The organism is Uliginosibacterium flavum (genome assembly GCF_040566545.1).
GTDB classification, from domain to species: Bacteria; Pseudomonadota; Gammaproteobacteria; order Burkholderiales; family Rhodocyclaceae; genus Uliginosibacterium; species Uliginosibacterium flavum.
The window spans coordinates 113,309-168,120 of sequence record NZ_JBEWZI010000003.1 but is presented as its reverse complement, the minus strand read 5'-3'; the positions used below and the strand labels follow the sequence as shown (position 1 = coordinate 168,120).

Annotated in this window: 63 protein-coding genes and 2 pseudogenes (1 of these 65 cut by a window edge); 44 read left to right on the top strand and 21 right to left on the bottom strand. The window is 60.2% G+C overall.

Annotated features, from left to right (window positions below):
* The 3 genes from ABXR19_RS04165 to dksA all read left to right on the top strand — a co-directional run.
* On the top strand, positions 1-563 hold the 3' end of the coding sequence (locus ABXR19_RS04165; protein ID WP_354599832.1) for a deoxyguanosinetriphosphate triphosphohydrolase. Its footprint begins 565 nt before the window's first position; 563 of the gene's 1,128 nt are visible here — the last part of the coding sequence; the start codon falls outside the window, past its left edge; the stop codon is at positions 561-563.
* A 5-nt stretch (positions 564-568) separates the two neighbouring features.
* Positions 569-1,264 carry a transposase gene (locus tag ABXR19_RS04160; protein ID WP_354599831.1) on the top strand — a complete coding sequence of 232 codons (696 nt, stop codon included), beginning with the start codon at positions 569-571 and terminating at the stop codon, positions 1,262-1,264.
* A 546-nt stretch (positions 1,265-1,810) separates the two neighbouring features.
* Positions 1,811-2,233 carry an RNA polymerase-binding protein DksA gene (gene dksA / locus ABXR19_RS04155; protein WP_354599830.1) on the top strand — a complete coding sequence of 141 codons (423 nt, stop codon included), beginning with the start codon at positions 1,811-1,813 and terminating at the stop codon, positions 2,231-2,233.
* Between the two features lie 199 nt (positions 2,234-2,432).
* Here the strand turns inward: dksA and ABXR19_RS04150 are convergent, their stop codons facing one another.
* Positions 2,433-3,737 (bottom strand): sigma-54 interaction domain-containing protein, encoded by a 1,305-nt coding sequence (locus tag ABXR19_RS04150; RefSeq protein WP_354599829.1) that lies wholly within the window; start codon positions 3,735-3,737, stop codon positions 2,433-2,435.
* Between the two features lie 215 nt (positions 3,738-3,952).
* Here ABXR19_RS04150 and cydP point away from each other — a divergent pair, with 215 nt between their 5' ends.
* The 11 genes from cydP to ABXR19_RS04095 all read left to right on the top strand — a co-directional run bounded on the left by cydP (position 3,953) and on the right by ABXR19_RS04095 (position 12,016).
* Positions 3,953-4,135, top strand: coding sequence for a cytochrome oxidase putative small subunit CydP (gene cydP, locus ABXR19_RS04145; protein ID WP_354599828.1), 183 nt, complete (start codon positions 3,953-3,955; stop codon positions 4,133-4,135).
* A complete protein-coding gene (locus ABXR19_RS04140; RefSeq protein WP_354599827.1) occupies positions 4,125-5,678 on the top strand; it encodes a cytochrome ubiquinol oxidase subunit I in 1,554 nt (517 codons plus the stop codon). The genes cydP and ABXR19_RS04140 overlap by 11 nt, the downstream gene beginning before the upstream one ends.
* 8 nt (positions 5,679-5,686) lie before the next feature.
* A complete protein-coding gene (gene cydB, locus ABXR19_RS04135; RefSeq protein WP_435594297.1) occupies positions 5,687-6,829 on the top strand; it encodes a cytochrome d ubiquinol oxidase subunit II in 1,143 nt (380 codons plus the stop codon).
* A 132-nt stretch (positions 6,830-6,961) separates the two neighbouring features.
* Entirely contained in the window at positions 6,962-7,399 is a 438-nt protein-coding gene (locus ABXR19_RS04130) for a NifB/NifX family molybdenum-iron cluster-binding protein (RefSeq protein WP_354599825.1), read from the top strand.
* Between the two features lie 23 nt (positions 7,400-7,422).
* Positions 7,423-7,569 carry a cytochrome bd-I oxidase subunit CydX gene (gene cydX, locus ABXR19_RS04125; RefSeq protein WP_354599824.1) on the top strand — a complete coding sequence of 49 codons (147 nt, stop codon included), beginning with the start codon at positions 7,423-7,425 and terminating at the stop codon, positions 7,567-7,569.
* Positions 7,538-7,843 carry a cyd operon YbgE family protein gene (locus ABXR19_RS04120; RefSeq protein WP_354599823.1) on the top strand — a complete coding sequence of 102 codons (306 nt, stop codon included), beginning with the start codon at positions 7,538-7,540 and terminating at the stop codon, positions 7,841-7,843. The genes cydX and ABXR19_RS04120 overlap by 32 nt, the downstream gene beginning before the upstream one ends.
* Positions 7,844-7,853: 10 nt before the next feature.
* Positions 7,854-8,531 carry an MBL fold metallo-hydrolase gene (locus tag ABXR19_RS04115; protein ID WP_354599822.1) on the top strand — a complete coding sequence of 226 codons (678 nt, stop codon included), beginning with the start codon at positions 7,854-7,856 and terminating at the stop codon, positions 8,529-8,531.
* A gap of 105 nt (positions 8,532-8,636) precedes the next feature.
* Positions 8,637-9,062 (top strand): thioredoxin TrxC, encoded by a 426-nt coding sequence (gene trxC / locus ABXR19_RS04110; RefSeq protein ID WP_354599821.1) that lies wholly within the window; start codon positions 8,637-8,639, stop codon positions 9,060-9,062.
* A 45-nt stretch (positions 9,063-9,107) separates the two neighbouring features.
* The gene (locus tag ABXR19_RS04105; RefSeq protein ID WP_354599820.1) at positions 9,108-10,775 is read left to right on the top strand and encodes an FAD-dependent oxidoreductase; all 1,668 of its coding nucleotides are present in this window, start codon (positions 9,108-9,110) and stop codon (positions 10,773-10,775) included.
* A gap of 247 nt (positions 10,776-11,022) precedes the next feature.
* Complete coding sequence (locus ABXR19_RS04100) at positions 11,023-11,520, top strand: Dps family protein (RefSeq protein ID WP_354599819.1); 498 nt, start codon at positions 11,023-11,025, stop codon at positions 11,518-11,520.
* A 133-nt stretch (positions 11,521-11,653) separates the two neighbouring features.
* Positions 11,654-12,016: a CoA-binding protein gene (locus tag ABXR19_RS04095; RefSeq protein WP_354599818.1), complete on the top strand. Its 363-nt coding sequence runs from the start codon at positions 11,654-11,656 to the stop codon at positions 12,014-12,016.
* Positions 12,017-12,162: 146 nt separating this feature from the next.
* Here ABXR19_RS04095 and ABXR19_RS04090 read toward each other — a convergent pair whose 3' ends face one another.
* A complete protein-coding gene (locus ABXR19_RS04090) occupies positions 12,163-12,357 on the bottom strand; it encodes a hypothetical protein (RefSeq protein WP_354599987.1) in 195 nt (64 codons plus the stop codon).
* A gap of 276 nt (positions 12,358-12,633) precedes the next feature.
* Positions 12,634-12,906: pseudogene (locus tag ABXR19_RS04085) on the bottom strand (chloride channel protein); the annotation flags it as partial.
* A 124-nt stretch (positions 12,907-13,030) separates the two neighbouring features.
* Between ABXR19_RS04085 and ABXR19_RS04080 the strand changes: the two are divergent.
* The 10 genes and pseudogenes from ABXR19_RS04080 (at position 13,031) to ABXR19_RS04035 (ending at position 21,663) form a co-directional block, all read left to right on the top strand.
* On the top strand, positions 13,031-13,345 hold the full coding sequence (locus ABXR19_RS04080) for a HesB/IscA family protein (RefSeq protein ID WP_354599817.1): 315 nt from the start codon (positions 13,031-13,033) through the stop codon (positions 13,343-13,345).
* A 55-nt stretch (positions 13,346-13,400) separates the two neighbouring features.
* Positions 13,401-14,576 carry a glutaredoxin family protein gene (locus ABXR19_RS04075; RefSeq protein ID WP_354599816.1) on the top strand — a complete coding sequence of 392 codons (1,176 nt, stop codon included), beginning with the start codon at positions 13,401-13,403 and terminating at the stop codon, positions 14,574-14,576.
* Positions 14,577-14,740: 164 nt separating this feature from the next.
* Positions 14,741-15,216, top strand: a pseudogene (locus ABXR19_RS04070) (chromate transporter).
* 61 nt (positions 15,217-15,277) lie between these two features.
* Positions 15,278-16,006 (top strand): hypothetical protein, encoded by a 729-nt coding sequence (locus ABXR19_RS04065; protein ID WP_354599815.1) that lies wholly within the window; start codon positions 15,278-15,280, stop codon positions 16,004-16,006.
* A gap of 66 nt (positions 16,007-16,072) precedes the next feature.
* Positions 16,073-16,762 carry an ABC transporter ATP-binding protein gene (locus ABXR19_RS04060; RefSeq protein WP_354599814.1) on the top strand — a complete coding sequence of 230 codons (690 nt, stop codon included), beginning with the start codon at positions 16,073-16,075 and terminating at the stop codon, positions 16,760-16,762.
* Positions 16,759-18,003 (top strand): ABC transporter permease, encoded by a 1,245-nt coding sequence (locus tag ABXR19_RS04055; RefSeq protein WP_354599813.1) that lies wholly within the window; start codon positions 16,759-16,761, stop codon positions 18,001-18,003. Before ABXR19_RS04060 ends, ABXR19_RS04055 begins: the two co-directional genes overlap by 4 nt.
* A 73-nt stretch (positions 18,004-18,076) precedes the next feature.
* Positions 18,077-18,820 (top strand): outer membrane lipoprotein-sorting protein, encoded by a 744-nt coding sequence (locus tag ABXR19_RS04050; protein ID WP_354599812.1) that lies wholly within the window; start codon positions 18,077-18,079, stop codon positions 18,818-18,820.
* Entirely contained in the window at positions 18,817-20,103 is a 1,287-nt protein-coding gene (locus tag ABXR19_RS04045) for a hypothetical protein (protein ID WP_354599811.1), read from the top strand. Before ABXR19_RS04050 ends, ABXR19_RS04045 begins: the two co-directional genes overlap by 4 nt.
* 255 nt (positions 20,104-20,358) lie before the next feature.
* The gene (locus ABXR19_RS04040) at positions 20,359-21,420 is read left to right on the top strand and encodes a permease (RefSeq protein WP_354599810.1); all 1,062 of its coding nucleotides are present in this window, start codon (positions 20,359-20,361) and stop codon (positions 21,418-21,420) included.
* A gap of 12 nt (positions 21,421-21,432) precedes the next feature.
* On the top strand, positions 21,433-21,663 hold the full coding sequence (locus ABXR19_RS04035; RefSeq protein WP_354599809.1) for a thioredoxin family protein: 231 nt from the start codon (positions 21,433-21,435) through the stop codon (positions 21,661-21,663).
* A gap of 102 nt (positions 21,664-21,765) precedes the next feature.
* On the opposite strand, the gene ABXR19_RS04030 is transcribed toward ABXR19_RS04035, so the two are convergent.
* A complete protein-coding gene (locus tag ABXR19_RS04030) occupies positions 21,766-23,304 on the bottom strand; it encodes a phospholipase D family protein (protein ID WP_354599808.1) in 1,539 nt (512 codons plus the stop codon).
* A 153-nt stretch (positions 23,305-23,457) separates the two neighbouring features.
* Here ABXR19_RS04030 and asd point away from each other — a divergent pair, with 153 nt between their 5' ends.
* Positions 23,458-24,306, top strand: a complete 849-nt coding sequence (gene asd, locus ABXR19_RS04025) for an archaetidylserine decarboxylase (RefSeq protein ID WP_435594296.1) — start codon at positions 23,458-23,460, stop codon at positions 24,304-24,306.
* Between the two features lie 11 nt (positions 24,307-24,317).
* Positions 24,318-24,671, top strand: a complete 354-nt coding sequence (locus tag ABXR19_RS04020) for a hypothetical protein (protein ID WP_354599807.1) — start codon at positions 24,318-24,320, stop codon at positions 24,669-24,671.
* Positions 24,672-24,745: 74 nt separating this feature from the next.
* On the opposite strand, the gene ABXR19_RS04015 is transcribed toward ABXR19_RS04020, so the two are convergent.
* From ABXR19_RS04015 to ABXR19_RS04005, 3 genes are all read right to left on the bottom strand, one after another.
* Positions 24,746-25,090, bottom strand: a complete 345-nt coding sequence (locus ABXR19_RS04015) for a hypothetical protein (protein WP_354599806.1) — start codon at positions 25,088-25,090, stop codon at positions 24,746-24,748.
* An 11-nt stretch (positions 25,091-25,101) separates the two neighbouring features.
* Positions 25,102-26,448, bottom strand: coding sequence for an NAD(P)/FAD-dependent oxidoreductase (locus tag ABXR19_RS04010; protein ID WP_354599805.1), 1,347 nt, complete (start codon positions 26,446-26,448; stop codon positions 25,102-25,104).
* A gap of 248 nt (positions 26,449-26,696) precedes the next feature.
* Positions 26,697-27,014: a rhodanese-like domain-containing protein gene (locus tag ABXR19_RS04005; protein ID WP_354599804.1), complete on the bottom strand. Its 318-nt coding sequence runs from the start codon at positions 27,012-27,014 to the stop codon at positions 26,697-26,699.
* A gap of 106 nt (positions 27,015-27,120) precedes the next feature.
* Between ABXR19_RS04005 and ABXR19_RS04000 the strand changes: the two genes are divergently transcribed.
* From ABXR19_RS04000 to ABXR19_RS03980, 5 genes are all read left to right on the top strand, one after another.
* Positions 27,121-27,501, top strand: a complete 381-nt coding sequence (locus ABXR19_RS04000) for a DUF134 domain-containing protein (RefSeq protein WP_354599803.1) — start codon at positions 27,121-27,123, stop codon at positions 27,499-27,501.
* Between the two features lie 10 nt (positions 27,502-27,511).
* Entirely contained in the window at positions 27,512-28,084 is a 573-nt protein-coding gene (locus ABXR19_RS03995; protein ID WP_354599802.1) for a NifB/NifX family molybdenum-iron cluster-binding protein, read from the top strand.
* 80 nt (positions 28,085-28,164) lie between these two features.
* Positions 28,165-28,725, top strand: a complete 561-nt coding sequence (locus tag ABXR19_RS03990; RefSeq protein ID WP_354599801.1) for a DUF2799 domain-containing protein — start codon at positions 28,165-28,167, stop codon at positions 28,723-28,725.
* Between the two features lie 115 nt (positions 28,726-28,840).
* Complete coding sequence (locus ABXR19_RS03985) at positions 28,841-29,053, top strand: KTSC domain-containing protein (RefSeq protein WP_354599800.1); 213 nt, start codon at positions 28,841-28,843, stop codon at positions 29,051-29,053.
* Between the two features lie 92 nt (positions 29,054-29,145).
* Positions 29,146-29,667 carry a hypothetical protein gene (locus ABXR19_RS03980; protein ID WP_354599799.1) on the top strand — a complete coding sequence of 174 codons (522 nt, stop codon included), beginning with the start codon at positions 29,146-29,148 and terminating at the stop codon, positions 29,665-29,667.
* Between the two features lie 133 nt (positions 29,668-29,800).
* Here the strand turns inward: ABXR19_RS03980 and ABXR19_RS03975 are convergent, their stop codons facing one another.
* On the bottom strand, positions 29,801-30,757 hold the full coding sequence (locus ABXR19_RS03975) for an extracellular catalytic domain type 1 short-chain-length polyhydroxyalkanoate depolymerase (protein WP_354599798.1): 957 nt from the start codon (positions 30,755-30,757) through the stop codon (positions 29,801-29,803).
* A 285-nt stretch (positions 30,758-31,042) separates the two neighbouring features.
* Between ABXR19_RS03975 and ABXR19_RS03970 the strand changes: the two genes are divergently transcribed.
* From ABXR19_RS03970 to ABXR19_RS03935, 8 genes are all read left to right on the top strand, one after another.
* Entirely contained in the window at positions 31,043-31,228 is a 186-nt protein-coding gene (locus ABXR19_RS03970) for a CsbD family protein (RefSeq protein ID WP_354599797.1), read from the top strand.
* 80 nt (positions 31,229-31,308) lie between these two features.
* Complete coding sequence (locus ABXR19_RS03965) at positions 31,309-31,692, top strand: PRC-barrel domain-containing protein (protein ID WP_354599796.1); 384 nt, start codon at positions 31,309-31,311, stop codon at positions 31,690-31,692.
* A gap of 646 nt (positions 31,693-32,338) precedes the next feature.
* A complete protein-coding gene (locus tag ABXR19_RS03960) occupies positions 32,339-32,608 on the top strand; it encodes a GlsB/YeaQ/YmgE family stress response membrane protein (protein WP_354599795.1) in 270 nt (89 codons plus the stop codon).
* A 44-nt stretch (positions 32,609-32,652) separates the two neighbouring features.
* Positions 32,653-33,138, top strand: a complete 486-nt coding sequence (locus ABXR19_RS03955; protein ID WP_354599794.1) for a hypothetical protein — start codon at positions 32,653-32,655, stop codon at positions 33,136-33,138.
* Between the two features lie 14 nt (positions 33,139-33,152).
* A complete protein-coding gene (locus ABXR19_RS03950) occupies positions 33,153-33,284 on the top strand; it encodes a hypothetical protein (protein ID WP_354599793.1) in 132 nt (43 codons plus the stop codon).
* A 28-nt stretch (positions 33,285-33,312) separates the two neighbouring features.
* Positions 33,313-33,546 carry a hypothetical protein gene (locus ABXR19_RS03945; protein WP_354599792.1) on the top strand — a complete coding sequence of 78 codons (234 nt, stop codon included), beginning with the start codon at positions 33,313-33,315 and terminating at the stop codon, positions 33,544-33,546.
* An 86-nt stretch (positions 33,547-33,632) separates the two neighbouring features.
* Entirely contained in the window at positions 33,633-33,824 is a 192-nt protein-coding gene (locus ABXR19_RS03940; protein ID WP_354599791.1) for a hypothetical protein, read from the top strand.
* A 130-nt stretch (positions 33,825-33,954) separates the two neighbouring features.
* Complete coding sequence (locus ABXR19_RS03935) at positions 33,955-36,378, top strand: catalase (protein WP_354599790.1); 2,424 nt, start codon at positions 33,955-33,957, stop codon at positions 36,376-36,378.
* A 371-nt stretch (positions 36,379-36,749) separates the two neighbouring features.
* Here ABXR19_RS03935 and ABXR19_RS03930 read toward each other — a convergent pair whose 3' ends face one another.
* From ABXR19_RS03930 to ABXR19_RS03920, 3 genes are all read right to left on the bottom strand, one after another.
* Positions 36,750-36,929 (bottom strand): hypothetical protein, encoded by a 180-nt coding sequence (locus ABXR19_RS03930; protein WP_354599789.1) that lies wholly within the window; start codon positions 36,927-36,929, stop codon positions 36,750-36,752.
* A 45-nt stretch (positions 36,930-36,974) separates the two neighbouring features.
* Entirely contained in the window at positions 36,975-37,463 is a 489-nt protein-coding gene (locus ABXR19_RS03925) for a hemerythrin domain-containing protein (RefSeq protein WP_354599788.1), read from the bottom strand.
* Positions 37,464-37,612: 149 nt separating this feature from the next.
* Positions 37,613-38,446: a hypothetical protein gene (locus tag ABXR19_RS03920; protein WP_354599787.1), complete on the bottom strand. Its 834-nt coding sequence runs from the start codon at positions 38,444-38,446 to the stop codon at positions 37,613-37,615.
* Positions 38,447-39,214: 768 nt separating this feature from the next.
* Between ABXR19_RS03920 and ABXR19_RS03915 the strand changes: the two genes are divergently transcribed.
* The 3 genes from ABXR19_RS03915 to ABXR19_RS03905 all read left to right on the top strand — a co-directional run bounded on the left by ABXR19_RS03915 (position 39,215) and on the right by ABXR19_RS03905 (position 41,569).
* The gene (locus ABXR19_RS03915) at positions 39,215-39,607 is read left to right on the top strand and encodes a BON domain-containing protein (protein WP_354599786.1); all 393 of its coding nucleotides are present in this window, start codon (positions 39,215-39,217) and stop codon (positions 39,605-39,607) included.
* Between the two features lie 18 nt (positions 39,608-39,625).
* Positions 39,626-40,180: a hypothetical protein gene (locus ABXR19_RS03910; protein WP_354599785.1), complete on the top strand. Its 555-nt coding sequence runs from the start codon at positions 39,626-39,628 to the stop codon at positions 40,178-40,180.
* Positions 40,181-40,288: 108 nt separating this feature from the next.
* A complete protein-coding gene (locus ABXR19_RS03905; protein ID WP_354599784.1) occupies positions 40,289-41,569 on the top strand; it encodes a phospholipase D-like domain-containing protein in 1,281 nt (426 codons plus the stop codon).
* Between the two features lie 123 nt (positions 41,570-41,692).
* Here the strand turns inward: ABXR19_RS03905 and ABXR19_RS03900 are convergent, their stop codons facing one another.
* From ABXR19_RS03900 to ABXR19_RS03865, 8 genes are all read right to left on the bottom strand, one after another.
* Positions 41,693-42,367 (bottom strand): NapC/NirT family cytochrome c, encoded by a 675-nt coding sequence (locus ABXR19_RS03900; RefSeq protein WP_354599783.1) that lies wholly within the window; start codon positions 42,365-42,367, stop codon positions 41,693-41,695.
* Positions 42,368-42,379: 12 nt separating this feature from the next.
* The gene (locus ABXR19_RS03895) at positions 42,380-42,844 is read right to left on the bottom strand and encodes a nitrate reductase cytochrome c-type subunit (protein ID WP_354599782.1); all 465 of its coding nucleotides are present in this window, start codon (positions 42,842-42,844) and stop codon (positions 42,380-42,382) included.
* Positions 42,841-43,698 (bottom strand): quinol dehydrogenase ferredoxin subunit NapH, encoded by an 858-nt coding sequence (gene napH / locus ABXR19_RS03890; RefSeq protein ID WP_354599781.1) that lies wholly within the window; start codon positions 43,696-43,698, stop codon positions 42,841-42,843. Before napH ends, ABXR19_RS03895 begins: the two co-directional genes overlap by 4 nt.
* Complete coding sequence (gene napG / locus ABXR19_RS03885; RefSeq protein ID WP_354599780.1) at positions 43,695-44,453, bottom strand: ferredoxin-type protein NapG; 759 nt, start codon at positions 44,451-44,453, stop codon at positions 43,695-43,697. The genes napH and napG overlap by 4 nt, the downstream gene beginning before the upstream one ends.
* A 33-nt stretch (positions 44,454-44,486) precedes the next feature.
* A complete protein-coding gene (gene napA, locus ABXR19_RS03880) occupies positions 44,487-47,030 on the bottom strand; it encodes a nitrate reductase catalytic subunit NapA (protein ID WP_354599779.1) in 2,544 nt (847 codons plus the stop codon).
* A gap of 83 nt (positions 47,031-47,113) precedes the next feature.
* Positions 47,114-47,410, bottom strand: a complete 297-nt coding sequence (locus ABXR19_RS03875) for a chaperone NapD (protein ID WP_354599778.1) — start codon at positions 47,408-47,410, stop codon at positions 47,114-47,116.
* A 381-nt stretch (positions 47,411-47,791) separates the two neighbouring features.
* The gene (locus ABXR19_RS03870; RefSeq protein ID WP_354599777.1) at positions 47,792-48,766 is read right to left on the bottom strand and encodes a trypsin-like peptidase domain-containing protein; all 975 of its coding nucleotides are present in this window, start codon (positions 48,764-48,766) and stop codon (positions 47,792-47,794) included.
* Positions 48,766-49,485, bottom strand: a complete 720-nt coding sequence (locus tag ABXR19_RS03865) for a hypothetical protein (protein ID WP_354599776.1) — start codon at positions 49,483-49,485, stop codon at positions 48,766-48,768. The genes ABXR19_RS03870 and ABXR19_RS03865 overlap by 1 nt, the downstream gene beginning before the upstream one ends.
* A 64-nt stretch (positions 49,486-49,549) precedes the next feature.
* Between ABXR19_RS03865 and ABXR19_RS03860 the strand changes: the two genes are divergently transcribed.
* Positions 49,550-51,448, top strand: coding sequence for an ATP-binding cassette domain-containing protein (locus tag ABXR19_RS03860; protein WP_354599985.1), 1,899 nt, complete (start codon positions 49,550-49,552; stop codon positions 51,446-51,448).
* Positions 51,449-51,687: 239 nt separating this feature from the next.
* Here the strand turns inward: ABXR19_RS03860 and ABXR19_RS03855 are convergent, their stop codons facing one another.
* Together ABXR19_RS03855 and ABXR19_RS03850 are read right to left on the bottom strand one after the other, a co-directional pair.
* Positions 51,688-53,307 (bottom strand): ABC-F family ATPase, encoded by a 1,620-nt coding sequence (locus ABXR19_RS03855; RefSeq protein WP_354599775.1) that lies wholly within the window; start codon positions 53,305-53,307, stop codon positions 51,688-51,690.
* Positions 53,308-53,608: 301 nt separating this feature from the next.
* Positions 53,609-54,046, bottom strand: coding sequence for a hypothetical protein (locus ABXR19_RS03850; RefSeq protein WP_354599774.1), 438 nt, complete (start codon positions 54,044-54,046; stop codon positions 53,609-53,611).
* 115 nt (positions 54,047-54,161) lie between these two features.
* Here ABXR19_RS03850 and ABXR19_RS03845 point away from each other — a divergent pair, with 115 nt between their 5' ends.
* Positions 54,162-54,644: a hypothetical protein gene (locus ABXR19_RS03845; protein WP_354599773.1), complete on the top strand. Its 483-nt coding sequence runs from the start codon at positions 54,162-54,164 to the stop codon at positions 54,642-54,644.
* The last annotated feature ends 168 nt before the right edge of the window (positions 54,645-54,812 follow it).

Sequence of the window (54,812 nt, the reverse complement as noted above, 5' to 3'; positions counted from 1 at the left end):
TCGCCGACTCCATTGCCTACAACAATCACGATGTCGACGATGGCCTGCGCGCCGGCCTGCTCACGCTTGATCAGCTGGAAGAGGTTGAGGCCTTCGCTCGCCATTGCAGCGCGGTGCGCGCGCAATACCCACAGCTCGCTGGCCGCCGCCTGATTCACGAAACCATCCGCCGCATGATCAACGATCAGGCAGTCGATCTCATCGAGCAGACCCGCAACAATATCGCCGCCGCAGGCATCACGACCCTTGCCGAGGTGCGCGCCGCACCCGCGCTGGTCGCCTTTTCGCCCCGCATGCAGGCCGAGCTGTTGCAACTTCAGCACTTCCTGCGCGACCAGCTCTACTGGCACTACCAGGTGCTGCGCGAGATGAGCAAGGCCCGGCGCATCATCGCCGAGCTCTTCAACGTTTTCATGGACGATACGCGCCTGCTGCCGCCGCAGTATCAGGCGCTGGCCCGCGAAGACAAAGCGCGCCCGATTGCCGACTACATCGCCGGCATGACCGACCGCTACGCCATGAAAGAGCACCGCCGCCTCTTCTCTCTCGTCGCTGGAAGCTGAATGTCGTGAGCCGCTTGCCGCGCCTCTACATTCCCGGCATGCCGCAGCTCATCGTGCAGCGCGGCAATAACCGCAACCCGGTGTTCACCGACGAGGGCGATTTTCAGCAATATCGCCTGCACCTGCGCGAAGCTGCACGCGAAGCCGGCGTCGCCCTGCACGCCTACGTGCTCATGCCCGACCACGCCCATCTGCTCGTCACCGCGCCGACCGAGGCCGCTGCCGGTAACCTGATGCAGCGTCTCGGCCGCCGTTACGTGCGCTGGTTCAACGACCGCCATTTTCGCAGCGGCACCCTGTGGGAAGGGCGCTACCGCTCCACCGTCGTCGAGCCCGGCGAATGGCTGCTTGCCGCCAGCCGCTATATCGAACTCAATCCCGTGCGCGCCGGCCATGTTGCCGACCCCGAGCACTACCTCTGGTCCAGCTGCCGTCATCATCTCGGGCTGGAGCCCGACCCCCTGATCAGCGATCACGCTCTGTACTGGGGCTTGGGCAACACGCCGTTTGACCGTCAGGCAGCCTATCGTGCCTTGCTGGATAGTGGCAGCCCGCCGAGCGAGCTCGACAGCCTGCGCTACGCCGCTCATCGCGGCTGGATGCTGGGCCAGGCTCCCTCCAGCAGTGCCGATGCAGCAGCCAATCGGCGTCTCGCTCCTTTGCCCAAGGGGCGGCCACGCAAAAACATAGCACCTGCCTGAAGAGCCGCGATGGGCGGGCTTCTTCAGGCCAGCTGCGTGCCGAGCGCCATCCTTTTGGCCTGTGTCGGTTGATTGCTCCGATAGGCAAGTCAGGAGCCACTCTCCGGGAAGGGCCCGAGTTGTTAACCAGTAGAGGGAGTTCATGCAGCGCAGGCACATATCAAAGCCAAACGTCGCATCTGGGTATGAAATTATCCGCCATAGCCTTGCCCGGACCGGCATTTTCCGAGCGTCCAAGGATGCGGAAGGGTGTGTCGCGCTGAGGGTGAAAGCCGGGGGATGGATCAAGAGTTGTCTGACCCGAAGACGGTGCCTCTGCTTTCGTAGCCGGTAAATATTGGTCCGTGTTAACTGGCTAAATTGCCAATGGCTTGAGTGTGGCCAAGAGGGCGTGTATGGTGCGCACACGCGTCGGGCGGCTCAGCCCGATGATTGTCGGGTTTTGTGGCGTTCAGCGAGACCTGCATCTTCTTGCGCGACCAGCGGCAGCAAGGGTTTTCGCCTTTGCCCGCAATGCGCACCGTGCTGCACATAAGGATATTGACGATGAACCCAGGCAGCAAATTGCTGAGCGAGGCGCAGATCCTCGCCGCTCCGGCTGAAGAATACATGTCGCCCGCCCAGCTGGCTTTTTTTCGAGCACGCCTGGTCGCGGAGCGCGATGGATTGCTCGAGTCAGCACATAGCACCACCGAGCATCTGGCCGATTTCGTCGCGACGCCGGATCCGGCCGACCGCGCTTCGCAGGAAGAGGATCACACGCTGGAGCTGCGCGTGCGTGATCGCGAACGCAAGATGCTGCACAAGATCGATCAGGCCATCGAACGCATCGACAACAATGACTACGGTTATTGCGAAGAGAGCGGCGAGCCCATCGGTATTCAGCGCCTGCTGGCCCGTCCTACGGCGACCTTTAGCGTGGAAGCGCAGGAACGCCACGAAATCCGCAGCAAGATGCGCGGCGGCTGATTTCTGTTGGTAGTTTCCTGCGGGCCGTCCGGTCATGCAAACTCAACGCAGCCACTCAGCCGCGTTTGTTTTTCTAGCAGGCCATTGAAGAGCCGCTCCCCGCGGACTTCTTCGGGATGCTTGCTCTGAAATGACCTATGGGCGGGCTTCTTCAGGTGTGCGTTGCTGACAGCCTTGTTCAGAGAGGCTCTTCGAGTATCTATTCCTGATCTGGCAATCTCCGGATGCGCCGATACAGGGTGCGTTCGCTAAGGCCGAGTTTGAGCGCTAGGCTGCGACGCGAGCCGCGATGGGCGAGCACGGCGGCACGGAGCCTTGCATCATCAAGCGACTCCATCTCTGCAGGGGAAGCTGGCGGCGAGAAAAGCGGAGCGAGCACTTCAGCAGGCAGGTGCGCGATGCCGATCACGTCGTGATCGCACATCAGACTGGCGCGTTCGAGCAGGTTGCGCAGCTCGCGCACATTGCCCGGGCAGGAGTAGCGCAGCAGGCTTTGTAGCGCATCGGGTGCGAGGCTCAGGTGTTTGTGCGGGGCGACCCGGGCGAGCAGGGATTCAATCAGTAATGGAATGTCGTCCACGCGTTCCCGCAGCGCCGGCACGCCAATCGGGAAGGTGTTGAGGCGGTAGAACAGATCCGCACGAAAGCTGCCGGCCGCCACCATGTCGCGCAGCTTGCGGTGGGTGGCGGAGATGACGCGGATGTCGGCCTGACGCAAATCGGTGGCACCCACACTGCGATAGGTGCCGGTCTCCAGCAGGCGCAGCAGTTTGACTTGCAGGGTCAGCGGGATGTCGCCGACCTCGTCCAGAAACAGGGTGCCGCCGCTGGCCGCTTCGACCAGCCCGCTCTTGCGTGAAACGGCGCCGGTGAAGGCGCCGCGTTCGTGGCCGAAGAGCTCGCTTTCAAACAGCGTTTCCGGAATGCCCGAGCAATCCACAGCGATGAAGGGCGCACTGGCTCGCCGGCTGCCGGCGTGCAGCGCATTGGCGACGAGCTCCTTGCCGGTACCGGATTCGCCTTCAAGCAGCACGCTCGCTTCGGACTTGGCAACGCGGTTCATCAATTCCAGCATGCGCTGGAAGGCGGCCGAGCGCCCGATCAGCCCGGTGCTGCCGGATAAGCCGCGCGCTACCTGCAGCGGCTCCATCTTCTCCAGAAAATAGGCGATTTCGCCGGTGGCATCGCGGATCGGTGTGAGCTCGATATTCACGTATTCCTCACCGCGCGGCGTGTGGTGCAGGTGCAGCACGCGTTCGCGCTTGCCGGATTCACGGCTGCGCGCCAGCGGGCAGGATTCGCCGGCCTGATCGCAGGGCTCAGAATAGTGGTGAGAGACCTCATAACAGCGCCGTCCGATCACGCTGTCACTGCCCTTGATCTGCTCGCGGTAGGCCGCGTTGGCCACAAGGATGCGGTAGTACTGATCGAAGATGACCTGCGGCTCAGGCGTTGCCTCCAGCAAGGAAACCAGTTCGGCCAAGGGGTGGGCGCTCACGCTCATGGTGATTTCTCCGAAGACGGGCAGGGTAAATATTCTGCCATGGCACTGCCTGATAGCTGCCAAAAAACTGCCAAAGTACTGCCGCAGCATGCGTGCTGCCGCACAGAGCAGACCATGAATTTTCGCAAGACTCTGATGTTCAAGGGAAAAGACATGGCCAGGATTTCTGGCCTGGATCTTGATAAGGACAACTAGTTCCTGCTTTCCAGACCGCCATGACAGACCGCCAACTTGCCCGAAAGCTGATCATCGTTGTGCTGATCAAACTCGTGCTTCTGTTCGTCTTGTGGTGGGCCTTCTTTCGTGGCCAGCAAGTCGTGGTGAATGGTGAAGCGATGGCACAAGCAGTTCAAACCGATAAAACGTCAGCAACAGGAGAATCCCGGCATGGCCACTGAGCATCTGGTTGATCTATCGCGACTGCAATTCGCAGCGACCGCGATGTACCACTTCCTGTTCGTGCCGCTGACGCTGGGCATGGTATGGATGCTGGTCATCATGGAAAGCGTCTACGTCATGACCGGCAAGCAGGTCTACAAGGACATGACCCGATTCTGGGGCAAGCTCTTCGGCATCAACTTCGCGCTGGGCGTGACCACCGGCATCACACTTGAATTCCAGTTCGGCACCAACTGGGCCTATTACTCGCATTACGTCGGCGATATCTTCGGTGCGCCGCTGGCCATCGAAGGCTTGATGGCCTTCTTCCTTGAATCCACCTTCATCGGCCTGTTTTTCTTCGGCTGGGATCGGCTTTCCCGCCAGCAGCATCTGTTGGTCACCTTGCTGATGGCTATCGGCACCAATCTGTCGGCGCTGTGGATCCTGATTGCGAATGGCTGGATGCAGAATCCGGTCGGCGCTGAATTCAATTTCGTGACCATGCGCATGGAATTGACCGATTTCTGGGCAGTGATGTTCAACCCGGTGGCACAGGCCAAGTTCGTGCATACCGTGTCGGCGGGCTACGTCACCGGCGCGATGTTTGTACTCTCGATTTCGTCCTGGTATCTATTGCGCGGCCGTGACGTGGAATTCGCCAAGCGCAGCTTCCGCATTGCTGCCGCCTTTGGGCTGGCGTCGGTGTGCTCGGTGATTGTGCTGGGTGACGAGTCCGGCTACACGCTGGGCGAAGCGCAGCAAACCAAGCTCGCCGCGATGGAGGCGATGTGGGAAACCGAGCCGGCGCCGGCGGGCTTGAACCTGATTGCGTTCCCCAATGAAGCGGAGCAGAAGAATGACTACGAGCTGAAGTTCCCCTGGGTGATGGGCTTGATCGGTACGCGCTCGGTGAGCACACAGATTCCGGGTATTCACGAGATCAAAGCCAAGAATCGCGTGCGCATCACCGCGGGCGTGCAGGCTGTGATCGCGCTGGAGGCTTTGCGCAAGAATCCGCAGGATGCGGCGCTAAAGGCTGACTTTGCGGCGCGCCAGCAGGATCTGGGCTTTGGGCTCCTGCTCAAGAAATACACGACGGACATGCACGCGGTAACGCCGGAGCTGATCGAGCGTGCCGTCAATGACACGATCCCGCGCGTGGCGCCGCTGTTCTGGGGTTTTCGCCTGATGGTCGGCTTGGGCTTCGCGATGCTGCTGTTGTTTGGCCTGGCCGCCTGGTATTCGGTGAAGGGGACTTTCATGACAAAGCTCTGGCTGCTGCGTGCCGCCTTATGGTCGCTGCCCGCTCCGTGGATCGCCTGCGAGCTGGGCTGGTTCGTCGCGGAATACGGCCGCCAGCCCTGGACCATTTACGGCGTGCTGCCCACTCACCTGTCGGTCTCCACGCTCAGCGTGGAATCGCTGTACGGCTCACTTGCCGGTTTTGTGGGCTTCTACACACTGCTGCTGATCGTCGAGATGTACCTGATGATCAAGTTCGCCAAACAGGGGCCGGGCAGTCTCGGCACGGGTCGTTACGCCAATGAAGCTCACACCTGAGGAAAACCATCATGATTGACTACGAAACCCTCAAGATCATCTGGTGGCTGCTGGTAGGCGTGCTGCTCGTCGGCTTCGCCATCATGGACGGTCATGACATGGGCGTGGGCACGCTATTGCCCTTCGTCGGCAAGAGCGACGTGGAGCGCCGTGTCATCATCAACACGGTCGGCCCGCACTGGGACGGCAACCAGGTCTGGTTCATCACTGGCGGCGGCGCCATCTTCGCGGCCTGGCCGCTGGTGTATGCGACGGCGTTTTCCGGTTTCTACTGGGCCATGCTGGCGGTGTTGTGGGCATTGTTTTTCCGTCCAGTCGGCTTCGATTACCGCAGCAAGATCAGCGATCCACGCTGGCGTAGCACCTGGGACTGGGGGCTTTTCGTCGGCGGATCTGTTCCGCCCCTGATCTTCGGCGTGGCCTTCGGCAACCTGTTTCAGGGTGTGCCCTTTCATTTCGATGACAATCTGGTGTCCTATTACACAGGCAGTTTCTGGGGCTTGCTGAATCCCTTCGCGCTGCTCTGCGGGTTGGTATCGACCACGATGATCACCTTGCACGGCGCTGTCTATCTGGCCCACCGCACCGAGGGCGTGATCCAGCAGCGGGCGATTCGCGCTGCGACGATTTTTGGCCTGTTGCTGATTGCGTGCTTCGCTGCGGCCGGTGTGTGGCTTGCCTACGGCATCGAAGGCTACGTGATCAGTTCGGCCGTGGATGCGGGCGGGCAGGCAGATCCGCTGGCCAAAACCGTCGTGCGCGAGGCTGGCGCATGGCTGGCCAACTATAAGCTCGCGCCCTTGACGATACTGCTGCCGGTGCTGGGCTTTGCCGGCGCGCTGGGCGCGATTCTGCTCGCGCGGGCAAACCGTACGCTGCTGGCATTCGTTTCGTCCGCGCTGATGCTGGTCGGTGTGATCGGCACGGCGGGCGCGTCGCTATTCCCGTTCATCATGCCGTCGTCGTCCGACCCGCGTGCCAGTTTGACCGTCTGGGATAGCGTTTCCAGCTATACCACGCTGGGCATCATGCTCGCTGCCACCCTGATCTTCATGCCCCTGATCATTTTCTACACAAGCTGGGCTTACAAGGTGATGGCCGGCAAGATCACCGAAGCCTATATCCGCGAGAACGATCGCGGCGCCTATTGAGAGGCACTGACAAAATGCTGCTTGCTTCGTTGCGGCCGCTTGCCGTACTGCTTGTACTGTCTGCGCAGCCGCGTCTCGCCTGCACCGTTTCGCTGCGTTCAACTTCAGTTTTCAGAGCCTCTTGAACTCTCCATGAAAATAGCTCTCGCCTCACAGAATCGTCGCAGTCTCACCGCCCACGCAGGCAAATGCCGGCACTTTTTTGTCTTCGATACCGAGGCAGGAGGCGCACCGCTGTCGATCAATCTGTCGCCTGCGCAAGTCCTACATAACTGGACGGGCGAGGGCGCGCATCCGCTTGATGGCGTGAATACGCTGATCGCGGCGAGCGTTGGCACCGGGGTCGCGGTCAAGCTGACACGGCGCGGGCTGCGTGTACTGGCAAGCTCGGAGCGGGATTTGCTGCGCGTGCTGGAGCGCCTGGCCGATGGCACTCTGCCACTCGAACCCTTGCGATCCGAGGCCGATGCGCGCAGCCGCCCCGGCGAATGCCTGCCTCAGGCCAAACCCGCTTCTTCGCCAGCCATGCAGGCCATCCTCAGCGGCAATCGCTGGCCCGTCGGTAGCTGAACTTCACTGAAAGGGATCGTCAAATGTGGTATTTCACCTGGACTCTCGGTATTGGCTTCGCGGTGTTGCTCGCCATCCTCAACGCACTTTGGGGTGAAAACGAAGAAGCGCGCCAGATCGTTCCGCAGAAAGACAAAAATGCCCAGTCCGATCAATCCGCCGGTCACTGAGCAGGCCGGTGGGCCCGCCCGGGCAGGGATTGCAATCCTGCCGCTGCTGGCTGCCATTGTCATCATGCTGGTCGTCACTATTCGGCCGGATCTGCTGGCTGATGCTTCAGGGCATGCCGATCATCCAGCGGCCATGCTCCTGTTCTGGGCCATGGCCGCCGGTTTCGTACGCGGAGTTGGCTTCATTCCGGCGTATACGCTCTGGCGCTGGCTATTCTCCAGCGCCGTCTGTGCGCTGGCATTGTTGCTGGCAGCCTGGCGCATGCTGGGCTGAAGAGGGTGTGATGCACTTTCGCCAACTCTTCGATGCGGAGTCGAAGGCTCTGACCTATTTGCTGGCGGACGGCAAAGCCGGTGAGGCCGTAGTCATCGATCCGCTGAAATCGCAGGCCACCCTGATTCTCGCGCTGCTTGCAGAGCACAATCTGCGGCTCACCTATGTACTCCGTACGCATGTACATCGCCCGGATCGCAGCGACTGCGGCGAACTATGCCTGCGTACCGGCGCACACTTCATGCTCGGCGAGAACACCCCTGACGACATCCCCAGCCAACGCCTGGCCGATGGCGCATGCATCAACTTTGGCGTAGAGCACATCACCGTCCTGGCCACGCCGGGGCACACTCCCGGCAGCGTCTGCTACCTGTGGCAGGACCGACTGTTCAGTGGCGACACCTTGTGCATCCGGGGCTGCGACTGTGCGGGCGATGACGCCGATCCGGGCCAGCTCTTCGACAGCGTGAAACACAAACTCTTCACCCTTGCGGATGAAACCCTGGTGTTTCCCGGCCATGAACTGAATGGGCGCACGGTATCGACGATCCAGGAGGAGCGCCAGTACAACCCGTCCTTTGCTGGGCTGAACCGCGAGGCATTTGTCGTCGCGGCGCGCGAGGACGTTCGCACCTCACCTCGCAAGCGAAAGACCGCCCTGCTCAGTCATGGGCAGGGTAAGTGGTAGGGCAAAGGTGGATAGGCAGCGTCAATAGTTTTTATAAAATTCACTGAATTGCTATATAACCAATTGGTAGAGTATTCTGGCCTTACCCGAACCAGGAGAAATCAAATGGAAATCGTCTGTCCGCACTGCCAGACCATCAATCGCGTACCTGCTGAACGCCTGCAGGAGGAGCCCGTCTGCGGGAGCTGCAAGCAGCCCATCCTGCCGGCTGCGCCAATAGAGCTGACCAGTGAAAATTTTGATGCCATTGTCAATCGTACCAAGCTGCCCGTTGTGGTCGACTTTTGGGCGCCCTGGTGCGGGCCTTGCCGTTCCATGGCGCCGATGTACGCCGATGCGGCAAAAATCCTGCATGGCCGCGCCGTGCTGGCCAAGCTCGACACCGAGGCACATCAGGACATTGCCGCACGCTTTCGCATCCGCAGCATCCCGACCCTGGCCATCTTCAAGGGCGGCGAGGAGTTGGCACGCGAAGCGGGGGCGCGCCCGGCCGCAGAGATCGTGCGCTGGGCCGAACAATTCCTGCCCTGAGCCTTACGTCATCAACCCCGATTCAGACTAAGCGAGAACTTTTTCATGACAAATCCACACAAACTTCTGATCATTGGCGGTGTCGCTGCTGGCGCCTCCTGTGCCGCCCGCGCCCGCCGCCTCGATGAACATGCCGAAATCATCATGATTGAACGCGGCGCGGACGTTTCCTTCGCCAACTGTGGTCTGCCGTATTACGTGGGCGGTGAAATCGGCGACCGTGCTGCACTGGCCGTACAAACACCCGCGTCCCTGAAAGCCTTGCTGAATCTGGATGTGCGCACCGGTTGCGAGGCCGTGAAGATCGATCGCGCCGGCAAGCGCGTCGAGGTGAAATATCTGGCCGATGGCCGCAGCGAATGGCTCGCTTACGACAAGCTGATGCTTGCGCCGGGCGCCTCGCCCCTGCGCCCGGCCTTACCCGGCATTGATGATCCGCGGGTGCTGACCCTGCGCAACCTGCAGGACATGGATCGCATCGTTGCCGCCACAGCAGAAGGCCAACGTGCGGTGGTGATTGGCGCCGGTTTCATCGGTGTGGAGATGAGCGAGCAACTGCGTCACAAAGGCCTCTCGGTGCAATTGGTGGAGCTGCAGACGCAGATTTTCCCGCAACTCGATGCGCCGATGACGGATCTGCTCGAAAGCGAACTGCGCCGCCACGACATCGACATCATCCTGGGGGATGGTGTAACGCGCTTCGAGTCGCAGGATGAGCATCTGCGCTGCCATCTGAATTCCGGCGAGGTGCTTGATGCTGATCTCGTGATCCTCTCTATCGGCGTAAAGCCGGACACCGAACTGGCGCGTGACGCCGGCCTGACGCTGGGCCCGCGTGGCCACATCGTGGTCGGTGAATTCATGCAGACCTCGGACGCTGACATCTACGCCGCTGGTGACGCCGTGCAGACGCAGGATCGAGTCATCGACAGCCCCACCAACGTGCAGATGGGCGGGCCGGCCAACCGGCAAGGGCGCGTGGCCGCAGATCACATCTTCATGCCAACGAAGGCGAAGCCTTATCCCGGCTCGCTCGGCACCGCCATCGTGCGTGGGTTCGATGTGGCCGCAGGCATCACCGGCTGGAGCGAGAAGCGCCTGATCGCCGCCGATAAGCCATATCAGACGGTGACCGTGAACGATTACCAGCACGCCACCTACTATCCCGGTGCCAAGCCCCTTAGCTTGAAGATTATCTGGGAGCCGGAATCGGGCAGGCTGCTCGGTGCACAGGTCACCGGCTTCGAGGGCATCGACAAGCGCATCGACGTGATGGCCACCGCCATCCTCGGCGGAATGACGATTGACGATCTGTGCCATCTGGAACTGGCCTACGCGCCACCTTTCGGCGCCGCCAAGGACGCCATTAATCTCGCCGGCTTCGCTGCCTGCAATCGGCGTGACGGACTGGTACGCCACATCACCGAATTGCCTACCGACCCGCAAGTGCAGATCGTGGATGTGCGCCCCAAGCCTTTGGTAGACGCCTATCCCGCGCCGGGCACGGTCATCAACATTCCCTTCCCGACCTTGCGTGCCAATCTCGACAAGCTGGATCGCTCGCGCCCGGTCATCACCGTCTGCGCCTTTGGCAAGATGAGCTACTTCGCTGCGCGCATTCTGGCGCAAGAGGGCTTTTATGTGAGCAGCTTCAGCGGCGGAATCAAGGCCAATATAGATCCGCGCACCCCTGCCAAGTTGCCGACCGCATAAATAAGCTGGCTGATATCGCGTGAAGATCAGGGCACGCATCTTTGATGCGCGAATCCCGGCGAGTGACATTCTGGAGCGGGCCCGAAAACCGCTGTGCCTGATACTTCAGGCGGCGCTCATTGACGCAAGCTATGCTGCAAGTGTGATTTCAGTATTGGATCAGAAATCTAGTTTGCAATAGTCTCCATGTATCGGGTTTGCCTTTGTATCCGCGCCACTTTTTTCTTAACTACCCAGGAGTTTTGCCATGAAAGCCAAGAAAAGCACTTCCATCAGCAAGATCGACATCGGCATTTCAGAGAAGGATCGCACCGCAATTGCCGCCGGCTTGTCCAAGTTGCTCGCCGACAGCTTCACGCTCTACCTGATGACCCACAACTTCCACTGGAACGTAACCGGGCCAATGTTCAACAGCCTGCATGTGATGTTCATGGGCCAGTACACCGAACAGTGGAACGCACTCGACGTGATCGCCGAGCGTATCCGTGCGCTTGGCGTGAAAGCGCCGGGCAGTTATGCGGACTACGAAAAGCTCACCACCATTGCAGCGGTGAAGGGCGAGCCCAAGGCCATGGAAATGGTGGCCTTGCTGGTTTCTGCTCAGGAGGCAACCGCCCGCACAGCGCGCAGCCTGTTGTCACTGGCTGACGAAGCCAACGACCAGCCCACCATGGATTTGCTGACCCAGCGCCTGGATGTGCATGAGAAGACCGCCTGGATGTTGCGCACCCTGCTCGAAGATTGAGTTGGTTCTTTCTTGACGATCCGGTAAACCGCTCGGCTCCGGATTTATCGACACATGTCTGTACGCTCACGGCTGGCCTTGACTGCCGTGAGCGAGGTCTTTGAAGCCCCCGCATTCAACCGAAGGAAACCCGATGGAAACCGTCGTTGTAATAGGTGCCAGCATCAACCCGGAACGCTACTCGAACAAGGCCATCAAGATGCTGCTGGAGTACGGCCACACGCCGATCCCGGTCGCCCCCGCCCTGATCGAAGTGGAAGGAATTCCGGCCGTCGCTACGCCAGAGGATGTCTCCGGCCCGGTCGATACCGTGACGATGTACGTCGGCCCCGCACGGCAAGGCGCGCTGCTCGACGGCATCATCGGCCTCAAGCCGAAGCGGGTGATCTTCAACCCTGGCACGGAGAACGAAGAAGCCTATGCGCGCCTGCACGCCGCCGGTATCGAAACCACCGAAGCCTGCACGCTGGTGTTGCTCCGCACTCAGCAGTTCTGAACGACATTGCTCGAAGATCTGCATCTAGCGGTCTTCTTCAGTATGCCTGCCTGAAGACCGTTTAGCATAAGCAGTCTTCAGTATAGTGTCGTATAGAGCCAATGGGGGTGCGGCTCTTCAGGCATCTATTCTTTAGCAGTCCAGAATCAGGATTGAGCCGCTTCTTTCTGCAGCACCAGCATCAGATCCGTTTTCGACACATGGCCCTGCAGCACGCCGTTTGCGTCCAGCACAGGCAGGCGCTCGCCCCGGTGCAGCGAGAAGGCCTCAAACATCTCGCCCAGACTGCTGGTCAGCGTGATGCGCGGGTAGTCCCGGCGCAGCAGCGCCAGCGGAATCACCGACGCAGAATTGGCGGCGTCGCGCAGGAAGGGGGCGAAATCATGCAGGGACAAGGCACCAAGGAAATGCCCTGCGGCATTCGTCACATAAATGTGCGGCCAGCGACTGCTCAGAAAGGCCTCCTCGGCCGCCGCAATGCTCGCGCTGTCCTGCACCGTCGGCGAGCCGGATCGCAGCAGGCTGCGCACCGAAGCACCGGCCCCCTTCCCCAGCCGCGCGGCAGGCAGCGAATGTGAATACAAGGAAGGCTGCCACAGCAAACGCTTGATGCCCGCGCTCAGCACACACACCAGCAACAGCGGCACGATGATGCGCGGGTTGCCGGTCATCTCGAAAATCATCACCGCCGACATCAGCGGCGCATGCGTGCACGCCGACAGGAAGACGCCCATGCCCGCCGCGGCAAACACCTTGAACACCAACATCAGCAGCAGCGCCGGCCACAGCCAGTCACCCTTGAGGATCGAATTGACCACGCTGTAGCCATTGCCCCAGACCCCAGGCTCCAGCACCGAGATCGCGCCAACGATCAAACCGCCCAAGCCAAGCTGCGCCCAATATCGGACTCAAGTATAGAATTGTTAATGGCATATGCCGCTAATTAAATTCAAGTTCAATGGCTGGAATTCAGGTTAAATCTGCGCCTTCACAGAAGCAACTCACAGGAACGATATGTCCATTTCTCTGACTGAGGCGTCTGTCCTGGCCATCAAAACCGCTCTGAATGAACGTAGTAAAGGCATCGGAATCCGTCTGGAAGTCAGCGTTGGCGGCATTTCCAGCTTGTCTTTTCGTCTTGAGTATGCGGATGAGCTGCGCGACACCGATCTGTGTTTCGAACACAGTGGCTTCCGTGTCGTGACGGACCTGAAAAATCTCGCCTATACAGAAGGATTGGTACTTGATTACAGCCAGACTAACGGAGAAGGAGGCTTCAGCGTGTGCCATGCCGAGCCTTGTGATGAATGTGGCTGTGGCAGTGGTTGAGCAAAGGTCTCTGCACCAAGGCTGACGTTAGCACCCCTCATAGTTGAGGTTCTTCATGAAACGCTTGCTGCACATCCTGCTCACGCTGTTTGTCTTGTCAGCACAGGCTGCAACGCCGCCTGCGGATGAACGAAGCTCAGTAGATGTGTATGTCTTCTGGTCAAAGGGCTGCCCGCATTGTGAAAAAGCCCTGTCTTTCCTGGACACGCTGCCAGCCCGGCATCCCGGGTTACAAATCCACCGTCACGAAATCAGCGAAGACGAAAACCTGCAAGCCTTGATTCGCGTAGCCAGACACCATCAGATCAAGGATGTCGGGGTTCCGGTTATTCTTATCGGTGATGAAATCCAGATCGGTTATGCCGACGACCGCAGTACCGGCGCACTGCTGCTGCAGCGAATTGAACGCTGCCAGATAAATGCCTGCAAAACCTCGCTGGATGGGCCTCCCGCAACCTCTGCCCCAGTCCTTGGCGCGCCCGCAAAACCACCGGCCTCGATCCGTCTGCCGGTCTTGGGGGATGTAGATCTGCGCCAGCTCTCGCTGCCGGTGCTGACCATCAGTCTGGCCGCAGCCGACGGCTTCAATCCCTGTGCCATGTGGGTGCTGGTATTTCTGATCGGTCTTTTGCTGGGCATGAAAAACCGGGCGCGTCGCTGGTTACTTGGCAGCGCTTTCATCGGGGCCTCGGCCTTCGTGTATTTCCTGATCATGGCGGCCTGGCTCAATACCCTGCTCTGGCTGGGGGCCGTGTTGTGGCTACGCGTGGCACTGGCACTAGTGGCTCTGGTCGTTGGCGCTGCGGCACTACGCGATTTCTGGCGCAACGAAACCGTTTGCAAGGTCAGCGCTGCGCCTGCGCGCCGTGCGGTGCTGGAACGCCTGCGCAAGATGGCTCAGTCCTCCAGTCTGTTGTGGGCCCTCATCGGGATCGTGTTGCTGGCTTTTGCCGTGAATGTTGTGGAGTTGCTGTGCTCGGCCGGCATCCCGGCCGTCTTCACCCAGTACCTTGCTGCAAGCCAACTCGCCCCTTGGCAGCATTACGCCTATCTCGGGCTCTACATTCTGGTTTTCATGGCCGACGATCTGTTGATTTTTATCGCAGCCATGCTGGCGCTCGATATCAGTCAGCCCGGTGCAAGCTACACCCGCTGGAGCCGACTCCTGGGGGGCTGCGTAATGATCACACTCGGCTTGTTGATGTTGTTCAAACCTGAGTGGCTCACTTAGCGCAAAGCACATACCCAGACACTCCACTGGGGCCAGTTCAAGGCAGCCATCCTGATGAGCCTCGGGCTGGCGGCGGGCGTCGCCCTTGCACTGCTGTGGCCTTCGCGTGGCAGCGATCTGTATCTGGCAGCGTTGCGTTTGGCAACGGCGTCACCATCCTGCCGATGCTGCGCGATGTAGTGCTTGAGCACGGCTGGTTGACGCCTTCGCAGTTGAGCACAGGGATTGCCTTCGGCCAGATTACGCCGGGGCCGATCCTGAATACCGCCACCTTTGCCGGCTACATGGTGGCTGGCCGGGCGGATTGCTCGCCACTTTTGCGATCTTTGCGCCCAGCTTCGTCATGACGCGGGTGTTCGCCGAACTATTCAGCCGCATCCGCCATCTGGCCTGGATCAAGGGCGCCATTCACGGCGCGATGATCGTCTTCTGCGGCATGGTCGCCAGCGTGACATGGTTCATGGCCGCACATGGCGTGCGACGGATCAGCGACAGCCTGATCGTGCTGGCCGTGTGGCTGGCACTGTCCCGCTTCAAGTTATCACTGCCCCTGAGCATGCTGGGCGGTGTGCTGTTGTGGCTGGCTTTGCAAAATGTTCCTGATTGCAACATCTGCTTACAAACCATGACAGGGCGCTAACACATTCTTACCTTGGCTCAACCACACTGCAGTCACGGTTTAAGCACAACGGAGAAACATCATGAAAGCATCTGTCAGTACCCTCGCCATTCGTAGCCTGTTCGCACTTTGTAGCATTGCCAGTATCGGTATTGCCAGCGCCGCCGATCCCGTCACCGATATCATGCAGAAGGCGTATGCGCCGTATCGCGTGGCCTTGTTCAAAACCAACAGCAATTCGCAAGCGGAAGCCCAGCAAGCCATCACCCAGGCCCAGCAAAGCTGGGGTCAGATCGCCACGCAATTTGGCGCCAAACCCGCTGCGCCGTATGACCGTGACACCGACTTTGCCAAATCGCTGGCTGAGGTGAGCAAGGTTTACGCCAAGGCTGCCGAAGAAATCGGCAAGAACCAGCTCACCGAGGCACACGAAACTCTTGAGCATGCCCGTGACGTGATGTCCGAGATGCGCCATCGCAACAACGTGATCGTCTATAGCGATCACATGAACGCCTATCACGCGCAGATGGAGCTCGTGCTGATCGACGGGCCGAAAACCCTCGCCGGGCCGAATGGCATTCAGGAGCTGACGGCGCAGACCGGCGCGCTGGAATTCCTCGCTGCCCGCCTGAAGAGCGAAGCCCCGGCGGACTACGCGAAGAATGATGAGTTCAACACGATGCTTGCGGCCGTTCAGAAGTCGGTGGCAGACCTCAAGGCAGCACTTTTTACCAATGATGCGACTAAGGTTAAGGATGCGCTCGGCAAGGTCAAAGTGCCGTATTCGAAGATGTTCATCAAATTTGGTTAAGCCGGCTTTTCTGCAGGAGCGGCCAGCGGCCGCTCCTGTATTTGAAATTCGACCCAGGAGGCATCCATGTCACTGATAAAAGCAACAAACATCAAGAAGAATTACCGGGTCGGCGAGATCGATGTGCCGGCCCTCAAAGGCATTGATTTTGAAATCGAAAAATCAGCTTTTGTCGCCATCGTCGGCCCCTCGGGCAGCGGCAAATCGACGATGCTGAACCTGATCGGCTGTCTCGATCACCCCACCAGCGGCAAACTGCTGGTGCATGACACCGAGGTCAGTAAGCTCTCGCGCAATGAGGCTGCAGCCTTTCGCGGCGAACATCTAGGCTTCGTGTTTCAGGATTTCAATCTGGTGCCGGTGCTCACTGCGTATGAAAACGTCGAATACCCGCTGCTGATGGTGCGCGGCTGGGCGGAGAGCAAGCGTCGCGAACGCGTGATGAAAATCCTTGAAGCCGTTGGCATGGCCGATCAGGCGCACAAGCGCCCGGATCAACTTTCCGGCGGGCAGAAGCAGCGTGTGGCCGTGGCCCGCGCCCTGGTGGGCGAGCCCAAGCTGGTGCTGGCCGATGAGCCGACCGCTAATCTCGATCACGATACGGCGTATCGCATCCTTAATTTGATGAAGCAGATGCGTGACGAGTCGGGCACCACCTTCGTGTTCTCCACGCATGACCCGAAAATTATGGGGGAAGCCGAAGTCACGTTCATCCTTGAAGACGGCGTTCTCTCGCGCCAAGGAGCTCAACAATGATTGCCACCCTGAAACTTTCGGCGCGCAATCTGCTGCGCTATCGTCGTCGCACCCTGCTGACGGCCGGCCTGATCACCTTGGGTGTCGTCGCCTTGCTGGTCTTCGTGGCCACGGCTGGTGCCTTCAAGCAAACCATGGTCGGTGAAATCACCGACAGCATGCTCGGTCACCTGCAAGTCCACCGTAAGGGCTATCAGGCCGCGACCGATAATTCGCCGCTGAACATGAACCTGCAGCCCAATGCTGTGGCCAAGGTCGAGGACTTCCTCAAGGCCGATCCGGATGTCCTGGCGTATTCGAAGCGCGTCAAGATGGGCGCGATGTTCTCCAACTATGCGGAGACCAGTGCGATTCGTCTCAATGGTATCGAACCTGAAGCCGAAGACGCCACCGTGCCAGCCCTGCGCAATCGCATTCTGGACGGCGATAAAGCCGCTCCGCTGGTCAAGGAAGGCGAGTTGCTCCTGCCGACGCTGCTGGCCCGTGGCCTCAAGGTGAAGGTGGGCGACTCGGTGGTGCTGGTCGTCACCAACGCCTCCGGCTCGGTGAATGCGCGGCCCTTTACGGTGCGCGGCATCCTCGATCAGGTGACCGGCCCCGGCGGGCGCGATGGCTACATCCACATCAAGGATGCCCGCGAGTTGCTGCGCATGGAGAAGGCGGAAGTGATGGAAATCGCCGTGCGCCTGAAGAGCCTGAATGTGCTGGAAAAAGTGCAGCAGCGCCTTGCGACGCAACTCGACACGATCCGCAACAAGGAAGACAAACCTGCGACGGAACTGCACAGCTGGAAAGAGCTGTCGCCCTTTGCCACCATCGTCAAGATGATCGACATGATGACCCTCTTCATCCGCGTGATGCTGATCGCCATCGTGCTGGTGAGCGTGATGAACGTGATGCTGATGGCCGTGTATGAACGCATCCGCGAAATCGGCACGCTGGCCGCCATCGGCACCAAGCCCGGCAAGATCATGGGCATATTCTTGGGCGAAGGACTCCTGCTCGGCTTGGTGGGCGCCATCACTGGCGTGGCTATCAGCTATGCACTGGTTGCCGTGTTCCATGTGTGGCCGATCAGTTTCACCTTCGGGCGCAACGCGCTGGCGCTGGTGCCGCAACTGGCGGCGGGCGAAGCCCTGATGGTGCTCGGACTCGCAATCCTAGTCTCCGCCCTGGCCAGCCTGCAGCCGGCCTGGCGTGCGGCGAACATGGATCCGGTCACAGCCCTGCGTCACGTCTGAAAGATGCCCGGAGAGCCGCTCTGCGCTTGGCTCTCCGGGCATGCCTTGCACACCCGGAATCAGGAGAAGCAACATGAAGAAACTTATCGCAATCTCACTCGCCGCCGTGGCCCTCTTTGCCTCGGCTCTCAGCCAGTCCGCCATCGACGGCGTTGCCATTCTGCAGAAGGTCGATCGCAATCTGGAGCCCGAGAGCTACGAGATGTATCGCAAGCTCATCAACATCGAACCGGATGGCACGAAGAAGGAATTTGTCCTGTTTTCGGTGAAGAAGGGCAAGGACAACGTCGCCGCGTTGTTCCTTTCGCCCGCCAGTGACAAGGGCCGCAGCACCCTGCGCCAGGGCGACAACATGTGGCTCTACGTGCCCAGCGTGGGCAAGCCGATGCGCATCACCAGCCAGCAGTCGATCACTGGCGGCGTGTTCAGCAATTCCGACATTCTGCGCATCGATTACACCGAGGAATACAACGTCACCAGCGCCGAAGATCAGGGCGAAACTTATCAGCTCAAGCTGAAGGCCAAGACGGCGGAAGTCGCCTACGACCAGCTCAAAATGACCGTCGACAAGAAGACCGTGCTGCCGCTGGAAATCGAGGCTTTTGCGTCCAGTGGCATGCTGATCAAGACCTTGCACTTCAAGGACATCAAGGACTTCGGCGGCGGCATCAAGCGCCCGGCCACGGTCGAAACTGACAGCCCGCTGTACAAGGGTTACAAGTCGGTGATGTTGTACTCCGGCCTGAAGAAGCGTGTCGTCAGCGATGAAGTGTTCACGCAGGGCTTCATGTCCCGCCTGGAGGAGTTGCGCAAATGATCAAAGCATCCGCCGCCATCCTTCTGGCGCTGGCCGCGATGGCGGTGCATGCTGAAGAGGAGTTCAGGTTCGACGCCAGCGAATTCGACAAAAAGCCGTATGAGTTCAACGGTTACCTCGAACAGAAACTCGAAGCCCTAAAGCTGCGTGGCGACAGCCCGGCCTATCGACTGGCTTATCCCGGCGAGCCGGCGCAGGACGCGTTGCTGCGCAGCACCAGCACGCTGGAGCTGAGTGGCAAGGCCAACTACAAATCGCTGGCCGCCGATGTGCGCGCTCAGGCCAGCTATCAGGGCGACGATCTGGTGCACACCACCAACTATGGCCAAGTCATGGAAGGCGGCCTGCGCTGGAGTGTCGGCCCGGAGCTGAGCTTCGATGTCGGCAAGCGCGTGCAGCGCTGGGGCAAGGGTTATGCGTGGAGCCCGGTCGGCCTGGTTGAACGGCCGAAAGATCCGTCCGATCCGAGCGCCAGCCGCGAGGGCTTCGTCATGGCCAGCGGCGAGTGGACGCGCAGCTTCAGCGGCCCCGTCAGCTCGATTAACTTCACCGGCATGTTCGTGCCGACCAACGACAATCTGAACAATGACTTCGGCCGCGAAGAGGATCTGAACCCAGCCGCCAAACTCTACCTGCTGGCCTTTGATACCGACATCGACCTGATGTGGCGCGGCAAGGGCGCGAAACCCGAGGCCTTCGGCGTCGACTTCTCGCGCAACCTCACTCCCGCGCTGGAAGTGCACGGCGAATGGGCCCGCACCCTGGATGCGCCGCGCAACACGGTCAGCGCGACGGGCGTCACCAGCAGCACGCAGGTGAATTTCAACTCGTATCTGCTGGGCCTGCGCTACATGACCCTCAGCGAAGTCACCTGGATCGCCGAGTACTACCGCAACGGCGCCGGTTACAGTGCCAATCAGCTGGATGATTACTACGCCTTCCTCGACCGGGCGATGGCCCCGGGTGCCTCGCCGACACTCAACACCAAGGCGCGCACGGTGGCGCAATCGGGTTACGGCAAAGCCAATCCCGGCACGGACTACCTGTACGTGAAAGCCAGCGTCAGCGAGCCATTCAATTGGGTCTATGGCGCGGCAGCGCTGACCACGATGGCAAACCTGAACGATGGCTCATGGCAGGTCCAACCGGAGCTCAGTTACACCGGGTTCGCCAACTGGGAGCTGCGCGGCCGCGTGATCGTTTTCGGCGGCCAGCCACAGGCGGAGTTTACGACCAAGTCCTCCAGCGCACGGCTGGAAGTGTACGGGCGCTACTTTTTCTGATTTTGCAGTGCCTGCCTGAAGAGCCGCTCCCTGCGTGCTTTTTCAGGCAGGCATCTTGGACAGGCAATCTGTGTGCGCCTGGCAGGGCAGGTGTCGCGTACAGGCAGGCGGGATGCAGCTCTTCAGGCAAGTCATTTCGCGGAATGGCGGGCCATGTTCGTGGGTTGAAATACAAAAGCGTGATTGCCCTGCATCTTTCCGACGCCATCTGCGTCTTCCCTGCACAGAGCATTCAGGCAAGTCACACGCAAAACCATGTCCACTACCGAAAATACCCTTGAACCCAAGTCCACCACCAGGCTGCACCGCTGGCTATTCACCCTCGCCGTGCTGACGCCACTGTGGCTGCTGGCGTATGCGCATCTGGATGAGTTCGCCACCGCCGTGTTGAGCCTGGTCGACCTGAGCCGCGCCACACCGCTGGGCGAGGCGCTGCATTTCTTTTTCTACGACACGCCCAAGGTGTTGCTGCTTCTGACCGGTATCGTGTTTGTCATGGGCATCATCCAGACCTTCTTCGCGCCGGAGCGCACCCGCGCGCTGCTGTCCGGCAAACGCCTCGGCGTGGGCAATGTGCTGGCTGCCAGCTTGGGAATCGTCACGCCTTTCTGCTCGTGTTCTGCAGTGCCGCTGTTCATCGGTTTTCTGTCAGCCGGCGTGCCGCTGGGCGTGACCTTCTCCTTTCTGATCTCCGCTCCGATGGTCAATGAAGTCGCGCTGGTGCTGCTCTTTGGCATGTTCGGCTGGAAAGTGGCGGCCCTGTATCTGTTGATGGGCCTGCTGATCGCGATTGTCGCCGGCATGGTCATCGGTCGTTTGCGGATGGAACGCTACCTCGAAGACTGGGTTCAGAAGATCGCCAGCGGCGAGGCTGGCGCTCATGTGCCGGATGAACATCTGAATTGGGTACAGCGTTTCGACGCTGGCTGGGGCCATGTGCGCGAGATTGTCGGCAAGGTGTGGCCTTACGTGATTGCCGGCATCGCGCTGGGTGCCGGCATCCACGGCTATGTGCCAGAAGATTTCATGGTCTCGATCATGGGCCGCGATGCCTGGTGGTCGGTGCCGGCCGCCGTGTTGCTGGGTGTACCGATGTACACCAATGCAGCGGGCATCATTCCGATTGTCGAAGCGCTGATCGGCAAGGGCGCAGCGCTGGGCACCGTGCTGGCTTTCATGATGAGCGTGATCGCGTTGTCGGCACCCGAAATGATCATCCTGCGCAAGGCGCTCAAGCCTCGCCTGATCGCCACCTTTGCCGGCGTGGTCGCCTGCGGCATCGTGCTGGTGGGCTTTGTTTTCAATGCAGTTCTGTAAAGGAGAAATACCATGAAAGTTACCGTCTACGGCCCCGGCTGCGCACGCTGCCAGAAAACCGCGGAAGTTGTGCAGCAAACGCTGGAGGCACGCGGTATCCCGGTCGAACTGGAGAAAGTCACCGACTACGCCGCGATGGCCGTCGCTGGCGTGATGAGCACGCCGGGCGTGGCACTAGATGGCAAGCTGGTCTCCACCGGCAAGCTGCCGACCGTGGCTGAGGTGGAGAGCTGGCTGGGCTGAGATCATTTGTCTGGCGGACACCTGTCTGAAGAGCCTCAGCCCGTCTTGCTCCACGGTTGGTATCGCGCTAAGGCAAGCTGGGTGAGGGTCTTCAGGCAGGCTTCAGAGCTGCTCTTCGATTGGCAGCAGCCCCAGCAGATTCACCCAGATGCGGCGCAGCGCCGAGCTTTTGGGGTCGTGGTCAAAGTCGCGCGTGCCGCTGTCAGGCAGTTCTTCGTGCCAGCGCACTTGGCCTTCGTGCAGGCTTAATCGATAGGCGCTGGCAGGCAGGAGCTTGCGGATGTTGCGGCTCATGCGTTCGGCGAAGTCCGCATTGGGAATCAGCACGCCGGTTTCGGTATTCAGTGCGGTGGAGCGGGGATCCAGATTGAGCGAGCCGATGAACAGTTCGCGCTTGTCAAAAATGAAAGTTTTGGCGTGCAGGCTGGAACGCAGCGAATCGCCGATCAGTGGCTGGCTGCGCGTTTCGCGCTCACTTGCGGCGGCGGCTGTGTCCGGCGCCGAGCCGGGTTTCACTTCCCACAGTGCAATGCCCGCCTCCAGCAATTCCTTGCGGTAACGGGAGTAGCCCGCATGCACGGCGCTGACGTCGGTCGCCGCCAGCGAATTGGTCAGCACCGTAATCGCCACGCCGCGCGAACGCAATTCACGCAGAAAATCCATGCCGGGCTTGCCGGGCACAAAGTAGGGCGAGATCAGTAGCAGTTCCTGCTGTGTAGCGGTGATGACGGGCAGGAGTTGCGGCCACAGATGGCCGTTGGTGTCTTCTGGCGAACGAGTTATTTTGCTTGGGTCGTCGACCAGCAAAGTCGCGCTGGCCTCGAAAAAATTGGCCTTGCTGCCCAGCAGTGAGCGAATTAATTCCGCGTCATCGGTACTGTTTTCAGGCAGTGTTTCGCGTGTCGTCGCTGAGGCCTCTGTGTGCGAGTCGTCCGTGTCCGTCAGTGCGAGGATCGGCCAGACCTGAGCACTGTTCCAGTAGCGATCAAAGGCCACTGAAGCCGCCTGCACCACCGGGCCAAGGGCCAGCACATCCAGGTCACCGAAATCAGCTGCGCCGCGCGCGGCGAAGTATTCATCTCCGATATTGCGCCCGCCCAGAATAACCACCTGATTGTCGGCCAGCATCGTTTTGTTATGCATGCGCCGGTTGATGCGGCTGAAGTCCAGCAGCGCACCCAAGGTGCGCGTGAAGCGCCAAGCGACCGGATTGAACAGGCGCACTTCGACGTTCGGCACTGCGTCCAGCGCCAGCAAATGTTCGTCCGGTAATGACGTGCCGATGTCATCAAGCAGCAGGCGCACCCGCACGCCGCGCGCGGCAGCGCTCTTCAACTGCTGCGCCAAGCGCATGCCACTCTTGTCGCGATGCCAGATGTAGTACTGCAGATCGAGCGAGCGCTCGGCATGCTCGATCAGCCCCAGTCGTGCGCTCAGCGCATCGCTGCCACGCGCCAGCGGGGTGAAGTTGCTGACGCTCGGCAGGGCGGGGCGGTGTGTCCGCGCGGCGCGGCCCAGCCGCGTGTCCGCCGTGTCCGCCGGGGCATGGCTGGGCGTGCTCGCGGGTGCAGGCGGCAGGCTGGCGCAGGCGCCGAGCAAGGCGAGCAGGATACTGATCGAAATGCAGCGGATCGTGGACAAATCAGGCTCTTTCAGTCGCAAGACGAGTATCGAGTATAGGTAGTGAGCTCCTTCGCCGAAGGGGTGATGCCCCGGGGTGCAGGCGCTGGCGTCGCCGCTTTGGCGGTTCGGCCCTACAATGCCGCCTGTTTCCAGAATTATTCAGGTGCGCCCGTGTCGATTCCGCTCAATGTCCTCTCGCAATACCTGATGCCCAAGCAGGCGCTGACCCGGCTGGCCGGGCGTTTCGCCTCGGCCAGATGCGGCACACTGACCACGCGCGTGATCCACTGGTTCGTCGGGCGCTACGGCGTGAACATGGCCGAGGCGGCGAATCCGGATATCGCCAGCTACGCCAGCTTCAACGATTTCTTCACGCGCGCCCTGCAGCCCGGCGCCCGCCCGCTGGCGGCAGCCGAGCTGGTATGCCCGGTGGATGGCGCGATCAGCCAGTTCGGCAGGGTCGAACGCGACCAGATCTTCCAGGCCAAGGGCCACACGTACTCCACGACCGCGCTGGTCGGCGGCGATGCGGCGCTGGCCGCGCAATTTCAGGATGGCGATTTCGCCACGCTGTACCTCTCCCCGCGCGATTACCACCGCATTCACATGCCTTGCGACGGCCGCCTGCTACGCATGATTCACGTGCCGGGCGATCTGTTCTCGGTGAACCCGACGACCGCGCGCGGCGTGCCGGGCCTGTTCGCGCGCAATGAACGTGTGGTCTGCGTGTTCGACTCCGCGCAGGGGCCGTTTGTGCTGGTACTGGTTGGCGCCACGATTGTCGGCAGCATGGCCACCGTGTGGCACGGCCAGGTCAATCCGCCGCGCCCCGGCCAGCTGCGCGAATGGCATTACGAGAATCAGCAGATCGTGCTGAAACAGGGCGAAGAGATGGGCCGCTTCCTGCTCGGTTCCACCGTCGTGATGCTCTTCCCGAAGGGCGCACGCAGCTTCAACCCGGCCTGGGCGCCGGCCGGTGCGATCCGCATGGGCGAGGTGATGGCGCAAGCCGTGTTTTGAAAGGAGCTTTTGTGGACCTGAATTCCTTGTTCGCACAGTTTGTGCAATTCAGCTCGTATCTGCCTTTGCTGCTGATCTATGGCGTCGGGCTTGCTCTCGCGGTAACCCGCCTGCCGCAGCAGCGCCGCTTCGCCCGACTATGCATCGCCGGTTTTTGCGGTCACCTGTTTGGTCTGCTGATCAGTGCCGGCACCCAGTTCTGGCTGATTTACGCCGCGCAAACGGAGCGTTTGGCGTCCGCCAATTTCCTCGCGGTGGGCGTCGTCCAATTGATCGTCATGCTCTTTGCCTGCTGCGGCTGGGTGCTCTTGCTGATCGCCCTGTTCAGCGGCCGCTCGCAAACAAGCGAAGATTCGGCCGCCTGAAGCGCCGCGCCCAGCGGACTTCTTCAGCATGCCATGCTGAAGAGGCTCGCCCCGCGCGGCTATTCAGCCTGCCTTCATTCAAATCGTTCTCGCCCTTGCCAGGCCGCCAGCGGCCAGGCCAGCGCCGCTGCTGCCGCACCAAACCCGGCGGATACAGCGAACAGGTTGGCCCAGTCCACCCAGTAAGCCAGATCGGAGAGCTGTGCGCCGATCAGCCCCGGCACGCTCAGCATGCTCAGAATGCCTACCAGTGCGCCAGCCACCAGCGCCACAGGCAGGCGTCGCCGCCAGGGTAGCGGCCGCGCCCGCAAGGCCAGGATCAGCAGCAGCGCCAGTACCAGGGCATAAGCCAGCACCAGCGGCCAGTTCATCAGCGCCAGTTCCAGAAGGATGTTTGCCGCAAGCCAGATTTCATACATGGTCATTCTCCTCAGACGCGGCCCTTGAGCACGGCGAAATACGCGGGCTTGAGTAGTTGTACTTTCATCAGCCAGGCAAACCAGCTTTCCTGCAGCGGGTCGATCATTGGCAGCGAGGGCGTGAGCTTGCCTTCATAGTCGAATTCGATGAGCAGTGCCGAGCCTTCGCGCACGATCAGTGGGCAGGAGGTGTAGCCATCAAATTTAAGTTGAGGCGCGCGTCCGGCGATCACGTCGATCAGGTTTGCGGCCACCAGCGGAGCGCTCTTTTTCACCGTGGCGGCCGTCTTGCCGCGTGGCGTGCCATTGATGTCGCCCACCCCGAACACATTCGGGAAGCGCTTGTGCTGCAGGGTTTCCTTGTCCACCTCCAGCCAGCCGCCGCCGGCCATTGGCCCGGTTTGCCAGGCCAGCGCGCTTTTTTTCACCGCATCGGTGGCGCGCATCGGCGGCACGACGTGGATGAAATCATAGGGCCGCTCCAGTTTCTCGCCAGCCGGCGTGACGAAGCGCGCACGATGCGCGCCGATGTCGATGCCGACCAGCTTGTGCTCGAACTCCACGCCGATGCCCAGTGCCTGCCAGCGCGTCAGCACCTCTTCATTGATGCGCGGCACGCCGAACACGTTCTTCTGCGCAGACTGGAACGAGATGTTTGATTTGCCCAAAGTGCCCGCCTTGAGCAGGCGGTCGCGCAGCATGAAGGTGGTTTTCAGCGGTGCGCCGGCGCATTTCATCGGCGTGGCCGGCAGGGTCATGATCGCCTCGCCGCCTTTGTCACGAAACGCCGCCATGGCTTGCCAGCTTGCCACTGCGCCATCCGGCCCGTTGTACACGCTGGCCAGGCCTTCGCGGCCGATGGCAGTCGTGTCCATGCCTTCGATGGCGGCGTAATCCAGATGCAGGCCGGTCGCGACGACCAGAAAATCGTAGCGGATCTTGCTGCCGCTGTCGGTCGTGACGCTGTTGGCGACCGGATCGAATTCCGCCACCATCTCCTGCACCCAATTCACGCCGGCCGGCAGCAGCGGGGCGACCGCATCGACCACCTTGCTTCGGGGCCATACGCCGGTGCCGATCAGGGTGTAGCCGGGCTGGTAGTAATGCTCCGGGCGACGGTCGAGGATCGTGATCTTCGCGCCATCCAGTTCGCGGCTCAGCCGATTGGCCAGCGCAATGCCGCCCAGTCCGCCGCCGGCAATTACGATGTGCGCCGCGGTTTTCAGGGCCGCTGCGTCGGCAGGGCGGCTGTTGATGCCAAGCAGTAGAGCGCTGGCTGTCGTCAGGCGCAGGAAGCTGCGTCGATCCATCCCGTGCAAGTGCGCCGAGTCCGCGTGTTCGCGGGAGTTTCTGGTCATGGTCACATTCTCCACAAAGTGGCTTTCGTGCAGCAGGCGCCCGCCTGTTGGTTGAGCCCACATGCGTTAACGGCAGCCGGAACGTGGCGCTGAACAACCCTTTCGGGAATGTGTGTTTGTGCGCAGAAAGGCGCGGACCAGAATTTGTGGTGGGAATGGAATTGAATCAGCCATGCCCGGAAAGCCGCGTTGAGATTGGCTTGCTGGGCATGTGCCGTGGAAAGTAAGGCGCAGAGCGCCTCTCCAAGCTACTTCTTTTGCAACTTCTTGCGTGCGTCCTCGATGCCGCCGTAATCCAGCAGCTTTTTGTAGCCCATGCCCTTGAGCGAATTTGAAGCAATTGCCGAGCGGCGGCCGGAGCGGCAGTAGAGGATCACCTCGTCGTCCTTGCTCACGCCAGCCATGCCGATGCGTTTGTCGATCACGGAATGGTCGATGTTCAGCGCACCCTCCAGATGCCCTGCCGCAAACTCCTCCGGCGTGCGCACGTCAATCAGCACGGTTTTGGCTGAAACGGCGGCGCAGCTCAATGCCAGCAGGACTGTCGTAAAAACATGTTTGAACATTTTGTCTCCTCGATTGTGTCGATGCAGGCTCAGGTCTGATCCATATCAACGTCTGTATTTTGCTGCCGGACTGATAATTGGCTTTTGCCAATAATCAAACTTGCCCATGGCGCGTCCTGCCAAACATCGCTGCACCACTTGCGCACCTGTCTCAGACTACTTCAAACCGCGCGGCGTTCCCATGCATGCGCTGAGTGAAGTCGGGCTGGAACTCGACGAGCTCGAAGCCCTGCGCCTGGCCGATCTGGATGGCCTGTATCAGGCCGATGTCGCGCTACGCATGGGCGTGTCGCGCCAGACCGTGGGCAACATCCTTGAACGCGCTCACCGCAAGATTGCCGACGCTTTGCTGAACGGCAAAGCTTTACGGATATCACAACCGTCGCAAGGCGACGCTGAATGCTCCCCTCGCCCGCTTGCGGGAGAGGGGCTGGGGGAGAGGGCCACTATCCTGGTCCAACCCACGAACCTTTCACTCAAGCCCTGAAGGAAACACCATGAAACTCTGTATCCCCGTCGCAGCCCCCGAAGGCCTCGCCTCCATGATCGAAGCCGATTTCGGCGCCGCGCAACACCTGATCATCCTCGATAGCGATAGCGACACTTTCCATGCCGTCGACCGCAACAGCCCGGAGCAGGTCAGCGACGAAATCATCGGCGGTATCGAAGGCATTTTCTGCAACGAAATCCACCCGCGCCTGCTCGTCCAGCTGCAGCAAAACGGCGTGCACGTTTTCGGCGTCGAGCCCGGCTCGGTCGCTGAAGTGCTGGCCCAGTTCCGCGCTGGCGAACTTGAGCCGCTGCCGCGCTTCAGCCCACCGCAAGAAGGTGGCGGCTGCTGTGGCGGTCATGATCACGGTGCGGCAGAAGTCGAGCACGAATGCTGCGGTGGCGCGAACCACGCCGACGATCACGAATGCTGTGGCGGTAAAGGCCATGCTGAGGACGACCACGAATGTTGCGGTGGCAAAGGCCACGATCATGCCGGCCACGAACACGGCAAAGAAGGCGGCTGTGGCGGTGGCGGGCAGGGGCGCAAGCAAGGCGGCGGTTGCGGCTGCGCGCACTGATTCCCGCACCGACGGGCTTCTGTCATCCTGCGGCAGGCAGCTGGCGTTACACTGCCAGCTCCTGTCCGATCTGACGAACCATGCCCCTCCAAATCCTGCGCCGCTTTGCCCTTTACGCCACGCTGCTGGCCAGCCTGTTCGTCCTGAACGGCTGCGCTACGCTCAGCGAGCAGGATTGCCGCAGCGGCGATTGGGCCGCCGTCGGCTATCGCGACGGTCAGAACGGCCGACCGCAATCGCGCCTCGATGAACACCGCAAGGCCTGCTCCGAATACGGCATCAAGCCAAATCCACGCGTGTACGAAGAAGCCCGCGAACGCGGTTTGAACTTCTACTGCACGCCCGCCAACGGCCTCTCCGTCGGGCGACGCGGCGAACACTACGCAGGCGTCTGCCCGGACTGGAGCGAAGGCGGTTTCCTGCAAAGTTACGAAGTCGGTCGCGATGTTTTCGAGGCTCGCCAGCGGCTGGAACGGCTGGAGAGCGAGCAGCGCGACATCGAAATGCGCCTGCGCAAGGCCGACAAAAAAGACGACGTGCGCTACCTCGCCGGCCAGATGAGCCGCCTGCGCATGGAACGCGACTTCGCCTGGGACGAACTGCGCCGCCGCGAATACCGCGCCGATCGGCTGCGCTTCTGATTCCTGTGATGGCCTGCCCGTACAGCGTCATCTGGCGCGCTTCTGCGAGCATGCTGCTCTGAGAGTCACACTGGTGGCGGCTCTTCAGTCGCATCGTTTTCAAACGGAGACCGCAATGCCCATCGAACGCAAATCCATCAATCGCGGCGGCATCAAGTCCGCTGGCTACGAGCGCAGCAGCCGCATCCTCGAAATCGAATTCTCGTCGGGGAAAGTGATTCAGCACACCAACGTCGGCGAAGAAATCGCCACCCGCTTCCTCGCCAGCAGCTCACCCTTCGGCTACTACCAGGACAAGATCGAAGAGGACTATTCGATCAAGCGGTGAGGCTGACGGTAGTCAGTGAACCGTTAATGTAAGGCCCATAAATTTGCTGTTCGCCATTTTTAAGTAGTCGTATTGGAATGCGAGGGTTTTGAATGAAATTCATCATTAGATGTAGTGCCTTGTTATCTTTTTTAGCTCTATTTGCAGGATGCAGTACGATTACAATTCAATTTAGCCCAATGAAAGAAGCTGACGAGAGTCAGCCCAGAGCAAAGCTTAGAGTGCTGGCAAATTCATGGGTGAAGGGGATTCCCAATAGAGATTGTGTTGATCGATCAGCTCCTGGCGCAGGAACAGTATATGGAGGGCTCCTTGGTAGCGATGGATACAAAGGCCGTTCTTTGGATATGCCTTTTCGTCCTACTTCTGTTAATGCGTCGAATATAGCTGAAATGTATGTCGCGGCAGACAAACCAATTGCTCTTAGTCTTGTGGTTGCTGATGGTGCTTACGTTATCTGTATTCTGTCGGGAAGCTTTGTTCCAGAGAAAGATAAAAATTACGAAGCGAGACTTTTTTGGGATTGGTCTCAAAAAAAATGCACTTTTAATTTGGATGAATTAGGCGACTTAAAGATTCCCGTTAAAATTTCAAAAGCGGATTCTTGCAAATAAAACATTGAGCTCACTCCTAATAAATCCGTCACATAGCGAAACGGCTCGACCCACGGGGCGTTTTGCTTTCAGTCACGCCCTTCACTCGGGCACCAAGGCGCTCAGCGACGGTTTGCGGGCCGAGGATGTGAGGCTAGTCCGCCGCCCTGGTGAATTGTCGGGCGATGAAGGACCAGATCATCCGTGAGGCATCCGGGCCTTTGGGATCGCTGTAGGGATGCCCTGCTGCGCCGCCGCTCCAGGCGTGGCCGAGATGCTCGACTTCGCAGAGTGTCGCAATCAGGCGGCCACTTTTTCGATAATCGGTGACCATCGCGGCGTATCGGGCGCCACGCTGCACCCGGCGCGGTTTGCTTGGCCGGGCTCCGACGCGTTCTCCCCAGCGCGTAGCCGCTTCGACCCCGTTCCCCGGCGCCACTACATGATCTGCCGCGCCGTGAATGACCAGCAGTGCGGGTAGCCTGACATCCGGCGCGATGGCCGGCAGCGGCGCTGTTGTCACGCTTTTCCCGAACATGGCCTTGATGGCGCCGGCCGATGAGTGAGCGACGCCGGGGGCGATTCCCGAGTGCATGGCGATGGCCCGAAAGCGTTCCGGATGCTGTGTGGCGAGCAACACGGCCATGCCGGCACCGGCAGAGATCCCGGCCAGGGCGAGGCGGCTGCGGTCGACGGCTTGCGTCCGGCAAACCTGTTCGATGGCTGCGCTGATCGAATTCGTTTCGGCTTGTGCCCGACCCGTGCGGGTGTCGTACCAGTTCCAGCAGCCCTGCACATTCGACAGGCGATCCTGCTCGGGATAGAGCACGAAAAAGCGCTCTCGGGCCGCGATGGTGTTCATCCGACTGCTGGCAGCCAGCGCTTCGGCATCTTGTCCGCAGCCATGCAGCATCACCAGCAAGGGCAGACTCTCGTTGCGTCGCACGCCGGTAGGTGTGTACAGCCGATAGCGGCGGGGACCCGCTGTGCCGATGGCAAGCCCCGTCGTCCAGTTGGCCGACTTTGCCATCACTTTCTTGCCCGCCACGCGCTGGGCCACCAGCGGCCCCGCCTGCAAGCCCTGCTTGAGCGCCTTGGTTCCGACGCGCATTGCCGTCTGCGTCATCGTCTTCAATGCGCCCTGGAGTGATCGACCCCAGACCGTTTTTTGCAAGCGCCTTGCCATTGCTTAATCCTCTGACTGGTTTTTTAGCTCCCCATTCTCACGCCTGCTTCTCGCCGCCTCTGTTGGCTCGCGAACACTTGCCTGGATTGCGCGATATGGGTGCTAGCACACCGACGGGTGGCAGCGTCCGACCTAATCTTTGCGCAGCAGATGCCGGATTGCTTTATCGGCGCTGCCCCCTTCAACCAGTTTCACGCTCAGGAGAACGCAATGAACAAGGACCAAGTCAAGGGTCGTATCGACAATGCCAAAGGCAAAGTGAAGGAAGTTGCTGGCAAGCTCGTCGGTAACGACGATCTGGAAGTGGAAGGAAAGATTCAAAAAACCGGGGGCAAGGTTCAGGCCGCTTACGGTGATCTGAAAGAAGATCTCAAGGATGTCAGCAAGGGTAAGTAAATAGTCGAAGCGTGGGCCGAACACTCCGCCAAGCCACTTTCCCCAATCAGTCATTTTCCAAGCAAATTCAGGAGCATCAAATGAACGAAACGATCAACAGCAATTCAATCAATGCCGGCAGCCGTGGCTCCAGACTTCTTAGCGCCAGCTCGCTCAGCAGCGATGATGTGTACAACCCGAAAGATGAAAAGCTGGGCAGCATCAAGGAGCTCATGCTGGACATCGAAAGCGGCAAAATTCGCTACGCCGTACTGTCCTTTGGCGGCTTCCTCAGCCTTGGCGAAAAACTTTTTGCCGTGCCATGGAGCGCACTGACCGTCGATACGGAGAACAAGCGCATCGTCATGGATACTGACGAGGAACACCTGAAGAATGCGCCGGGCTTCGACTCCGATAACTGGCCCAATATGGCCGACTCTACGTGGGAAAAGAGCGTCCACGCCTATTACGGCTCGACTTACTGAAGCCCTGTAATAAACGGTGCTTGAGCTTGATGCGCCCGTCTTTGGCCGCATCAGCTTCAATTCGGATTGAATAGATAGTATCCCCCGGCAGCGCCGGGGGCTTTCAAGGCAAGCCCAGCCGAGCTGGAACAACCAGGGTTCCCGGCAGCCCTTGACGGAATTATTCCGCCACGCGGGACGGCCTAACGCCGCAGAGCATTGCGCTGGCTGATATGCCCTGGCGCAAGCCGCGTGCTTGTCGAACTCTCGTGAATTTCGCGCTGCCCAAATGCGTGATCCGGGCGTCTACGTGCAGGTGGATGCTGATCATTGCTGACGTCCATACCCGGAGCCACGTGCCCGGTACACAAAGCCACCAGTTCAACTTCTGCAAGATATTTTCAGGCATGCGGCTGAGACGTATGCCGGCGCCCGGCGTCGCCGGAATTTTCATCTGATCTCCCGCATTCGCAGCGCAAAAAAGACGTGCGGCGGCAGGCCACGCACTCGTTCGCGAGGATCGAAAAGTGGCTGGCATTGATGATTCACACTTAACTCAAAGTGTGTTCGGTTCCGTACGGACGCAACTTATTGCCGATGCAAACATGCCCGCTCAAGTCCTGAACATGTCGTCCGGGACGCCAATAGAAACTGTGGAGAGCGCGTTATGAATTTAATCATCTGGCTTATCGTCGGCGGTGTCATTGGTTGGCTTGCCAGCATGCTGATGAAAACCAACCGCGAGCAAGGCATGTTCCTCAATATCGTCGTTGGCATCGTTGGCGCCACGCTCGCCGGCTGGTTTGTTTCACCCTTGGTTGGTATCAGCACGATCAACCAGGACAACTTCAGTCTACCGGCCATGTTCGTCTCCTTCCTCGGCGCCGTCGTCCTGCTGGCGATCGTGAACCTGCTGCGACGTGGCCGCTTGCGCTGATTTCTAAAACCCATTCATCCCAGTCAACAGCAAAAGGAAACGCCATGAACAACCGTAACGAAACCCCTGACAACGATGGTCACCATGACCCGATTTCAGGCGCCCCTGGCGCCCACCCGGTCGGCACTGGTGCTGGCGCTTTATTGGGTGGCGCAGCAGCCGGGGCTGCTGCAGGCACTGTCGTCGGACCCGTCGGAACAATTGTCGGCGCCGCCGTGGGCGCAGTGGTCGGTGGACTCGCAGGTAAAGGCGTCGCCGAAGCAATCGACCCGACACGGGAGGACGTGTACTGGCGCAGCAATTACAGCGAGCGCCCGTATGTCGCAAGCGGTTCGAGCTATGACGACTACGGCCCGGCCTATGGCTTCGGCGTCGATGCGTTCAGCCGTTACCCGGGGCGTGCGTTCGATGACATCGAGCCAGAGATGTCGCGGGCATGGATGACCAGCAATGGCTCCTCTACCTTGACTTGGGATACTGCCAGATCCGCCGCCCGCGATGCATGGGTCCGTGTCAATGGCCCAATCTGAGCCTGCCGTCGAGAATGAGTCGGCACGGCATCGAAGTCGAGGGCGGCCACATCGGTCTGGGCTGGAATCGGGATGTGTTTGCTGCGCCTGCAGACCGCTTCGGTCTGCAGGCTGGACCTTCGCGCCAGCATGTGTTCGATCAATGAATATGTCATCAGATCTGGAGAGATCCGCATGAACCGTACCCATCCCCACAAGCGACATGACCCGAAGCTCGATATTGACGATGAGTTCGAGCCGGACGAGCTGCCTGTCGAGCCCGACGAAGGGCCGGTTCCCGTTCGCATCCCGGACGACCCCGAGCACGACCGGATCATTGACCCCGATACGAGCACGGGCTCGCAGGCCAGACGGCCTCAGCGAATCCGATCGAACTATCAACCCGTCGAGGTTGGCAGATGTCTCTGAACCGAAGACCCCGACGTCCCGTAGGACACCAGCTTGCCACACCGCCGCGTGGCGCCAAACCGCTTGAGTCCGCAGCTGGTCTGGAGTTGCCTCACGAACGCGATGAGTCGGCCGACACCACTGCGAGGGTACCCGACTCCCGCATGGCCCAAGCCCAGCACGACATCGACGCCGGCCTGGTTGACACCGACATGCGTGCCACCCCCGCTCTGGACGCGAAGCAGCGTGCCCGTCTGGTGCCCGGCCCTGGCGGCAAGCCACCGTCGTCCCGTTCTTGATGGTGGCTTGACCCCACTTTTTCAGATTCGTCGCGTGCAAGAGAGCAATGACCCATCGCAACCGTGCGCGTTGCGAACTACCAGCAGTGACCGCAGTAGCCCCTTGAGCCCCCCAATCCCGGAGTTAGCCATGAAAAAAAATGATTCATTACCGCCCACGCCCGCCAAAACTTCAGGCGAGCCCAAATCCATATCGCTGCGTCGTGCTGGCCGTGGCACTAACGCCGACAAGCTGTCAGCAGCGCCTGATCCTGTGATGGAGCAGGCCGCGTGGACGCAGGCCCTGGTGGAGGCTATGCCACACAACACGAACAAGGCGCTCGACTTCGGGCGCGATAACGCTTTGAATCCGTCAGTCGGCATGACCGTAGAGGCTGCCTCCGACACGGTGTCGGCCAGCACCCTGAGCGAAACCAACATCACCGCCAAGACCGGCGAACCCGCAAGCCCCGGCAGCCACGCCATTGATGGCCGACTGGCGCAGGCACGCGTTGATGGCTCCGGGCAGGTGCTCACAACCAACCAGGGCGTGCCGGTAGCCGACAATCAGAATTCACTGAAAGCCGGCCTGCGCGGGCCGAGCTTGCTGGAAGATTTCATCCTGCGCGAGAAGCTTACTCACTTCGACCATGAGCGCATTCCCGAACGCATCGTGCACGCACGCGGCTCGGCGGCGCACGGCTATTTCGAAGCCTATGACGCACTCACCGATCTGACCTGCGCTGCGCCGTTTGCCGAGGCCGGGAAGGTTACGCCGGTGTTCGTGCGCTTCTCCACAGTGGCGGGTGAGCGCGGATCGGTCGATACGGCGCGCGACGCGCGCGGCTTTGCCGTCAAGTTCTATACGGATCAAGGCAACTGGGATCTGGTGGGCAACAATATTCCGGTGTTCTTCATCCAGGACGCGATGAAGTTCCCGGACCTTGTTCACGCCGTCAAGCCCGAGCCGCACCACGCCATGCCGCAGGCCGCTTCGGCGCACGACACCTTCTGGGATTTCGTCTCGCTGTCACCCGAGACGACGCACATGCTGATGTGGGTAATGTCAGACCGCGCCATCCCGCGCAGCTATCGCATGATGCAGGGCTTTGGCGTGCACACGTTCCGTCTCGTCACTGCCGAGGGTGTTTCGCAGTTCGTGAAGTTTCACTGGACACCCAAACTCGGCACGCATTCGCTGGTATGGGACGAGGCCGCGAAGATCGCTGGCGCGGATGCCGATTTTCACCGCCGCGATCTGTGGGAAGCGATCGAATCCGGCGAGTACCCGGAATGGGAACTTGGACTGCAGATTTTCAGCGAAGAGCAGGCCGAAGCCTTCAGCTTTGATGTGCTCGACGCGACCAAACTCATCCCCGAAGAACTCGTGCCGGTGCGGCCCGTCGGGCGCATGGTGCTGAACCGCAATCCCGACAATTTCTTCGCGGAAACCGAGCAGGTCGCTTTCTGCGCCGCGCACGTAGTGCCGGGCATCGACTTCAGCAACGACCCGTTGTTGGCCGGCCGCATTCACTCCTACATCGACACGCAGATCACCCGTCTCGGCGGTGCCAATTTTCATGAGATCCCGATCAATGCACCACTAGCGCCGGTGTCGAACAACCAGCGCGATGGCATTCATCGCCAGGCGGTAAATCGTGGCCGCGTGGCTTACGAACCGAACTCGCTGGCGGGCGGATGTCCGTTCCAGGCGGGCGCTCAAGGCTTCGTGTCATTTCCGCAGCCCAACAATGAAACTCAGGGCGAAAAGCTGCGTGGCAAGCCGGAGAAATTCGCCGACCATTACACACAGGCCACCCTGTTCTACAACAGCCAGAGCGCGGTCGAGCAAGCGCATATCGCGGGTGGCTTCCGCTTCGAACTGAGCAAGCTGACGGTGGCCGCAATCCGCGAGCGCATGCTGGCGTCGCTGGTCAACGTGTCGCCGCAACTGGCGGCCGAAGTGGCTGATGGTCTGGGCATGCCGCTACCCGTCGCCTTGCCGCGTGCGCTGGAGACCCCGAACAGGCCCGAGGTGAGCGTTTCCAGTGCGCTGTCGCTGATGGCATTGCCGGGTGACGGTGGCATCCGAACACGCAAGGTGGCTTTGCTGGTGGCGCACGGCGTGGAAGGCGCGTCGCTGGTGGCGGTACAGGCTGCATTGCATGCCGCAGGCGCGGTTACGGTGGTGGTTGCCGCCCGGCTGGGTGCGGTGGATACGGCAGACGACAAGGCCGTCGAGGCCACCGCAAGCTTTGAGAATTCGCCATCCGTGTTGTTCGATGCCGTGGTCTTGCCTGACGGTGAAGTGGGCGTGAAGACACTGCTGCGCAACGCGCAGGCCATCGATTTCGTTGCCTTGCAGTATCGCCACGGCAAGACACTCCTTGCCCTCGGCGCGGCCAAGGCCTTGCTTGATCGCGCTGGCGTCGAGGTTTCCCTCGTCTCGGGCGATGCCGATCCCGGTGTGCTGCTTGCGGAGTCTGACGAAGTCGGGAAGGCTCAAGCAGCATTCATCACGGCCATCGCCCAGCACCGCCACCCGGCACGCGAAACGGACCCGCCACGAATCTGATACCCGGCCCCAAGGCCAAGCCTAGCCCCAATTGGCCTTGGTGCTTTCTTCTTGAGCATTCCAACTGGACTTAGCCTGAGATGCAGAAATATGCACTTGGGAGATAGCGAGGTCAGGGCGATAATCGTCCGGGAAATACGGAAAAACCATCATGTTTCGCCAAATTCCCGCCGTTGAGCTGATCTGATTGCGTGCGCAGTTTTTAACGCTACTTGTTCAGCGTTGCTGCAAGCAATACACCAACTGATCAGACCTGAAATGAGTAGTGGGGGGCTCTGGACTTTCATGGCAAGACCGATGCCGTCCAGTAACTGGTGATGCTCGCCCCCCCCCGTGTTGCCGTCCTGCGCCTCACCAGTGCAGTGAGAAGATCAACGACGCCGCTGGAGCTTAGTCTTGAGCGATACCGGCGCTGTTGCGCCGAGCAGGGCCTTCAGATTGTCGTTGGTGGCCTTGGTCGCAGTAGCACTGATCTCGCGTTTGACCTGGGCTGTAGCCTGGCCGCGCATGGTGCCAGCCATGCGGTTTGCAGCGCTCAGCCACATACTCATGAACGGATTCTTTTTAAGCCATGGGTTTGACATGTCGGCTGGGCGTTAGGCGCGGGCTGCAAGAAGTTCGGCCTTGCGCGCCGCCATGCGAACACCGAGTTCGAGCATGTCCAGTGAAGTGGTCTTGGCCTTCGGGAACATCTCGTTCTGTTCTTCCTTGACGTGGTGCTTGACGTATTCAGACAGCACCTGGACCTTGGCATCGTACATTTCACCGTCAGGTTCGATACCTTCGATTTGTGCGATCAAGTCCTTGACGTCGGCATGCTCAACCGTAGCTTCCGGCACCAGAAGTTTGTCCTTGAGCGCCGCTTTGATTGCCGGGTAAAAAATTTCTTCTTCGATCTGCGTATGCACACTCAACTCAATGCAGATCTCCGCAACCAAGGCTTTTTTCTGTTTGCTGGACTTCGCTGTTTCGTATTCTTCAAACAAGGCACTTACGGCTCCGTGGTCAGCCCGGAGCAGCGCGATTGCATCCTTCGGAGTCTCGCTAGCCTTAGGCTTGGTAGTGGTCTTCGTGGTCGTAGTCATGAAATTTCCTTTGTAAAGTGGTGGGTAAGTTGTGTGCAATCAATGCACGAACAACGCAATCAGAATAATGATCGGGATGGGAATGCCGAGAAAAAACAATATGAGCGAGCGCATGGTGTCCTCTTGATTTGAGTGGTTAAAGTGAATGATCAGGCGTCACGTTGCCGGCCGCCGTAAGTAGCGGTCAAGCTGGCGACAAAGGCTCCGATGAGCAAGGACACAAACATCCACAACGCTGCATAGGAAAAAGCCTTGCGTGCCTTGTCCGCCGCATCTTTGGCGGAAATTTCCGTATTTCTCAGCGTCGCTTGAGCGCGTACGTAAATGTCCATAACGCGCTTCTCTGCCTCCTGTTGCGACAGCCCCGTGCGTTGCGCAACAAGCTGACCGACGTACTGGATGTCCTCAGGTGGCAGGGGCTCTGAAATAGTGACGTTCGTAAAAATGCGGCCAACTTCCGAGGATTCATTGTTGGTGGCGCGTTCGGACGTTTCGGCAGGCATTGCCACCCCGGTCGAACGGGCCTCTGCAGCATTCCCATTCCGGCGAAACAGGGCGTCGACAAAGTAAGCCATTGGCCCAATTTCCTCAGATGCCATCTTCCTCGATGCAGCAGCGCCCGTAGCTACGGCGGCTGTGCTGGCTATTCCGCTCACGACCGAGGCCCCTACCTGGCTGCCGCCACTCAGGATGGGGCCGATAGCCGATGTCAGCAGCGCCGCGGTAGCCAGCGAGGCCACAGCCCAAGCCAGAAAGCCGTGCGCGGTGTCGCGGAAAAACACCTCGTCTGTGAGCGTATTCATCCATTTGGTTCGCAGTCGGCCCGCCAGGTAGCCGCCCATCGCAGACGAAAGCAATTGTGTGAGCGTCAGCCACGCAATGGTGGATACGCCAAAGCTCGCTGCGCTGACTCCTTCAAACGACCATGGCGATACCGATGACAGGCCCAGCCCGACGCCGAGTATCAACAGGATCAGTGACAAGGCGGCAGCGGCAGCGGCTCCCGCAGAAATAGCGGACCACGAGACGGCGCTTGTCTTGGAGCCTGAGGTGTCGGCGTAGCCGTCACGCAGGGCATGTCCGTGCTTTGGAGAGTCAAGCGTTGCGGTGTTCGGAGTGTTCATGTCAGTCCTCATGATGAATTTTGAATATGGCTTAGTCATTGAACATGACGAGCTCAGAGGCTGAACGTTAAGCGCTGAAGAATGTCGATTCTGTGCGGTGAGCAACATTGCAAACGAAGTAATTGCTTGCTGCGTAGTTGATACGAGCTGTTGATCCGATCGCGCTTTTTGAGTGAGCCGGTTGTTTGCGCCAAGGGCGCCACGGCACTGACGGGAATAACGTCGTAATGCGCGTCAGCGCACAGAGACTTGCCGAGCCCGCGTGCAATCTCGGTCCCCGTGGAAAGGCTGTGCAGTAGCGCCACTGGTGACGGGAGTTGCGAAGATGCTCGCCACTGAGGAATCGAATCGCATGCTCTTGATCATCACAAACGCTAGCCGCTATGCGATGAGTTGCGAAGTGGAAGGCTGTGGCTGAGCCCGCAATACAAAAGCGAAACTCGATCCAAGCAGATAGGTGCACGACGCGTGTCTGATCACAACAGGTGCGGTGGCATGCAGATCGCCAGAATCCGGACCCTGAACACGATATCAAAACCAGCACCGGGCAGTCTTCCTGGCGGTGCCGTACCCGAATCATCCTGAACCCAGGCTGATTGTTTCAACCCTGCAAATGAGGTGAATTGAATGAAAAAACCAATATTTCTCGCGGCATGCCTGATTCTGACGCCCTATCTGGCAAACGCAGCAAGCGAGCCAGTAGCAACCGGAAAGCCAATGGTTCAAGAGGGCGCTGCAAACAATACCGGCATCAACAAACGTGACCGGGATGACGCCACCTTGACCCCGATGGATCAGATGAATAACTCGTCGGATTTGAAAATTACCCAGGAGATTCGCCAGGCTCTAGTGAAGGGCGAGTTTTCCATGGATGCAAAGAACATCAAAGTCATTGCCCGTAATGGCGCGGTGACCTTACGTGGCCCGGTCAGATCGGCTGCCGAACTGGAAAGAATCAACGTCATGGTCAAGGCCATGCCGGGCATCAAAAGTATCGACAACCAATTGCAAGTCAAATAATTTTTAAAGGAAATCATCATGTCAAAAACTGTTATCTGTATCGCCAATACCGAAGCTCAAGCTGAAACCATCGTTCAACGCTTGAATGAATCCGGTATTCCTACCAACGACGTCTCCGTGCTGTTTCCAGACACCACCGGCACCCGTGACTTTGCCCACGAGCACAACACCAAAGCGCCGGAAGGTACCGCCATCGGTGTCAGTGCTGGGGGCGTAACTGGTGGTGTGTTGGGTCTGCTGGCTGGTATCGGCGCACTCGCTATTCCGGGCGTGGGTCCGTTCATTGCGGCCGGTCCGATCATGGCAGCACTCAGTGGTGCGGCCGTTGGCGCCACCATCGGTGGTATCGCCGGCGCCCTGATCGGCATGGGCATTCCTGAGTTTGAAGCCAAGCAGTACGAAGCCAAAATCAAGGAAGGCAATATCCTCATCTCGGTGCACACCCGTAATGGGGATGCTGTCGACCGCGTCGAAGAAATCATGAAACAAGCCGGGGCGGAAGACATCACCAGCACCGGTGAGGTCAGCGTGAGTGACGACGAGCGCATGCCTGCCGTCGGCGGTAATCGCTAAGCGAGTAATGCTGCGGGTGGCGGCATGGCCGCTGCCCGTATTTTTAAAGCAAGACATGATGAATCACTGCTCTGAAAGCACCGCACTCATGCAGTCGATTATTGTTGAATGAAGGCGATATTCTCCATTTCCGGTATGTTCGTCGTGCTTGTGTTGACGCCGCTGGTGATCATCCTGGCGCTGAACTTCACCACGGGCGAGAAGAAAATCGAGCAAAGCGTGGAGCGCCTTTACGCGGCCGCTGATCCGGCCTTTGCGCGCGCGATGGGGGTGTTGCTCGGGCCGGCCATCCTGCACGGAAACCGTTTCGAAGCGCTGTTGAATGGCGACCGGATTTTTCCCGCCATGCTTGCGTCCATTCGTGATGCGAGGAAGACCATCACCTTTGAGAGCTACATTTACTGGTTGGACGCAATCGGCAAGGAGTTCGCTGACGCGCTGGCCGAACGTGCCCGCGCCGGCGTCAAGGTGCACGTGCTGCTCGACTGGGTCGGCAGCAACAGGATGGATCCTGCGCATCTCGCTGCCTTGGAGGTGGCCGGCGTCGAAGTGCGAAAATTTCACAAGCCTGCCTGGTACTCGCTGGCGCGCATGAACAACCGTACACACCGCAAAGTACTGGTCGTCGACGGCAAAGTGGGTTTCACCGGCGGTGTCGGCATTGCCGGGCTTTGGACGGGCGATGCGGAGGATCCGCAGCACTGGCGTGATACCCACTTCCGGGCCGAGGGTCCGGTCGTAGCACAAATGCAGGTGGTATTTCTCGATAACTGGATCAAGGCGACCGGTGTCGTCCTGCATGGCGACGACTACTTCCCGGAGCTGCCAGCAGCGGGGAAAGACGAGGCGCAGATGTTCAGCAGTTCGCCCTCCGACGGCAGCGAGAGCATGCATTTGATGTATCTGCTGGCGATTACGTCGGCGCAACATTCTATCCACTTGTCGAGTGCCTATTTTGTCCCCGACAAACTAAGTAGTCAGGCGCTCGTCGGTGCGCTCAAGCGCGGGGTCAAGATACAGATCATCGTGCCCGGCGAGCACAGTGACGCGGCTGTCGTCCAGAGCGCCTCGCGTGCCCGATGGGGCGATCTGCTGGTCGCCGGAGCGGAGATCTATGAGTACCAGCCAACCATGTATCACTGCAAGGTGTTGATCATCGACAGTCTGATGGTGTCCGTTGGCTCAACCAATTTCGACACCCGTTCCTTTCGCCTCAACGACGAAGCCAATCTGAACATCTACGCGACCGATTTCGCTCGCCAGCAAGTGGAAGTGTTCAATGCCGATCTGTCGCGCTCGCGCCGGGTGAGCCTGCACGAATGGCAGCAGCGGCCACTTCACGAAAAGCTTCTGGAGCACGCCGCGTCCTTGATCGGCGCACAGCTGTAGATGCAGGTGAGAGCTCTCATGCGAATTCGTTGAATTTGTAGAGATCTCTTCGGAGACGGAGGGCCGAAGGATTCAAAAAAACGCCCCGACTCGCGGGGCGTTTTGCTATTCAGATCCCATGGCTCACTCAGGCGCCGAGGCTTCCGCTTCGGGTTTGGGGGGGAGTGGTGGATGGACAACATCCGGTGCTGCGCCGTGATTGCTGACGCCAATCGCCTGTTCTACCGGCGGCAGGCTGTGGGCAATGCCTTTGTGGCAGTCGATGCAGGTCATGCCTTCGGCGAAGCCTTTCTGGTGCATGTTGGCGCCGCGCCGGTTCTGCTCGGCGTAGTCCATTGAATCGTAGTTGTGGCAGTTGCGGCATTCGCGCGAGTCGGTCTTCTTCATGCGCGCCCATTCGTTCTGCGCCAGTTGCAGACGCTTGGCATTGAATTTTTCGGGCGTGTCGATCGAGCCGAGGATCTTGTGCAGCACTTCGTTCGATGCCTGGATCTTGCGGATCATCTTGTGGCCCCATTCCTTGGGCACGTGACAGTCCGGGCAGGTGGCGCGTACGCCGGTGCGGTTGGAGTAGTGAATGGTGTTGCGATATTCGCGATACACGTTCTCTTCCATCTCGTGACAGCCGATGCAGAAGGCCTCGCGATTGGTGATCTCCATGGCGGTATTGAAGCCACCCCAGAAGATGATGCCGCCGGCAAAGGCGAGCAGCAGGCCGCCCAGGCCGATGGTCCATTTTTTCTTGAGCAGGCCGATCAGGCGGGATTTCAGGCTGCTGGTTTGGGTGTCATTGGTCATGGTTTTGTCCTGTTAGCGCAGGCCATCGGCGCGCTGGAACTTGTTCGCCACAAGGGGCTTGGCATCGGTCTGCGGCACATGACACTGGGTGCAGAAGTAGCGGCGCGGCGAGATGTTGGAGAATTCGCTGCCTTCGCGGCTCTTGAAGTGCGTCAGGCTGACCTTGGTGGCGCCGGTTTCCTTGTAGCGACTCCAGGCGTGGCAATCCATGCACTTGTTGAAGTTCTTGGTGATGTTGTAACCCTTGGTGGTGTGCGGAATCAGTGGCGGCTGCTGCACGAAATCACGGGGAATCGGGGCGACGTCGCGTTCGTTCTTGAAGTTCTCGGAGTTGGCTTCCGGGCCGGAGATATCCGTGCCGCGTAGCGTTTGCAGCTTGACCGGTTCAAACGGTTTGGCTTCGTTTGCGGCCAGCAATGACAGGGGGGCCAACAACAGGCTGGTGACACAGATCATCATCAGATTTCGGGTTTTCATTTCTCGCTCCTGTTGAACCGGCTCGTGAGCCGGAAAACATTTTGACTACATACATCGACACAGCGCCCGCAATTGGTACAGGCGCTATCCAGAATAAGAGGGTGACTCTGCCCCACTGCCTTCAATGCTGGACGAATCACCTGCGGCTCCGGACACACCGCAAAACAATCCATACAGTCATTGCATTCACTGCGCTGTGGAGCACTGACCCGCCACACCGCCACCTTGCCCAGCACACCGTAAAACACGCCCATCGGGCACAGGTGGCCACACCAGCCACGCGATGCCACCAGCACGTCGTAGGCGAACACCACCAGCACGACGCCCCAGGCTGCGCCGAAGCCGAACACCAGGCCGCGCTGCAGCATCGAAACGGGATTCACCCATTCCCACACCAGGCTGCCGATGAGCGCCGTGGCCACCAGGATGGCCGCGAGCAGCCAGCGCCGCGTTGACTCATGCGGGGCGCGCCCGCCTTTCAAACCCAGTCGCCGTCGCAGCCAGCTGGCCGCATCGGTCACTACATTCATCGGGCAGACCCAGCTGCAGAACACCCGTCCGCCCACCAGCAGATAGAAGCCCAGCACGATGGCTGCGCCGATCAGGGCTTCCATCTCCGGCCAGTGCCGTGCCGCCAACAGCTGCAGCAGCATGAAGGGATCGGTCAGGGGCAAGACCTCCAGGGTCTTGCTGGAAGACAGATTGCCCTTCACCAGCCACCAGCCAAACCACGGCCCGATCAGAAACACGCCCATCACCAGCAGCTGCGTCATGCGCCGCAGCAACAGCCATTTGTGTGCGCGCAGCCAGCCTTTGGCCACGATGGCATCACGGCCCGGTGCTTGCGCGCTCACTTTGCTTCTCCTGCGGGTGCCGACTGATCCAGTCCGCGCACCGGCATCGTCACCTGCTCGCTGATCAGTGAACCACCCGCCTTGGCCTTCTCTTCCCAGCCGCGCCGATAATGCGGATCGGCTGCGCCCTGTGCCAGTTTGCGCGGCAGCACCTTGATCGCCGGCTCGGGCAGAACGCAGCCCTGTTCACATTTGCCACAGCCCGTACACGCGTCCGAATGCACAGTCGGGATCAGGAGCGCATGCCTGTCGGAGCGCGGGTTATGGCGCATCTCCAGGCTGATCGCCTTGCCGATCACCGGGCATACCCGGTAGCACACATCGCAGCGCAGGCCGAGAAAGTTCAGGCAGTTCTCCTGATCGATCAGCACCGCCACACCCATCTGCGCCTTGCGGATATCCGTCAGCCTGTGATCCAGCGCGCCCGTCGGGCAGGCCTTCACGCAGGGGATGTCTTCGCACATCTCGCAGGCCACGGAACGTGCCGTGAAATAGGGCGTGCCGCTCACGATGCCATCGCCCAGCACGCCGAGTTTCAGCGTGTCATACGGGCAGGCCCGCACACACAGGCCGCAACGCACACAGGCGCCCAGAAACTGATCCTCGGGCAGCGCGCCCGGCGGGCGCAGTGCCTGTGCCGGCAAGGCGCGCGCCTGTCTGGCATACAGACTCACCCCCAAGGCCACGCCACACGCGCCGCCCATGGCGGCGGCAGAGCTGGCGAGAAAGGCGCGGCGTGAAGGATCGGGTTTCATGGGCGTGTTTGTGCGTCACATTTCACTCAGCCCTCAGGCCCGCACCACCTTGACCGCACACTTCTTGAAGTCGGTCTGCTTGGAAATCGGGCAGGTCGCATCCAGGGTCAGTTTGTTGACCAGGCGGCCTTCATCGAAGAAGGGCACGAAGATCAGGCCGACCGGGGGTTTGTTACGCCCCTGCGTTTCGACACGGGCCGTGATCTCGCCGCGCCGTGACGAGATTTTGGCCAGGGTGCCGCGCTGCAGGCCGCGTTTCTTGGCGTCATCCGGGTGCATGTAGATCACCGCTTCAGGCACGGCCTTGTGCAGTTCGGGCACGCGTCGCGTCATGCTGCCGGTATGCCAGTGTTCCAGCACACGGCCGGTGCACAGCCACATGTCGAATTCCTTGTCCGGCATTTCGGGCGGATTCTGATAGGGCAGGGCGTAGATGTTGGCGCGGCCATCCTTGTTGCCGTAGAACTTCACGCCTTCGCCTTTTTTCACATACGGATCGAAGCCTTCGCGATAGCGCCACAGAGTCTCTTTGCCATCCACCACCGGCCAGCGCAGACCGCGCGTCTTGTGATAGGTGTCGAAGTCCGCCAGATCGTGGCCGTGGCCGCGCCCGAAGGCCGCGTACTCTTCGAACAGACCCTTCTGCACATAGAATCCGTAGGCCTTGGACTCGTCGTTCATGTAGCCCGCAATCCCGTGGGCATTCACCGTGGCGACCTGAGCGAGCGGGAATTTGTTGACCGACTTGTTGGCGTAGAGCACGTCGAACATCGACTTGCCCTTGAGTTCCGGCTTCTTGGCGATCAGTTCGGCTGGCCACACTTCTTCGATCTTGAAACGTTTGGAGAACTCCATGAACTGCCACAGATCGGACTTGGCTTCGCCTGGCGCCTTGACCTGCTGACGCCAGAACTGGGTGCGGCGCTCGGCATTGCCAAAGGCGCCTTCCTTCTCGGTCCACATCGCACTGGGCAGGATCAGATCGGCGGCCTGTGCCGAGACGGTCGGATACACATCGGACACCACGACAAAGGCATTCGGATTGCGCCAGCCCGGATAGATCTCGCCATTGACGTTCGGCCCGGCCTGCATGTTGTTGGTGGTGCTGGTCCAGTAGCATTTGATCACGCCATCCTTCAGCGCGCGGCTCTGCGCCACGGCGTGCAGACCCACCTTGTCGGGGATCGTGCCTTCGGGCACCTGCCAGATTTCTTCGGCGTGTTTGCGGTGTTCCGGGTTGGTCACCACCATGTCGGCGGGCAGGCGGTGGGCAAAGGTGCCCACTTCCCGCGCCGTGCCGCAGGCCGACGGTTGGCCGGTCAGCGAGAACGGTCCGCAGCCGGGCGTGGCGATCTTGCCGGTGAGCAGGTGCACGTTGTAGATCATGTTGTTCGCCCAGGTGCCACGGGTATGCTGGTTGAAGCCCATGGTCCAGAACGAGACGATCTTCATCTTTGGATCGGCATACATGTCGCCCAGCTTCTTGAGCTTGTCGACCGGCACGCCGGAGAGTTTGGAAACTTTCTCGGCGGTGTATTCAGAGACGAACTTGGCGAACGCTTCGTAGGTATAGGGTTTGGAGTCACTTGGGTTGTTTTTCGGTTTGCCATCCGCGCCGGGGTAGCCATTGAACTTGGCATCCTTTTCCAGCGCATGGCCGGGACGCAGGCCGAAGCCGATGTCGGTCTCGCCGAGTTTGAAATTCACATGTTTGGCGATGAAATCCTTGTCTACCTTGCCTGCGCTGATGATGTGGTGGCAGATGTAGTTCAGGATTGCCAGATCGGTCTGTGGCGTGAACACGATGCCCAGATCGGCCAGATCGAAACTGCGGTGTTCGAAGGTGGATAGCACCGCCACGCGGCTGTTCTCATGCGAGAGGCGACGATCCGTGATACGGCTCCACAGGATCGGGTGCATCTCGGCCATGTTCGAGCCCCACAGCACGAAGGCGTCGGCCTGCTCGATGTCGTCGTAACAGCCCATCGGCTCGTCCATGCCGAAGGTGCGCATGAAGCCGGTGACCGCGCTGGCCATGCAGTGGCGCGCATTCGGATCGATGTTGTTGGTGCGAAAGCCGGCTTTCATCAGTTTGGATGCGGCGTAGCCTTCGAAGATGGTCCACTGGCCGGACCCGAACATCGCGACCGAGCCCGGGCCTTTCTCCTTCAGCGCCGCTTTCCATTTCTCGGCCATGATGTCGAATGCCTTGTCCCAGCTGATTGGCGTGAACTCGCCATCCTTGGCGTACTGGCCGTTCTTCATGCGCAGCAGCGGTTGGGTCAGGCGATCCGCGCCGTACATGATCTTGGACAGGAAGTAGCCCTTGATGCAATTCAGGCCGCGATTGACCGGCGCATCTGGGTCGCCCTGTGTCGCCACCACGCGCCCATTCTGCACGCCGACCAGTACCGAGCAGCCCGTGCCGCAGAAACGGCAAGGCGCCTTGTCCCAGCGCACCTCACTGGATGACTTGTCGCCAGTGGCCGCCGTAGCCGCTTGCACCAGCGGAGCGCCCATGGCGGTGGCCGTTGCGGCGGCCAGAGCCTGGGTCTTGATGAAATCGCGTCGGCTCATGGAGCCCCCGATCCGGCTCTCAGCCGGATGGCCCCCCGAGGGGGCCAAGCCAATCTTGGAGCGGTCCGGCGATTGTCTTGTGCTCATGCTCGAATCTCCTCACGTTTTGAACGGGAAAATGCGGCGGCCAGCTCGGCCGGCGTCACGTCCTCGTCGGTGTACTCATAAGCCAGGGTGGTGCCCAGAACCTCGGGCGCATTGGAGACCGCCAGAATCGAATCGCTGACGGCATAGCCTTCGCCGTCTTCGATCATGACGACGAGGCGGGTACCGTCCGGCGTCGTGCCATGCAGGCTCACGCCGGGAATCATCGCCAGCTGTGTGGCGACCGATTCCGCTTGTTCAGGGCGGATTCGCGTCAGCAAACTCACTATCTTCATGTCCTTCTCCCAAGCCGGATCAGTCTGCGCAGACTAGTCTTTTGCACCACATTGAGGCGTTGATTCACCCCTATGGGAAGTGCGCCACACTGGTGCAATCAGGGCTATTGAATGTCGCCAGGCACTCAGCTCTCCTTGATTCGTATCAAGAGGCGCGGAAGGCCAGGACTGGCGCGGGTTTGCGGGGGTCAGAGGAAACCCTGATGAGGCATTCTCAAGCGCGCAGGCGTGGCGCGATATTGGTGCCGTGGGCTTTGTGCGATGACATGCTCGAAGAGCCGCCCCCAGCCTGCCTGAGCGCGATGCATGCCTGTAGATTGAGGCGGGGGGGGCGGGTCTACAGGTAGGTGAGGCTGAGTTGCAGGCTAGCCTTGGATCTCGTTATCCGCGCCGTCGCCACCAGAGCGCGCCGGCAAGCCCCGTGAGCAGCGTGCCGGCGGCCAGCGCGGGCAGGCGGTAGTCGACGTGGCCGGACTCCGGCAGCGTCGACAGCAGGCGCACGCTGCCGCCGGATTTTTCCAGCAGCCAGACGATGAAGCGCGCATCGCTGAGCAGCATGCCACCACCACCCTGACCGAAGCCGTAGTTGAGGGCGCGCCCGCTATTCAGCGGCGTGGCAAAAGTGCAGATGCCGGTGAGGACATGGTAGCCATTGATCAGGGTGAAGGCCGGCGCACCTGAGTCGCCTCCGCTGACCATGGATTCACGGGCATTCCCCAGTGTTGGTCCGCCCATCGCGCCGTCGCCATCCGGACCGTCGAAGTCGTAAAGAAAGAAACTGCTGCTGCGGCCGCTGGCGTCGACGCTGGGTCTCAGCGTGTCGAGCATGTTCTCGCCCACGCGTTTGATGTTTGCATCGCCGCCACTGGTGTTGCCGAGATCGCCGGTGCCTGATGCGCCGTAGCCCACCAGCGTCAGCAAGGTCTGGCCGGGCACGGGTGGCAGATCGTTGATTGGATAGAGCGGCACGCCTTCGGGTAGATCGTCGCTCAAGGTGAGCAGCGCCAGGTCGTCATACGGGAAGGCGTAGCCGGGGAAGACTTCGACTTGCGTCACAACAAGCGCCTGCCCCTGATTGCCGCTGATGTTCAGCACGAGGCTGATACCGGCGCCATCGCCGTTCTTGCCGCCGGCCACGTGTGCGGCGGTGAGGATGTGGCGCGGCGCTACCGCGACAGCGCTGTACACGCCATTGCCGACACGCAAGGCAACGACGCCAGCCCAGGCCGACTCAGGGCTGTTGGCGTCGATTCGCGCTTGCGGCGAATCCGGCGCCGTACCGGCCATCATCGCCAGACAGGGCAGGGCCACGGTGGCCCAGGCGATCAGTGCGCATGCGCGGAAAATCGGGCGCATCAGGGCTTGCTCTGAGGGCCCGAGGCGGTCGCCTTGGCCGCTTTGGCGGCCTGTTTTTCCGCGTGCTCGCGCTGGCGTCGCGCGTAGCGTTCCTTGTCTTCAATGGCTTTCTGGGCGCGTTCTGCCGCGGCCTTGGCGCCTGCCTGTTTTCTTTGCTCGGCTTCGCTGATGCGCTGAGTCCGAGCCTGATCGGCTTTGGCCTGGGCTGATGGCGGGACTGCCGCGCTGGGCGCTGTTTTTATAGCAGGCATGCCGGAGAGTGGCTTGGCGCTTGGCTGCGGAGCCTGCTTGGCTGAAGACTGGCTGGCTGCGGGCATTGGCGAGGTGCTCGGTGCGGGCGCTTGTTTTGCGGCGTTTTCGATTTCGAGCTGGCGGGCTTTGGCCGTGCGGTCGAGCTGATTGGCGTCGATCTCCAGCTGGCGTACCACGCTGATGCGCTCGATGTATTCTGCGCGCACATCGTCGCGGCAGGCGTTGACCAGAAACTTTGCATAGCAGGCGGCGTTGTCGCGTTTGCGGATCGCCTCTATTTCGCTTCGTCGCTTGTCGGCATCCCGGCGCATCTGGGCGGCGCGGGTCTGTTGGGCTTTGGCTTCTTCGAGGGTTTGTGGCGGCGCCGGCAGCGAGGCCGAAGGCGTCGGGACGGGCGGCGCGGCCAGCACCCAGGCGGCAGGGAGCAGGAGCAGGGGCAGGAGAATGCAAAGCTTCTTGAGTGACATGCTTGGATGGGCCGTTCGGGCCTGTAAAATGCGGTTCGCCTCCATTGTCACAGACCCTTGCACCTTGATCCAGTTCCGTAATCTCGCGCTTGCGCGTGGCGCCCGTCGCCTCATCGATAATCTCACCCTCCAGATCCATCCTGGCTGGCGCGTCGGCGTCGTCGGGGCGAACGGCACGGGCAAGTCCAGCCTGTTTGCCCTGCTGCGTGGCGAGCTGCATCAGGACATGGGTGATCTCGATATTCCCACCGGCTGGTCCATCGCCCACGTGGCGCAGGAAACGCCGGCGCTGACGACTTCGGCGCTGGAATATGTGCTCGATGGCGACGCTGAACTGCGCCGCGTGCAGCGCGATCTGCTGGCGGCCGAAACCGCGCACGACGGCCACCTGATCGGTGAGCTGCACACGCGCCTGCAGGAGATCGATGGCTACTCGGCCAATGCACGCGCCAGCACGCTGCTGCATGGCCTGGGTTTTGGCGACGCGGATTTCGCGCGGCCGGTGTCGGACTTCTCCGGCGGCTGGCGCATGCGCCTGAATCTGGCGCAGGCGCTGATGTGCCGTTCGGACTTGCTGCTCCTCGATGAGCCGACCAATCACCTCGATCTGGATGCGGTGGTGTGGCTGGAACGCTGGCTCGCCGCCTATCGCGGCACGCTGCTGTTGATCTCGCACGATCGTGATTTTCTCGATGCCTGCGTGACCCACATCGCCTTCCTCGAAGCGCAGAAGCTGACGCTGTACACCGGCGATTACGACAGTTTCGAGGATCAGCACGCCGCGCAGCTGGCGCAGCAGCAATCCTTGTTCGAGAAGCAGCAGCGCGAAGTCGCGCACCTGAAAAAATATATCGACCGCTTCCGTGCCCAGGCCACCAAGGCGCGTCAGGCGCAGAGCCGGATCAAGGCGCTGGACCGCATGGAGCGCATCACCGCCGCCCACGTCGACACGCCTTTCGATTTCGTCTTCCCCGAGCCGGATCGCGCGCCCGACCCGATGGTCACGCTGAAAGACGTGCAGCTCGGTTATGGCGACAAGATCATCATCAACAAGCTGAAACTCGAATTGCGCCCAGGCGCGCGCATCGGCCTGCTCGGCCCCAACGGCGCGGGTAAATCCACCCTGATCAAGCTGCTGGCGGGTGAGCTGGCGGCGCAGAGTGGCTCGACTCTGTTCGGCAAGGGCGTGGTCTTCGGCTACTTCGCCCAGCATCAGCTGGAGCAATTGCGCCCGAACGAGTCGCCCTTGCAGCATCTGGTGCGTCAGGAGCCGCTGACGCGCGAGCAGGATCTGCGCGACTACCTCGGCGGTTTCGACTTCCGTGGCGGCATGGTCGATACACCAGTCGGGCCGTTTTCGGGCGGAGAAAAATCGCGCCTGGCGCTGGCTCTGCTGATTCGCCACAAACCGAATCTGCTGCTGCTCGATGAGCCGACCAATCACCTCGATCTGGAGATGCGCCACGCGCTGACGCTCGCACTGTCGGAATACGAAGGCAGCATGGTGCTGGTCAGTCACGACCGCGCTTTGCTGCGCACGGTCTGCGATGAATTCTTGCTGGTGGCCGATGGCGTGGCCCAGCCTTTTGACGGCGACATCGAGGATTACCTCGTGTGGCTGGATGAGCGCCGCAACCGTGAAGCCGCCGCCAATGTAGGTGACGACAAGCTGGCGCGCATCGCCGCGCGCGAGGCTGACAAACAGGATCGGCAGGCCAGGCTGCAACGCCGTCGCCCGCTGGTGAAGGAGTTTGAGCAGCTGGAGCGCAAGCTGGCTGGCTGGCAGGGCGAGAAGAAGCTGCTCGACGAGCGCCTGTCCGACCCGGCCCTGTATGCCAGCGGCGATAACGCGCTGGTGCAGACCCTGCTCAAGCGTCAGGGCGAACTGGCGCAGAGCATCGACGTGGGCGAGGAACGCTGGCTGGAAATCCAGACCGAGCTGGAAGAGATCGGCGAGCTTTGACCGCCTGCGGCGGAGTTCCGAGTGCTGAGCAATGAGTGCTGAGTGGGCATGCTTGCAGAGCCGCGCCCAGTAAGTCTTTTCGGGCAGGGGTGCTGAAGATGCTTGCCGGGCGCGGCTCTCGGGATAGGGCGTGGCGGTTTTGCAGGAACGGCTTCAGCCGCGAAAATCATTCGCGCCTGAAGCCGCTCTTGTGGGGCTAATGCCGTTCAAACAGGCCGGTGTTTTATTCCTGCCCCTGATTACTCCAGTCCCTGACTAGCCAAATACTCTTCGTAAGTGCCCGGGTAGTCGATGATCTGGCCGTCGCCCTTGATTTCGATGATGCGCGTGGCCAGTGAATCGACGAATTCGCGGTCGTGCGAGACGAAGATCAGGGTGCCGTCGAACTTGTCCACGCCCGAGTTCAGCGACTCGATCGATTCCATGTCGAGGTGGTTGGTCGGCTCGTCCATCAGCAGCACGTTCTTGCGCTGCAGCATCAGCTTGCCGAAGAGCATGCGGCCTTGCTCGCCGCCCGAGATCACCTTGACGGATTTTTTCACGTCGTCGCCCTGGAACAGCAAGCGGCCCAGCGTGCCGCGGATCAGGGTGATGGCGTCGTCGCCGTCGTAACCGCCTTCGCGCACATAGCCCGAGATCCAGTCGGTCAGGTTCAGGTCTTCGGCAAAATCCGTTGAATGATCCTGAGCGTAATAGCCGGGGCGGGCCTTCTCGGCCCACTTGATGTGACCGGATTGCGGCTTGAGATCGCCGACCAGCAGCTTGAGCAGCGTCGTCTTGCCGACGCCGTTCTCGCCGATGATCGCCACGCGCTCACCGGCCTCGAAGGTTGCCGTGAATTTCTTGATGATCTTGCGATCCGGCTCGTAACCGAAGCTGATGTTGTCGATTTCGACGGCATGGCGGTGCAGCTTTTCCTTCTCGTCGTAATCGAAACGGATCCAGGGATACTGGCGGCTGGAGGGCTTGAAGTCCTCGATCTTGATCTTCTCGATCTGCTTGGCGCGGCTGGTCGCCTGACGCGCCTTGGACTTGTTGGCCGAGAAGCGGCGCACGAATTCCTGCAGCTCGGCGACCTTTTCCTTGGCCTTGGCGTTCTGCGCCTGCTGGCGCTCGCGCACCTGCGTCGAGGCTTCCAGATAATCGTCCCAGTTGCCCGGATAGATCTGGATGCGGCCGTAATCCAGATCGGCGGTGTGGGTACACACCTGATTCAGGAAGTGGCGATCGTGGCTGATGATGATCATCGTGCTGCTGCGGTTGTTCAGCACGTTTTCCAGCCAGCGGATGGTGTTGATGTCCAGATTGTTGGTCGGCTCATCCAGCAGCAGGATGTCCGGATTCGAGAACAGCGCCTGGCACAGCAGCACGCGCAGCTTCCAGCCCGGCGCCACTTCGCTCATCGGACCATTGTGCTGGCTGGTGGGAATGCCCACGCCCAGCAGCAGCTCACCGGCACGCGCCTCGGCCGTATAGCCGTCGTATTCGGCGAACTGATGTTCCAGCTCCGCCGCATGCATGTAGTCGTCTTCCGTGGCCTCAGGGTTCGCGTAAATCGCGTCCTTTTCCTTCATGCATGCCCACATCTGCTCGTGGCCCATCATCACTACGTCCATGACCCGCACGTCTTCGTAGCCGAACTGATCCTGACGCAGGAAGGCCATGCGCTCGCCCGAATCCAGAGCCACGTTGCCGGCGGATTGTTCCAGCTCGCCGGCCAGAATTTTCATGAAGGTGGATTTACCGGCGCCGTTGGCACCGATCAGGCCATAGCGATTGCCATCGCCGAACTTGATCGAAACGTTTTCAAACAGGGGCTTGGCCCCGAACTGCATGGTGATGTTGTTGGCGATAAGCACTGCGAATTCCCTGAATAACCGGCGTCCCGACGAATGTCGAGGCGGAAAAGGCGTCAATTCTAGCGCACTGCAAAAATCGCCGATAGCTCAACGGCTTGCGTCGGCACAAAGCCAGGCAAAAGGCCCAAAAGAGGCGGCTCACCTATCCGGCAAGGTTCTTTAGCCGTAAAAAATTGTTACCGATGCCATCCCTGTTTCGATCAGGTGTGGCTTTTGTGTGACTTAGTTCGCAATCCAAGTCATTTATGAGCGAAATCAATTCACAAATACCCTCGGCTTGTTGTAGGATTTTCACCTACTGTCATTGCAGGCGGATTGCTGGAAAGCCTGCTTCACGGACGCTGCATGCAGAAGGCAGGCCGGTGTCAGTTGCAAATTTTATGGCAAGCCGCACCGCGAGCAAGCCGATTAACCAGGAGGATGGACAGATGGTCAAGAAGTTCAGTGGTAAAGGGGTGGCGGCAGCATTGGTCGTCAGTTTGGTTCTGGCGGCTTGCGGTGGCGGTGGCGGCAGTGATGGTGGCAGCAGCACGCCGGCAGCGACGACATCTTCTTCGAGCAGCTCATCGTCTTCTAGCAGCTCCAGCTCGTCGTCCTCGTCGAGCAGCTCTTCTTCAAGCTCTTCGGGTGCGGGTTCTTCTTCCTCTAGCAGCTCCAGCTCCTCTTCTTCGTCGAGCAGCTCCAGCTCATCTTCCGGTGGCGTTGTCGTTCCTCCTGTTGTAGTTCCAGTTACGACCACGTGGGGCTTCAGCGATGCAGCTTATTCCGCATCCGGTACGACACTTTTTGCTGCTGCATATGCCGCAGCAGCGGATAACGGTATCGGCACCGTTGGCCCTGTTACGGTCGATGGCTTGTCTTTCTATTCGACCAAGGCAAGCGTGCTGCGTTATCGTCCAGCAGGCTCAGCCAACAATGCTACGACCACCAGCATCTGGAATACCAACGGATCGTTCTTTACTAGCGATGCGACAACAATGGGCGCAGTAGGCTCTCTGGTAACTGCAGGCGCTACCGTTGGCACCGTTCGGACCTATATGGCGATTCCGGTAACCGCTGGTACGGCATTTACTGTGACGGTTGCTTACAAGCAGACGTCTAGCACGGCGACGTTGGGCAAAGTAGCACTGCTCGGTAGTGACGATATGGTGTTGGTTGCTAAAGAAGCGGGGATCTCTACTGCGGCAGCAACAGGCGATACGATCACCTATTCCGGTGTTGCGGGTCATGCTTACACGAGCGTGAAACTCTTCTACGGTCGCGAAAATGATATCTCTGGTACAGCCGGCAAAGCATCGGGTGGCATCAACATCACCGAGATTGTTCGTGTTCAGTAATACGTAGTCTTCCGGGGTAGTTTCCGAGGTTGAAGCTCCCCCGGCTTATGTAAAAAGGCCCCGCCTTCGGACGGGGCCTTTTTTATGCATGTCATGAAGAGGCTTGTGCAGTATGGTTCTTGCAGCAGGGCGTCTGCAGAGCCTCGCCCATTCTGCCTGTGCAGCATA

Coding starts and splice junctions, on each gene's coding strand:
- ABXR19_RS03935 (WP_354599790.1), top strand. CDS start 33,955: ATGAAAAAAAATGATTCATTACCGCCCACGCCCGCCAAAACTTCAGGC.
- ABXR19_RS03925 (WP_354599788.1), bottom strand. CDS start 37,463: ATGACTACGACCACGAAGACCACTACCAAGCCTAAGGCTAGCGAGACT.
- ABXR19_RS03865 (WP_354599776.1), bottom strand. CDS start 49,485: ATGTCACTCAAGAAGCTTTGCATTCTCCTGCCCCTGCTCCTGCTCCCT.
- ABXR19_RS03945 (WP_354599792.1), top strand. CDS start 33,313: ATGAACCGTACCCATCCCCACAAGCGACATGACCCGAAGCTCGATATT.
- ABXR19_RS04100 (WP_354599819.1), top strand. CDS start 11,023: ATGAAAGCCAAGAAAAGCACTTCCATCAGCAAGATCGACATCGGCATT.
- ABXR19_RS03965 (WP_354599796.1), top strand. CDS start 31,309: ATGAACGAAACGATCAACAGCAATTCAATCAATGCCGGCAGCCGTGGC.
- ABXR19_RS03975 (WP_354599798.1), bottom strand. CDS start 30,757: ATGCGCGTCGGAACCAAGGCGCTCAAGCAGGGCTTGCAGGCGGGGCCG.
- ABXR19_RS04115 (WP_354599822.1), top strand. CDS start 7,854: ATGCACTTTCGCCAACTCTTCGATGCGGAGTCGAAGGCTCTGACCTAT.
- ABXR19_RS03905 (WP_354599784.1), top strand. CDS start 40,289: ATGAAGGCGATATTCTCCATTTCCGGTATGTTCGTCGTGCTTGTGTTG.
- ABXR19_RS04040 (WP_354599810.1), top strand. CDS start 20,359: ATGTCCACTACCGAAAATACCCTTGAACCCAAGTCCACCACCAGGCTG.
- cydP (WP_354599828.1), top strand. CDS start 3,953: ATGACAGACCGCCAACTTGCCCGAAAGCTGATCATCGTTGTGCTGATC.
- ABXR19_RS03910 (WP_354599785.1), top strand. CDS start 39,626: ATGTCAAAAACTGTTATCTGTATCGCCAATACCGAAGCTCAAGCTGAA.
- ABXR19_RS03980 (WP_354599799.1), top strand. CDS start 29,146: ATGAAATTCATCATTAGATGTAGTGCCTTGTTATCTTTTTTAGCTCTA.
- ABXR19_RS03950 (WP_354599793.1), top strand. CDS start 33,153: ATGAGTCGGCACGGCATCGAAGTCGAGGGCGGCCACATCGGTCTGGGC.
- ABXR19_RS04065 (WP_354599815.1), top strand. CDS start 15,278: ATGAAAGCATCTGTCAGTACCCTCGCCATTCGTAGCCTGTTCGCACTT.
- dksA (WP_354599830.1), top strand. CDS start 1,811: ATGAACCCAGGCAGCAAATTGCTGAGCGAGGCGCAGATCCTCGCCGCT.
- ABXR19_RS03990 (WP_354599801.1), top strand. CDS start 28,165: ATGCCCCTCCAAATCCTGCGCCGCTTTGCCCTTTACGCCACGCTGCTG.
- ABXR19_RS04005 (WP_354599804.1), bottom strand. CDS start 27,014: ATGTTCAAACATGTTTTTACGACAGTCCTGCTGGCATTGAGCTGCGCC.
- ABXR19_RS04105 (WP_354599820.1), top strand. CDS start 9,108: ATGACAAATCCACACAAACTTCTGATCATTGGCGGTGTCGCTGCTGGC.
- napG (WP_354599780.1), bottom strand. CDS start 44,453: ATGAAACCCGATCCTTCACGCCGCGCCTTTCTCGCCAGCTCTGCCGCC.
- ABXR19_RS04080 (WP_354599817.1), top strand. CDS start 13,031: ATGTCCATTTCTCTGACTGAGGCGTCTGTCCTGGCCATCAAAACCGCT.
- ABXR19_RS03930 (WP_354599789.1), bottom strand. CDS start 36,929: ATGAGTATGTGGCTGAGCGCTGCAAACCGCATGGCTGGCACCATGCGC.
- ABXR19_RS04140 (WP_354599827.1), top strand. CDS start 4,125: ATGGCCACTGAGCATCTGGTTGATCTATCGCGACTGCAATTCGCAGCG.
- ABXR19_RS04150 (WP_354599829.1), bottom strand. CDS start 3,737: ATGAGCGTGAGCGCCCACCCCTTGGCCGAACTGGTTTCCTTGCTGGAG.
- ABXR19_RS03955 (WP_354599794.1), top strand. CDS start 32,653: ATGAACAACCGTAACGAAACCCCTGACAACGATGGTCACCATGACCCG.
- ABXR19_RS04055 (WP_354599813.1), top strand. CDS start 16,759: ATGATTGCCACCCTGAAACTTTCGGCGCGCAATCTGCTGCGCTATCGT.
- ABXR19_RS04015 (WP_354599806.1), bottom strand. CDS start 25,090: ATGTATGAAATCTGGCTTGCGGCAAACATCCTTCTGGAACTGGCGCTG.
- ABXR19_RS04050 (WP_354599812.1), top strand. CDS start 18,077: ATGAAGAAACTTATCGCAATCTCACTCGCCGCCGTGGCCCTCTTTGCC.
- ABXR19_RS04060 (WP_354599814.1), top strand. CDS start 16,073: ATGTCACTGATAAAAGCAACAAACATCAAGAAGAATTACCGGGTCGGC.
- ABXR19_RS03995 (WP_354599802.1), top strand. CDS start 27,512: ATGAAACTCTGTATCCCCGTCGCAGCCCCCGAAGGCCTCGCCTCCATG.
- ABXR19_RS03900 (WP_354599783.1), bottom strand. CDS start 42,367: ATGACCAATGACACCCAAACCAGCAGCCTGAAATCCCGCCTGATCGGC.
- ABXR19_RS03875 (WP_354599778.1), bottom strand. CDS start 47,410: ATGAAGATAGTGAGTTTGCTGACGCGAATCCGCCCTGAACAAGCGGAA.
- ABXR19_RS03960 (WP_354599795.1), top strand. CDS start 32,339: ATGAATTTAATCATCTGGCTTATCGTCGGCGGTGTCATTGGTTGGCTT.
- ABXR19_RS04130 (WP_354599825.1), top strand. CDS start 6,962: ATGAAAATAGCTCTCGCCTCACAGAATCGTCGCAGTCTCACCGCCCAC.
- ABXR19_RS04010 (WP_354599805.1), bottom strand. CDS start 26,448: ATGACCAGAAACTCCCGCGAACACGCGGACTCGGCGCACTTGCACGGG.
- ABXR19_RS03870 (WP_354599777.1), bottom strand. CDS start 48,766: ATGCGCCCGATTTTCCGCGCATGCGCACTGATCGCCTGGGCCACCGTG.
- ABXR19_RS04035 (WP_354599809.1), top strand. CDS start 21,433: ATGAAAGTTACCGTCTACGGCCCCGGCTGCGCACGCTGCCAGAAAACC.
- ABXR19_RS04000 (WP_354599803.1), top strand. CDS start 27,121: ATGGCGCGTCCTGCCAAACATCGCTGCACCACTTGCGCACCTGTCTCA.
- ABXR19_RS03970 (WP_354599797.1), top strand. CDS start 31,043: ATGAACAAGGACCAAGTCAAGGGTCGTATCGACAATGCCAAAGGCAAA.
- ABXR19_RS04045 (WP_354599811.1), top strand. CDS start 18,817: ATGATCAAAGCATCCGCCGCCATCCTTCTGGCGCTGGCCGCGATGGCG.
- ABXR19_RS03915 (WP_354599786.1), top strand. CDS start 39,215: ATGAAAAAACCAATATTTCTCGCGGCATGCCTGATTCTGACGCCCTAT.
- trxC (WP_354599821.1), top strand. CDS start 8,637: ATGGAAATCGTCTGTCCGCACTGCCAGACCATCAATCGCGTACCTGCT.
- cydX (WP_354599824.1), top strand. CDS start 7,423: ATGTGGTATTTCACCTGGACTCTCGGTATTGGCTTCGCGGTGTTGCTC.
- ABXR19_RS04095 (WP_354599818.1), top strand. CDS start 11,654: ATGGAAACCGTCGTTGTAATAGGTGCCAGCATCAACCCGGAACGCTAC.
- ABXR19_RS04075 (WP_354599816.1), top strand. CDS start 13,401: ATGAAACGCTTGCTGCACATCCTGCTCACGCTGTTTGTCTTGTCAGCA.
- ABXR19_RS03985 (WP_354599800.1), top strand. CDS start 28,841: ATGCCCATCGAACGCAAATCCATCAATCGCGGCGGCATCAAGTCCGCT.
- napA (WP_354599779.1), bottom strand. CDS start 47,030: ATGAGCCGACGCGATTTCATCAAGACCCAGGCTCTGGCCGCCGCAACG.
- ABXR19_RS03895 (WP_354599782.1), bottom strand. CDS start 42,844: ATGAAAACCCGAAATCTGATGATGATCTGTGTCACCAGCCTGTTGTTG.
- ABXR19_RS04120 (WP_354599823.1), top strand. CDS start 7,538: ATGCCCAGTCCGATCAATCCGCCGGTCACTGAGCAGGCCGGTGGGCCC.